The sequence below is a fragment of the Phormidium sp. CCY1219 genome (genome assembly GCF_035615515.1).
Lineage (GTDB): Bacteria > Cyanobacteriota > Cyanobacteriia > Cyanobacteriales > Laspinemataceae > CCY1219.
Map to the genome: position 1 here is coordinate 1 of NZ_JAJENT010000594.1, position 55,702 is coordinate 55,702.

Annotated in this window: 48 protein-coding genes and 1 tRNA gene; 20 read left to right on the forward strand and 29 right to left on the reverse strand. The window is 49.4% G+C overall.

Annotated elements, in window-relative coordinates; all coding sequences use genetic code 11:
- Window positions 1-98: 98 nt before the first annotated feature.
- From LKK83_RS16630 to LKK83_RS16660, 7 genes are all read right to left on the reverse strand, one after another.
- Window positions 99-2,228, reverse strand: coding sequence for a PAS domain S-box protein (locus LKK83_RS16630; RefSeq protein WP_324632350.1), 2,130 nt, complete (start codon window positions 2,226-2,228; stop codon window positions 99-101).
- A 621-nt stretch (window positions 2,229-2,849) separates the two neighbouring features.
- Window positions 2,850-5,375 carry a PAS domain S-box protein gene (locus LKK83_RS16635; RefSeq protein ID WP_324632351.1) on the reverse strand — a complete coding sequence of 842 codons (2,526 nt, stop codon included), beginning with the start codon at window positions 5,373-5,375 and terminating at the stop codon, window positions 2,850-2,852.
- A gap of 415 nt (window positions 5,376-5,790) precedes the next feature.
- Window positions 5,791-6,207 carry a secondary thiamine-phosphate synthase enzyme YjbQ gene (locus tag LKK83_RS16640; protein ID WP_324632404.1) on the reverse strand — a complete coding sequence of 139 codons (417 nt, stop codon included), beginning with the start codon at window positions 6,205-6,207 and terminating at the stop codon, window positions 5,791-5,793.
- Window positions 6,208-6,265: 58 nt separating this feature from the next.
- Window positions 6,266-7,375, reverse strand: a complete 1,110-nt coding sequence (locus LKK83_RS16645) for a glycosyl transferase (RefSeq protein ID WP_324632352.1) — start codon at window positions 7,373-7,375, stop codon at window positions 6,266-6,268.
- Between the two features lie 199 nt (window positions 7,376-7,574).
- On the reverse strand, window positions 7,575-8,792 hold the full coding sequence (locus LKK83_RS16650; protein WP_324632353.1) for an aminotransferase class V-fold PLP-dependent enzyme: 1,218 nt from the start codon (window positions 8,790-8,792) through the stop codon (window positions 7,575-7,577).
- A gap of 124 nt (window positions 8,793-8,916) precedes the next feature.
- Window positions 8,917-9,390 carry a hypothetical protein gene (locus LKK83_RS16655; protein ID WP_324632354.1) on the reverse strand — a complete coding sequence of 158 codons (474 nt, stop codon included), beginning with the start codon at window positions 9,388-9,390 and terminating at the stop codon, window positions 8,917-8,919.
- Between the two features lie 255 nt (window positions 9,391-9,645).
- Window positions 9,646-12,081: a response regulator gene (locus tag LKK83_RS16660; protein ID WP_324632355.1), complete on the reverse strand. Its 2,436-nt coding sequence runs from the start codon at window positions 12,079-12,081 to the stop codon at window positions 9,646-9,648.
- Window positions 12,082-12,428: 347 nt separating this feature from the next.
- Between LKK83_RS16660 and LKK83_RS16665 the strand changes: the two genes are divergently transcribed.
- A complete protein-coding gene (locus tag LKK83_RS16665; RefSeq protein WP_324632356.1) occupies window positions 12,429-13,922 on the forward strand; it encodes a TM0106 family RecB-like putative nuclease in 1,494 nt (497 codons plus the stop codon).
- Between the two features lie 121 nt (window positions 13,923-14,043).
- Entirely contained in the window at window positions 14,044-15,201 is a 1,158-nt protein-coding gene (locus tag LKK83_RS16670) for an esterase-like activity of phytase family protein (protein ID WP_324632357.1), read from the forward strand.
- A 40-nt stretch (window positions 15,202-15,241) separates the two neighbouring features.
- On the opposite strand, the gene LKK83_RS16675 is transcribed toward LKK83_RS16670, so the two are convergent.
- On the reverse strand, window positions 15,242-15,802 hold the full coding sequence (locus LKK83_RS16675; RefSeq protein WP_324632358.1) for a Uma2 family endonuclease: 561 nt from the start codon (window positions 15,800-15,802) through the stop codon (window positions 15,242-15,244).
- A 212-nt stretch (window positions 15,803-16,014) separates the two neighbouring features.
- Between LKK83_RS16675 and LKK83_RS16680 the strand changes: the two genes are divergently transcribed.
- From LKK83_RS16680 to ftsH2, 3 genes are all read left to right on the forward strand, one after another.
- A tRNA-Asp gene (locus LKK83_RS16680) sits at window positions 16,015-16,088 on the forward strand.
- Window positions 16,089-16,275: 187 nt separating this feature from the next.
- On the forward strand, window positions 16,276-18,258 hold the full coding sequence (gene gltX, locus LKK83_RS16685) for a glutamate--tRNA ligase (protein WP_324632359.1): 1,983 nt from the start codon (window positions 16,276-16,278) through the stop codon (window positions 18,256-18,258).
- Window positions 18,259-18,959: 701 nt separating this feature from the next.
- A complete protein-coding gene (ftsH2, locus tag LKK83_RS16690) occupies window positions 18,960-20,846 on the forward strand; it encodes an ATP-dependent zinc metalloprotease FtsH2 (RefSeq protein WP_324632360.1) in 1,887 nt (628 codons plus the stop codon).
- 218 nt (window positions 20,847-21,064) lie between these two features.
- Here the strand turns inward: ftsH2 and LKK83_RS16695 are convergent, their stop codons facing one another.
- Window positions 21,065-21,595, reverse strand: coding sequence for a universal stress protein (locus tag LKK83_RS16695; protein WP_324632361.1), 531 nt, complete (start codon window positions 21,593-21,595; stop codon window positions 21,065-21,067).
- Between LKK83_RS16695 and LKK83_RS16700 the strand changes: the two genes are divergently transcribed.
- The 4 genes from LKK83_RS16700 to LKK83_RS16715 all read left to right on the forward strand — a co-directional run bounded on the left by LKK83_RS16700 (window position 21,584) and on the right by LKK83_RS16715 (window position 23,949).
- On the forward strand, window positions 21,584-21,736 hold the full coding sequence (locus tag LKK83_RS16700; RefSeq protein ID WP_324632362.1) for a hypothetical protein: 153 nt from the start codon (window positions 21,584-21,586) through the stop codon (window positions 21,734-21,736). The genes LKK83_RS16695 and LKK83_RS16700 overlap by 12 nt on opposite strands.
- An 81-nt stretch (window positions 21,737-21,817) precedes the next feature.
- Window positions 21,818-22,489, forward strand: coding sequence for an SOS response-associated peptidase (locus LKK83_RS16705; RefSeq protein ID WP_324632363.1), 672 nt, complete (start codon window positions 21,818-21,820; stop codon window positions 22,487-22,489).
- A gap of 100 nt (window positions 22,490-22,589) precedes the next feature.
- Window positions 22,590-23,423, forward strand: a complete 834-nt coding sequence (locus tag LKK83_RS16710; RefSeq protein ID WP_324632364.1) for a gamma-glutamylcyclotransferase family protein — start codon at window positions 22,590-22,592, stop codon at window positions 23,421-23,423.
- 49 nt (window positions 23,424-23,472) lie between these two features.
- Window positions 23,473-23,949 carry a gamma-glutamylcyclotransferase family protein gene (locus tag LKK83_RS16715; RefSeq protein ID WP_324632366.1) on the forward strand — a complete coding sequence of 159 codons (477 nt, stop codon included), beginning with the start codon at window positions 23,473-23,475 and terminating at the stop codon, window positions 23,947-23,949.
- Window positions 23,950-24,174: 225 nt separating this feature from the next.
- On the opposite strand, the gene LKK83_RS16720 is transcribed toward LKK83_RS16715, so the two are convergent.
- From LKK83_RS16720 to LKK83_RS16765, 10 genes are all read right to left on the reverse strand, one after another.
- Window positions 24,175-24,846 carry a Crp/Fnr family transcriptional regulator gene (locus LKK83_RS16720; protein WP_324632369.1) on the reverse strand — a complete coding sequence of 224 codons (672 nt, stop codon included), beginning with the start codon at window positions 24,844-24,846 and terminating at the stop codon, window positions 24,175-24,177.
- A gap of 796 nt (window positions 24,847-25,642) precedes the next feature.
- On the reverse strand, window positions 25,643-26,290 hold the full coding sequence (locus LKK83_RS16725) for a Crp/Fnr family transcriptional regulator (RefSeq protein WP_324632370.1): 648 nt from the start codon (window positions 26,288-26,290) through the stop codon (window positions 25,643-25,645).
- 262 nt (window positions 26,291-26,552) lie between these two features.
- Window positions 26,553-27,533: a CHAD domain-containing protein gene (locus LKK83_RS16730; RefSeq protein WP_324632371.1), complete on the reverse strand. Its 981-nt coding sequence runs from the start codon at window positions 27,531-27,533 to the stop codon at window positions 26,553-26,555.
- 149 nt (window positions 27,534-27,682) lie between these two features.
- Window positions 27,683-28,435 carry a hypothetical protein gene (locus LKK83_RS16735; protein WP_324632372.1) on the reverse strand — a complete coding sequence of 251 codons (753 nt, stop codon included), beginning with the start codon at window positions 28,433-28,435 and terminating at the stop codon, window positions 27,683-27,685.
- A 417-nt stretch (window positions 28,436-28,852) separates the two neighbouring features.
- Entirely contained in the window at window positions 28,853-31,051 is a 2,199-nt protein-coding gene (locus LKK83_RS16740; protein ID WP_324632373.1) for a putative bifunctional diguanylate cyclase/phosphodiesterase, read from the reverse strand.
- A 492-nt stretch (window positions 31,052-31,543) separates the two neighbouring features.
- Window positions 31,544-32,014, reverse strand: coding sequence for a response regulator (locus LKK83_RS16745; protein ID WP_324632374.1), 471 nt, complete (start codon window positions 32,012-32,014; stop codon window positions 31,544-31,546).
- 268 nt (window positions 32,015-32,282) lie between these two features.
- Complete coding sequence (locus LKK83_RS16750) at window positions 32,283-36,458, reverse strand: PAS domain-containing sensor histidine kinase (RefSeq protein ID WP_324632375.1); 4,176 nt, start codon at window positions 36,456-36,458, stop codon at window positions 32,283-32,285.
- A 432-nt stretch (window positions 36,459-36,890) separates the two neighbouring features.
- Window positions 36,891-37,226 carry a DUF4278 domain-containing protein gene (locus LKK83_RS16755; protein WP_324632376.1) on the reverse strand — a complete coding sequence of 112 codons (336 nt, stop codon included), beginning with the start codon at window positions 37,224-37,226 and terminating at the stop codon, window positions 36,891-36,893.
- Window positions 37,227-37,281: 55 nt separating this feature from the next.
- Complete coding sequence (locus LKK83_RS16760) at window positions 37,282-37,425, reverse strand: hypothetical protein (RefSeq protein WP_324632377.1); 144 nt, start codon at window positions 37,423-37,425, stop codon at window positions 37,282-37,284.
- Window positions 37,426-37,794: 369 nt separating this feature from the next.
- Complete coding sequence (locus LKK83_RS16765) at window positions 37,795-38,391, reverse strand: hypothetical protein (RefSeq protein WP_324632378.1); 597 nt, start codon at window positions 38,389-38,391, stop codon at window positions 37,795-37,797.
- Window positions 38,392-38,886: 495 nt separating this feature from the next.
- Between LKK83_RS16765 and LKK83_RS16770 the strand changes: the two genes are divergently transcribed.
- Window positions 38,887-40,125: a nucleotidyltransferase domain-containing protein gene (locus tag LKK83_RS16770; protein WP_324632379.1), complete on the forward strand. Its 1,239-nt coding sequence runs from the start codon at window positions 38,887-38,889 to the stop codon at window positions 40,123-40,125.
- A 1-nt stretch (window position 40,126) separates the two neighbouring features.
- Here LKK83_RS16770 and LKK83_RS16775 read toward each other — a convergent pair whose 3' ends face one another.
- Entirely contained in the window at window positions 40,127-40,297 is a 171-nt protein-coding gene (locus tag LKK83_RS16775) for a hypothetical protein (RefSeq protein WP_324632380.1), read from the reverse strand.
- Window positions 40,298-40,874: 577 nt separating this feature from the next.
- Between LKK83_RS16775 and LKK83_RS16780 the strand changes: the two genes are divergently transcribed.
- From LKK83_RS16780 to queF, 8 genes are all read left to right on the forward strand, one after another.
- Complete coding sequence (locus LKK83_RS16780) at window positions 40,875-41,327, forward strand: PqqD family protein (protein ID WP_324632381.1); 453 nt, start codon at window positions 40,875-40,877, stop codon at window positions 41,325-41,327.
- 81 nt (window positions 41,328-41,408) lie between these two features.
- Window positions 41,409-42,497 (forward strand): hypothetical protein, encoded by a 1,089-nt coding sequence (locus tag LKK83_RS16785; RefSeq protein WP_324632384.1) that lies wholly within the window; start codon window positions 41,409-41,411, stop codon window positions 42,495-42,497.
- A 15-nt stretch (window positions 42,498-42,512) separates the two neighbouring features.
- Window positions 42,513-43,274, forward strand: coding sequence for a glycosyltransferase family 2 protein (locus LKK83_RS16790; protein ID WP_324632385.1), 762 nt, complete (start codon window positions 42,513-42,515; stop codon window positions 43,272-43,274).
- 110 nt (window positions 43,275-43,384) lie between these two features.
- Window positions 43,385-44,083, forward strand: a complete 699-nt coding sequence (locus LKK83_RS16795; RefSeq protein ID WP_324632386.1) for a glycosyltransferase family 2 protein — start codon at window positions 43,385-43,387, stop codon at window positions 44,081-44,083.
- On the forward strand, window positions 44,080-44,961 hold the full coding sequence (locus LKK83_RS16800; protein ID WP_324632387.1) for an SDR family NAD(P)-dependent oxidoreductase: 882 nt from the start codon (window positions 44,080-44,082) through the stop codon (window positions 44,959-44,961). The genes LKK83_RS16795 and LKK83_RS16800 overlap by 4 nt, the downstream gene beginning before the upstream one ends.
- A gap of 40 nt (window positions 44,962-45,001) precedes the next feature.
- Window positions 45,002-45,952, forward strand: a complete 951-nt coding sequence (locus LKK83_RS16805) for an SMP-30/gluconolactonase/LRE family protein (protein WP_324632388.1) — start codon at window positions 45,002-45,004, stop codon at window positions 45,950-45,952.
- A 101-nt stretch (window positions 45,953-46,053) separates the two neighbouring features.
- The gene (locus tag LKK83_RS16810) at window positions 46,054-47,106 is read left to right on the forward strand and encodes a nucleotidyltransferase family protein (protein ID WP_324632389.1); all 1,053 of its coding nucleotides are present in this window, start codon (window positions 46,054-46,056) and stop codon (window positions 47,104-47,106) included.
- A 180-nt stretch (window positions 47,107-47,286) separates the two neighbouring features.
- Window positions 47,287-47,724 (forward strand): preQ(1) synthase, encoded by a 438-nt coding sequence (queF, locus tag LKK83_RS16815; protein ID WP_324632390.1) that lies wholly within the window; start codon window positions 47,287-47,289, stop codon window positions 47,722-47,724.
- 100 nt (window positions 47,725-47,824) lie between these two features.
- On the opposite strand, the gene LKK83_RS16820 is transcribed toward queF, so the two are convergent.
- The 3 genes from LKK83_RS16820 to LKK83_RS16830 all read right to left on the reverse strand — a co-directional run bounded on the left by LKK83_RS16820 (window position 47,825) and on the right by LKK83_RS16830 (window position 50,301).
- Window positions 47,825-49,234: a cytochrome c biogenesis protein gene (locus LKK83_RS16820; protein WP_324632391.1), complete on the reverse strand. Its 1,410-nt coding sequence runs from the start codon at window positions 49,232-49,234 to the stop codon at window positions 47,825-47,827.
- A gap of 111 nt (window positions 49,235-49,345) precedes the next feature.
- Entirely contained in the window at window positions 49,346-50,083 is a 738-nt protein-coding gene (locus LKK83_RS16825; protein WP_324632392.1) for a cytochrome c biogenesis protein CcdA, read from the reverse strand.
- Window positions 50,084-50,124: 41 nt separating this feature from the next.
- Window positions 50,125-50,301 (reverse strand): hypothetical protein, encoded by a 177-nt coding sequence (locus LKK83_RS16830; RefSeq protein ID WP_324632393.1) that lies wholly within the window; start codon window positions 50,299-50,301, stop codon window positions 50,125-50,127.
- Between LKK83_RS16830 and LKK83_RS16835 the strand changes: the two genes are divergently transcribed.
- Window positions 50,291-51,067, forward strand: coding sequence for a Uma2 family endonuclease (locus tag LKK83_RS16835; protein WP_324632394.1), 777 nt, complete (start codon window positions 50,291-50,293; stop codon window positions 51,065-51,067). The two genes, LKK83_RS16830 and LKK83_RS16835, sit on opposite strands and share 11 nt — an antisense overlap.
- A gap of 224 nt (window positions 51,068-51,291) precedes the next feature.
- Here the strand turns inward: LKK83_RS16835 and LKK83_RS16840 are convergent, their stop codons facing one another.
- Entirely contained in the window at window positions 51,292-52,476 is a 1,185-nt protein-coding gene (locus tag LKK83_RS16840; RefSeq protein WP_324632395.1) for an FtsW/RodA/SpoVE family cell cycle protein, read from the reverse strand.
- A gap of 227 nt (window positions 52,477-52,703) precedes the next feature.
- Entirely contained in the window at window positions 52,704-52,907 is a 204-nt protein-coding gene (locus tag LKK83_RS16845) for a phycobilisome linker polypeptide (protein ID WP_324632396.1), read from the reverse strand.
- Window positions 52,908-53,017: 110 nt separating this feature from the next.
- Between LKK83_RS16845 and LKK83_RS16850 the strand changes: the two genes are divergently transcribed.
- Window positions 53,018-53,170 (forward strand): hypothetical protein, encoded by a 153-nt coding sequence (locus tag LKK83_RS16850; RefSeq protein ID WP_324632397.1) that lies wholly within the window; start codon window positions 53,018-53,020, stop codon window positions 53,168-53,170.
- On the opposite strand, the gene apcB is transcribed toward LKK83_RS16850, so the two are convergent.
- The 4 genes from apcB to LKK83_RS16870 form a co-directional block, all read right to left on the reverse strand.
- Window positions 53,171-53,656 carry an allophycocyanin subunit beta gene (gene apcB / locus LKK83_RS16855; protein ID WP_324632399.1) on the reverse strand — a complete coding sequence of 162 codons (486 nt, stop codon included), beginning with the start codon at window positions 53,654-53,656 and terminating at the stop codon, window positions 53,171-53,173.
- Between the two features lie 69 nt (window positions 53,657-53,725).
- Window positions 53,726-54,211, reverse strand: coding sequence for an allophycocyanin subunit alpha (apcA, locus tag LKK83_RS16860; RefSeq protein WP_324632400.1), 486 nt, complete (start codon window positions 54,209-54,211; stop codon window positions 53,726-53,728).
- A gap of 565 nt (window positions 54,212-54,776) precedes the next feature.
- Entirely contained in the window at window positions 54,777-54,914 is a 138-nt protein-coding gene (locus tag LKK83_RS16865) for a hypothetical protein (RefSeq protein WP_324632401.1), read from the reverse strand.
- Window positions 54,915-55,036: 122 nt separating this feature from the next.
- Window positions 55,037-55,198 carry a hypothetical protein gene (locus LKK83_RS16870; RefSeq protein ID WP_324632403.1) on the reverse strand — a complete coding sequence of 54 codons (162 nt, stop codon included), beginning with the start codon at window positions 55,196-55,198 and terminating at the stop codon, window positions 55,037-55,039.
- Between the last annotated feature and the right edge of the window lie 504 nt (window positions 55,199-55,702).

Sequence of the window (55,702 nt, forward strand, 5' to 3'; positions counted from 1 at the left end):
AATTCATTTTTCATTCATTGACTCTAGGAGGCGGAGCCTCGGGGAGGCGTTCCCAGGCTGAGCCTGGGAACGAGTTAAGGGGTTGGTTAAAGTGCGATTTAAGCGACTTTGAGTTGACGGATGGGAAGTTCAATTACAAACTCAGTGCCTTGTTCCGGTTCGGACAAACAATGAAGTTTTCCCCCATGTTTGTCCACAATAATTTGATGGCTGATTGCCAATCCCAGACCCGTACCTTTGCCCATTGGTTTGGTAGTAAAGAAGGGGTCGAACAGACGAGATTTAACGTCCGGAGGGATACCGCAACCGTTATCGGAAATCGAAATTGCCACGGTGTTCTTGTCAATTGTGGCGCTGCGAATGCGAATGACAGGAAGTGGAGAATGGGGATGAGAGATGGGAGAAGTGAAATCCCGTTTGTGCATTTCCAAGGCATCGATCGCATTAACCAGCAGATTCATAAACACCTGATTGAGTTTGCTGGCGTAGCATTCCACCGGCGGCAATTCGCCATAGTCTTTAATCAATTTAATTTCCGGGCGATTCGGTTTTGCTTTCAGGCGATTTTGCACAATCAGTAAAGTGCTATCAATACCTTCATGGATATCCACACTTTTCATCTGAGATTCATCGAGGCGAGAGAAATTTCGCAAGCTGCGAACGATTTCGCGGATGCGTTGGGTGCCGACTTTCATAGAAGCGAGCAAATTGGGCAAATCTTCGATGATAAAATATAAGTCGTTTTCTTCTGCATGAGCGGAAATCGTGGGAGGTGGGACGGGAATTTCATGGCGATATAACAGGAGGTGTTCGATGAGCTGTTTGATGTATTCGTCTGCATGGGTTAAGTTCCCATGAATGAAGTTAACCGGATTGTTGATTTCGTGGGCAACCCCAGCCACCATCATTCCCAAGCTGGTCATTTTTTCGCTTTGCACCAATTGGGTTTGTGCGGTTTGCAACTCGTGTAAGGTGGTTTCCAAGTGTTGGGTTTTTTGTTGTAGGGATGTAATTAAATCGGTTTTTTCGGCTTGGGTTTGTCGCATCTGCTCTTCGACTTGTTTGCGTTCGGTAATTTCATAGCGAATCGATAAATACTGATAGGGTTTTCCCCGGTCATCTAAAAAGGGCACGATGGTGGTATCGACCCAATAGTAACTGCCATTTTTGGCTTTATTTTTGATTTCCCCTTTCCAAATTTTACCGCGACTGATGGTAGCCCACATCTGCTGGAAAAAGGATTTGGGATGATAGCCAGAGTTGAGGATGCGATGGTTTTTTCCGAGTAATTCCGAGCGAGAGTATTGGGAAATTTCGCAAAATTTGTCGTTGATGTGGGTGATGTTACCTTGGCGATCGGTGACGGCGACGATAGCGGCGCGATCGAGGGCAAATTGAATGTCAGAGAGTTGTTTGAGGGAGTGGCGCAGTTCGGTTTCCATCCGCACGCGCTGGGAAACATCTTCGACAATTCCGAGGGCTAATTGAGGTTCGCCGCGATGGTTGGGAATCATGGAGGCGGTGAGTCTTCCCCAAATTGGCGTGCCATCTTTGCGAATGTAGCGAGTTTCGCTTTGGAAGGAGTTTCGCACGCCGCTGACCATTTCTTGGAAGCGCGATCGCTCGGCGTTTAAATCTTCGGGATGGGTTAATTCATCAAAGCTTAATTGCTGTAGTTCTTGTTCGTTATAGCCGAACATTTCTTGTAAGACGCGGTTGCTTTTGAGGATTTTGCGATCGCCGGGAGTGGCGATCGCCATTCCAATGGCGGCGGTTTCAAAGATGCTGCGATACAGTCGTTCGTTTTCGCAGATGACTTCGGTTTGCTGTTGCTTAAATACGGTAATATCCCGGGCGATCGCCTGAATCGAGTTTTGTTGCGCGAGGGGCGTCGCTTTCCAGGAAAGCCATTTATACGCGCCATCTTTGCATCGACAGCGGTTTTCAAAGGAAATAGAAGTGACGCGATCGGCTAATTTTTGCCATTCCGCAATACTCCACGCCCAGTCTTCCGGATGAATCAATTGGATTAACGGCGTCGCGAGCAGTTCTTCTCGCGTGTACCCTAAGATAATTTCCCAGTTCCCATCCATCCATTTCAGATAGCCATCGAACCCCACTTCCGCACTCAATGTAGGGCTAAAATTTTCTCCTGCTACATGGAGTGGGAATGGAAAATTCTCTTTGCCATTTAAACCTACATTATTTTCGGATTGAAATAAAAACATACTCCCCCATTTCCTTGAATCAGCGATAAGTTAAGTATTTGTTCTTAGGCAAATTGACCGGGCGATCGCTGCTGATGAAAGCAGCTTCTGTGTCAGTTGGTGCTCTCCTTTCCCCCAACTTGCCTTATTTGGAGCGACCCACTGTTTTAGCACCCTTATTTGTCGGCGAGAAATTTTCGCATCCTGCGATCGGATGCCTTTGTTGTGTCGAAATTTACCAACTTATCTGGTAAACTTTTTCTGGAAATAAACCTTGCTTATTTAATTTAATGTATTTCCCCAATCCTCTACTCCTCGGTTTTTTTAACTTTTTCTTAATTTTTTAGCTGTTTCTATGGAGTCGGGGGGTAGCGGTTGGACCAGAGGTCATTTCATAGCTCAGAAAAGCAGTTTTGCCAGAGATGAAAGGGTGAAGCCGGGATAAATAGTGCGGATTCTATATAAACTCTGACGGCAATAAAATAATAAGCGTTGGGTGGAGAGGATTTGCGGAGGATAAAATATAAAAATTGGGTTGGATTTGCATGATAACAGGCGAGAAATTTTCCCCAAGGGGTGGCGATGGATCCGGATAAATCTGCAACGGCGATCGCTCCTCCCCTGGAGTGGGAGGTGGCCCAGTTATGAGAGGGTCTCCTTCCAAGAGGTCGCCTGTTGAGAAATGGGAATTTCGATCGCAAATTCTGCCCCTTGTCCCGGTTCGGAAATGCATTCGATTTTGCCTTGATGTTTTTCCACAATAATTTGATAGCAAACCGACAGTCCCAACCCCGTACCTTTCCCCACCGGTTTAGTGGTAAAAAATGGGTCGAAAAGCCGTTCTTTAACTTGTGGATTCATGCCCGCCCCATTGTCCGCAATTCGGATAACCACGGTATTTTCGTCGATTGATTCCGTGCGAATGCGAATGGTCATTTGGGGTTGGTCATTGGTCATTTGTCCTGGGTCATTTGTCATTGGTGGTTGGTCATTTGGGCATGACTGGGAACCCGTGAAGGAGGACGAATGACCATTGACAAAGGACGAATGACCATTGACAAAGGACGAATGACCATTGACAAAGGACGAATGACTATTGACCGAGGAATCCAAGGCATCGATCGCATTGTTGAGCAGATTGAGAAAGACCTGATTGAGTTGACCGGGATAGCATTCCACTTTAGGTAAATGGCCAAATTCGGTAATAATTTGAATGGCGTTGCGATCGCCGGTGGCGTTGAGACGTCCTTGTAAAATCAGCAAGGTACTTTCAATGCCCTCGTGAATATCGACCCGTTTCATTTCCGCTTCATCCAGGCGGGAAAAGGTTCGCAAACTTCGCACGATTTCGCGGATGCGATCGGTGCCGACTTTCATAGATTTGAGAATTTTTGCCAGGTCTTCGCGGAGAAAATCCAACTCGATATCTTCAGATTTTTGAGCGATAGTCGGTTCGCTGTTGCCATAGAGTTGCTGATAAACTTCTAGCAAACTCAGTAAATCTTTCATGTAATCGCTGACATACCCTAAATTGCCGGAAATAAAATTAACCGGATTGTTAATTTCATGGGCGACGCCGGCCACCATTTGGCCCAAACTGGACATTTTTTCCGATTGAATGAGTTTAGTTTGGGTGCGCTGGAGTTCGGCGAGGGTAGTTTCGAGTTGCTGATTTTTTTGGCGCAATTCTAAGGAAGTGGCATGTAGGGTTTCCACGGTTTGTCGCAGGCGAGTTTCGGCATAGACGCGATCGCTGATATCTCGAGCCACGCCAATTACCCCGATAATATAACCTTGACGCGATCGAAAGACGCTTTTTGTGGTTAAATAAGTCCGGGTTTCCGGTTTGGTTTGCGCTTTGCTGGGCAAGGGTTGGATAACTTCTTCCAGAATTTGGGTTTCGCCTTCAAACATAATGCGGCGGTCATTTTTCATCAGTTGATTGGCGGTTTCTGGCGAAAACAATGCCCGGTCATCTTTGCCGATAATCTCTTCTACGGACTTGCCGATAATGCGAGCGCCTGCGGAATTCATGGTCAGATAGCAGCCTTGCAGGTCTTTTAAAAATATCGGGTCGTCAGTGCCTTCGGTAATTGCAGATAAGAGGTTATAACTTTCGAGCAGTTCTTCTTCGGCGCGTTTGCGTTCGGTAATGTCGCGCACGAATAAAATAAACATTCGGCGTTGAGAGAGGGTGAATTCGCCGATTGCCAATTCGATAGGAAAGGTGGTACCGTTTTTGCGCTGTCCGACGATTTGAGAAGCGTTTTCCCCGGAAGCGGATTGGCGACGATCGAGAGAAAGGTTCAGGTAGGTTTCCAGGTCTTGTTGCGGAAACCAAGGCATCAGAAGGGTGAGGTTTTGTCCGCTTGCGTCGCAGAGTTGATAGCCAAAAAGTTGTAATGCGGTGGTATTGAGCCAGTGAATTCTACCGCGATCGCCGATAGTGATAATGGCATCCGGGGCATTGTCTAAAATAGCGCGATGTTGTTGTTCGTTGTCTTCGAGTTGCTGAATGAGTTTGTGGGTGAGGCGAAAGAATAAAATTGCGCCGATGAATACTACCCAAATGGCAACTCCGACAAACAGAAAGGAGATTTTGAGGAAGGGGGCGCGAATTTCTGCCAGGTCGATTTTCGCCACCACGCCCCAGTTTAATCGGGGGATGGGTTCGTAGGCGGCGAGGACCGCCACGCCGCGATAGTCGAGTCCCACGAAGGTACCCGATCGCCCGGAGAGCGATCGGCGCAGAGATTTAGCGAGGGTAGCATCCCAGGAGAGGGAGGGCAGTGGGGAGGATCCATCGCGGCGATGGGAGAGCAACACCTCGATGCGATCGCCTTGTCGTTCCACCACCATTAATTCTTTGGTTTTGTCGGATCCTTCGCGATGCTGGTAGGCGTCGGTGAGGGTTTGTAAGGTGGTTTCGCGAGTGCCGTTATTGTTGTAAATTGCTTCGACAATTCGCGCTTGGGTTTTCGCTTGTTCCACCAGTCGCGATCGCTGCTGTTCTAAAGTGGTGCGATAAAGCACATAGAGGGTAACGCCGGCGATCGCCATCGCGATCGCGGTGACGTTAACCGTCAGCATCACCAGTCGCTGTCGGCGATCGATGGAATTGCTGTGATTGGCTTTTTGTTCGGTTGCTCTAGCACCCAAAATCCACATGTTGCTTTTAGCCCCTTGTGTTCGTTATGCCGGGGTCTTCCCAGGATGGTGACACTGTTGGTGGTGTATCTAGTTTAGACCCGCTGTGGCTTATCTGTGCGCGCACCCTAGTGATTTAACTGTCAATTAACAGGCAATTTTTCAGCCACATGGCAGATGAAATTTAAGATTTAATTCTTTCAGGTTAACCTATCTTTTCCCTCGGCGATCGCGGTGTCTGGGGATTCCATCTTTTAATCGTTTAGCTAATTCAAATCCTTGACGTTTTGCGGCAATTATGATAATAAATATTGCATGTATTTCTCATAGGCATTAACTCGTTCCCAGACGGTCGCCTGGGAACGCCCCACCCCTGCGCCTCCCCCTCAATACAGGTGCAAAATAATTCGCACACGAACTTATACTTTGTGTATTGTCAATCGCCGCTCACGTGAACCACCACTTCCCGCCCGTGACCCCGGGCGCGATGTTCCCAGAGATAAATGCCCTGCCAGGTGCCCAAAACTAGCTTCCCGCGATCGATGGGGATATGTTCGGAGGTATGGGTCAGGGCGCTGCGAATATGTGCGGGCATATCGTCGGGACCTTCGGTACTGTGCAGGTAGCGGCGGTTTTCCGGCACTAAATCGGCAAAGAAGTTTTCCAAGTCGCGCAGCACATCTGGATCGGCATTTTCTTGAATTAACAAACTAGCAGAGGTATGGCGGACAAAAATCGTACATAGCCCCGTCTGCACTCCGGATTGTGCCACTACATCTTGCACTTTGTTGGTGAATCTACAGAGCGATTTTCCGTTGCTGTTTAGTTTGAGGACTTGTTGGTGATGAGTCATGGCAAAGGTAAACTGTTCAATTAGCACTATCGAACGACAATCTAAACGGGAATGGGGGTTAAAAATAATCCACAACCGCCCGGGCGATCGCTTCGGTACCATCCTTGGCGATCGGATCCGAGTGACGCGGGGGGCGTAAAGGTTCGGCTAAAAAATCCCAATTCCCCTGGAAAAATTCCCGTTCGGTGATAATTCTATGGTAAGCGCTATTTTGAATTCCTTCCAGTAAAATCGGCGATTCTGCAAATCCTTCCCGGGTGAGGGAGATGATGGGCACTTGCAGGCGACAAGCTTCGGAAAAGGTACTAAATCCCGGTTTGGAGACCACTGCGCGACATAAGGGCATAAAATCCACGGGACGAATCGGTTTGAATTCGGCGGGAGGGAAGGGAGAGTGCATGAAGCGATCGCGCACTTTAATGACATTCGGTAAATTCGGGGCGTTTCCATCAAAGGTAATAAACTGCCAATCAGGAAATCGGGTGACATTCTGATAGGGAATTTGGTCTAACCCCAATCCGCCAAAGGTTAGCATCACCGTTTTTTCCCGAGGTGCGGTTATCCTCCAAATCTCTCGCAGTGTTTCCAAATCATATCGCGGGGTTCCGCCGGTTAATCCGGTATCGGTTTGCACCGGAAAAGCGCTCATCGGTTCGTTAAAAGGCAGGCGAAATAAGCGATCGCACTGACTGAAACACGCCCCAATCCAATCTGCCATCTCCGCAAATTCTCCGCCCCACGGACGATAAATAAAATCCCAGCCAAAATTGCCGATCGCCCAACAAGGAATCCCTGCCGTTTTCGCAATCGGTGCTGCTAGGGGCGGAATATCCGCTAACATCAACCCCACGCGATTCAACTGAATAAAACTCACCTCGCCGGCAATTATTCCATTTTGTCGCTGACGAATTTCTTTGAGTTTTTCTAATGTAGCTTCCCGGTTCATCTTCAAGCTATCCGATTGAATCACCCCCACATCAAATGCCCGAGGACGGAGGATAAACTCACCGAGAATGTAGCTTTCTAACAACCAGCGCGGTGCAGTTGTCACCAAAATTAGCAATATTTCTGGATTGAGTTTTTGAATTTCTGCCGCTACCGATGCAGCACGTACCGCATGACCAAATCCATGATTGGTAATGGCAATATAAATCGCAGGTCGAGACATTCTAGTTATGTTCCTCTGTGGTAATAAAGCTGGCAAATCAGGGCATGTACGGCTGAAATAGGGAAGGGATATTACGGGGGGAAGCGTTCCCAGGCGATTCCTGGGAACGAGGGCGAGGAAGCCACTGAGGCGATCGCTGCGATTTCCGATTCAATTCACCTCACCTTGCATGGCATGGAAAAGCATTTTTCGCCTCAATTTAATACTTCTGACAAAAGTCGGTAATTGCTTCCACTAGCTGCTCGATTTCCGATTCTAAGGTAAAGTAATGAACGCAAGCGCGAACGCAGTCGGGACTAAGAATTGTTCTGACCATGATGCGATATTCTTTTTCTAAAAACTTCACCAATTGCGCGTGAGTTGCCCCGGCGTCGCGCAGAGTTTTATCGAGCTTAAAAGAAACTAAACCGGCTTCTGGAGGAGCAGTTCGCAGGCAGTTTATTTGCCGGATGCCGTTGAGTTTTTGCCAAAGAAACTTGCTCAGTTCCAGGATGCGCTGGTAGCGTTCTTCGATGGTGCCCCATTGGTGATGAATGGCGATCGCCTCTCTTAATCCCGCATATAATGGATAGGCAGAAGTTGCCACTTCAAATCGTCGTCCATCGGGTTTAAACCCGGTGACTTCGGCGGCGGAATTGGTTACAATCCCGCGCCACCCAATAAAAGAGGGTTGTAAACTCGCCGCAGCGTCGGGACTCACGTACAATCCGCCCAATCCTTCCGGTCCGCACCACCATTTATGACCGGTAAAGGCATAAAAATCAACCCCGCTTTCGATGAGGTTTAATGGTAAAACGCCTACCGATTGGGCCGCATCTACCAGGACCAGGGGTTTGCGGGAATGAGTGGCTTGTTTGCCCCACTTGCGGCACAGTTTCATAATTTCCGTGAGGGGCAACACTTGACCGGTATTCCACAGAATATGACTGAGGACAATTAACCGCGTATTGGAGTGTAAATGTTGGGCGAGGAGTTCGAGGGGATTGCCTTGGTTTAAGGTTTTCATTAAGGGAAATGTGGAGACCTCTAGACGAAAACGCCGCGCAATTTCCCCCACTACAGCGACAATTCCGGGATGTTCGCAGTCGGTGATTAAAACATGGTCGCCGGCTTGCCAGTTGAGACCCCACAGGGGAATGTTGCACCCCACGGTTACGTTTTCGGTGAGGGTGATGGTTTCTGAGGGAACTGTAAGTTCGGAGGCGATCGCTTTGCGGATTTTTGGCATCTCTTCTTCAAAAATCCACGCCTGGGTTTCGCCACTAAATGGTCCGATTTCCTGAATATACTCATACGCGCGATGAATGGCTGACAATGCCACCTTTGGCATTGGTCCTTGTCCCCCATAGTTGAAATATGTTTTGTTCGCGAGTGCTTGAAATTGCTCTCGATATTGTTCTAGCACTGTTTTTTCCATCAAATTTTACCGGATAAAACCCCGTTCTTAATTTTGCCACAAAACTGGGGGGAGTTTATCCCCCGATGTTGGGTTGACACATTTTTACAATTGTGCCAGCCTGAATGCCTAGGTGGCGATCGCCTCATTCTGTGTCCTCCACCTGCACTGCACATTCCCCAAAGATAAAATTCACCGCCGCCAACAGTGACTCTAACTCGGAAATGGTATAGATTTTCCGATTTTGGCTAAATCGGTTTTCCTGGAGTTTTCCAAACTGCCAAGCTTGCCCGTTAGAAACGATACCAAATAGGGTTTTTTCTGCATTCTTATTCAGTTTTTGCATAGCCACCATTTCTGCCAAGCATTGACCCCAGCCGGCAATAAAATCATCTTTTTTCGCTTTTACCGTCACCAAAAAGGGTTTTTCAAACACCTCTTTTCCCAAAGGAGAGCGTTTCGCCAGCAGATAATCCGGCATTCCGCAGAGATTTTCATCATAGACAATGGTTTTGTGACTCCACAAGGTAAATTTTTCTCTATAATTCCGATACACTTCTTTTAAATTTGGAAAAATAATTGTTTCGCATACTGCATATTCCGATTCATAAAAAGCCAATTCGCGCCAATTAATTTCCAGGTCTTATCCAAAGGAGTTTCTGAGGTTGAATTCTGCTTTGACAACCAACTCATCGGGTTGGGAAGTGATTTGATAAGCTTGCAAAACTTCGCCAATCGTTTGATAAGCAGTAAAAGGCATAATCGGGGGTCATTGGTCGATGGTCATTGGTCATTGTTTAGAGGAGTTTTTTTGAGTTAATGAAGTAGTGGAACAATCAGTTAGCGGTTTGGGGAATGATGCAGACAAGAGATTTTATCGAGAAGGTGAGGGAGGATTGGAATGCTGCCAGTGGGTAGCGTTTCGGGGGATGTTTTCCAGGGCGATTTGTAAGTTGGCAATTTTTACTGGTTTAGTCAGATAGTCATCCATTCCCGCTTCCAGACATTTAGCGCGATCGCCTTCCATTGCGCCGGCAGTCATAGCAATAATCCAAGGGCGCTGGTGCGGTTCCCACTGCTGACAAATGCGGCGGGTGGCTTCCAACCCATCCAGGATAGGCATTTGCACATCCATCAGTACCACATCATACCCCTGACGGTGCAACGCTTCCAACACTTCCTCGCCGTGATTCGCCACATCGGCGTGATACCCCATGCGCTTGAGAATTTGCAATGCCACTTTTTGATTGATCCGGTTATCCTCAGCCACTAAAATCCGCAGGGGCAATCGTTGGGCAAGCTGGGAGTCGATTTGTTGCTGTGGCGGGGCGGTTTTGGCGGCGACGCGGGTAGGTTGTTTTGCCACCACAGGGATCAGCACCTCGTAGAGTTGCGCCGGTTTGATCGGTTTGCTAACACAGGCGGCGAAATGAAGCCGATCGCCCTCCATCGGCGATCCCATCGAAGTCAGCAGAATCAACGGTAATTTATCCGCATCGCGATAGTTTCGCAACTCTTGCGCCAGAGTGACGCCATCCATATGAGGCATTTGCATGTCCAAAATCGCCACATCGAAGGCTTCTCCCTGGCGCAGCAAGGCGATCGCCTCCGCCCCAGAACTGACATCCACCGACAGCATGCCCCATTTCTGAGTTTGCAGGCGCAAAATCTGTCGATTCGTGGCATTATCGTCCACAATCAACAGCCGCTTGTCCGCTAACTGGGGCTGCACTCCCTTATCCGACACCTTTGGTGGGCTAGGGGCACTCGCCGCCACAATAGTGAAATAAAAGGTCGAACCCACATTTACTTCGCTTTCCACCCACATTCTGCCCCCCATCAGTTCGCTGAGGCGCTTGCTAATCGCCAATCCCAGACCGGTGCCCCCATATTGACGAGTGGTGGAGGCATCCACTTGGGAAAACGAGCGAAACAGTCGATTTAATTTATCCGAGGGAATTCCAATGCCAGTATCTTTCACCGCCACAGTAATTTCATAATAGGTCGGCGATCGCTCCCCTTCGGAGGAGTCTTTTCCCTGAGCGGAATGGGGGCGATCGAACAAACTGCCCAGGGGAGAGGAGTTCCCCATTTCCTCGGCACTCACCGAAACCACCACTTCCCCAGTGTCGGTAAATTTCACCGCATTACTCAGCAAATTGACCAGAATTTGGCGCAGGCGAGTGCCATCGCTGACAATGCATTCCGGGGTAGTTTCCGCCATCAAATAGGCGACATCCAAACCTTTTTCCCCAGCTTTGGGAGCCATAAGACCCAGAGAATCCTCGATCGCCTCGCGCAGGTCAAACCGATGAAATTCCAGATTTAACTTCCCCGCTTCTATCTTGGAAAAATCCAAAATATCGTTAATAATCCTGAGCAAAGCATCGCCACTGTTGCGAATCGTTTCGACAAAATCGCGTTGCTGCGGGGTCAGTTCCGTATCCAGGAGCAAACTGGTCATACCGATGGTGGCATTCATCGGGGTGCGGATTTCGTGGCTCATATTGGCCAAAAACTCGGACTTGAGGCGGGTGGCGGATTGAGCTTCGCGCAGGGCGGAGTCGAGGAAGGCATTGTTTTTTTCCAGTTGTGCTGCCAGACGCGCGGTTTCTGCCTGAGAGTTCATTAGTTGTTTGATGTAGCCGCGAATCTGTTTGACCGCTGGATGGAAGATAAATAGCGCTTCACACAGCAAGACGAGCAAGGTGATCCCCAACAAGGACCACTCGATCGCTTGGAGTCGTTCTACCCGCGCTTTGGCTTCGCGGTCGTATTGAAAGACAATGGCATCCATCCCCTGGAGAAATTGGGCTTCAGAGGCGAGAATTTGTTCCACCAAGGGGTCGAGTTTGCCGTTGGGGGGCGCGGCGGGGTTTTCGGAAAATAAGGCGATCGCCTGCCAAGCTGCGGTTTGCATGGTGCTGTAGTGAGGGGCGATTTCGGCAAACATTTCCCGGACGCGATCGCTATTTTCACCGGGTAAACCCAACTGGGGGTCTCCATGCAGCAACCCTTGATGAGAGTTCGTCCACAGGGTGACAACTTGCTGCAATTCTTCCAGGCGCGCTTGGCGTTCCTGGGGATTGTCCGCTGTTTGCAGGGCTAATGCGGCTTTACTGAGTTTTTGGCTGAGCATCCGCTGTCTGCCGGCGATATTGATGGTGCGCGAATCGCTAGACTGGAGTTGCAGCGATCGCTGAATTAACCCTTGACCGCCAATGGAGAGAATGGCTACCGCACTGAGCGCTGCAATATAAAGAACGCTTAGGCGACGAATTGGAGATTTCGGAGTGTCTGGAGAACGCATAAGGTCTGCAGCCTGTTACCTGTTGGACGAACGAATCAAAGTCTGTTTTACTTCTATTTTGCTAGATGCTGCTTTTTAATGGCTTCGGTTTACATAAACTTTATTTAGGCATTTTTCATCGAAGTCTTGTACTTTTACTTAAAATTTAAGAAACCTACCGATTCTTTGTTCGCCGACAACCGGGGGCGGCGCTAACCCAGGGAAGAGGGGATATCGATGGCAGGTGAAGTATTCTTAGGTTTCCCCGGTTCCCCTCTTGGCAACCAAGGCGATCGCAATCCGCCGCAAAGCGCGCTTTGCGGAAGCGGAACCGGGAATCCGTCCCAGATTATTGCTATTGTAAAAACATGCTGTTAACTGACGACCTACTCTTTGATTATCAACGCTGCGATCGCCTGTCTTTTCTGAATGTCTATGGCGATTGGCGCGATCGCGATCGTCCCAGTGACTTTGTGCTGAAACTCAAACAAGACAGCCAGCACTACCGAAACAGCGTACTGGCGCACACCGATTATGAAACGCCGCGTTATCCCTCGGGAGATTGGGTGGCGGGTGCTAAAGCTACCCTGGAGTTAATGCGACAGGGCGCGGAACGGATTTACCAAGGAGTGCTCTACGCTGAAGATTCGCAGGGGGTCACCCTACTGAGTCGCCCTCATTTATTAATCAAGCAACCGGGACCTTCGGCGTTTGGCGAGTGGCATTACTCGGTGATGGAGATTCGCTTCAGCAAACGCCCGAAAGCCGAACATCAAGTTATGGTGGCGTTTCACACCTATGTTTTGGCACAGGTACAGGAAGTTTGGCCGCACCAAGGGTGGGTGGTGACGCGGGAGAAGGGCTTCTCTGCGGTGAATTTGGCAAAATATGGGCGATTGATGCGGGGGATAATGGGGCAATGTCTGGAGATGTTGGAGAAGCGCCAAGAACCGGAGGTGTTTATTGCTCGTCATCCTTGCGGGTTATGCGAGTGGTATAGCAGTTGTTATGCGATCGCGGAGTCGAACCATCACCTGTCTCTGCTACCGGGGGTGACTCCCACGCGCTATCGCCAATTGCAACAGCTTGATGTGACCACAGTGGAAGCCCTGGCTGATGCTGACCCGGAGAAACTGGCGATCGCCCTGGAAGCCGCGTGCAACAATCAGTATGCCCCGGAGGTGGTGGCTACGCAACTGATTTTACAGGCGCAAGCCACTTTGGGCGATCGGGCGATTCCCAAACCGGGACAAGTGCCGATCGCCCCTCATCTTTTGCCGGTGTCTCCGATCGAGCTTTATTTTGATATCGAAGCAGAACCAGAATTGGATGTGGATTTTCTGTTTGGCGTGTTGGCGATCGACCGCCGCAATCTGTGCAATGGCACGGAACCTCGCCAAACATTTTATCCGTTTTTTGCCGAAACTCCCGCCGAGGAAGAGCGCATCTGGAATGAGTTTTTGAGTTTAATTTGGAGTTATCCGATCGCGCCGATTTTTCATTTTTGCGATTACGAGTTTCAGACCTTGAAAAAATTGGCGAAACGCTATCGCACTCCCGCCCAACGCTGGCGACCGATTTTAAAGCGGTTTGTTGATATTCATAAGTTGGCGACGCGATCGGCGATCGCGCCGGTGGAAAATTATGCCCTCAAATCTTTGGCCCGCTGGTTGGGATTTGATTGGCGCGAATCTCTCGCCTCTGGCGCACAATGCGTCCTCTGGTACGATCGCTGGTTGGAAACCGGCGATCGGCGTTACCTAGAGGCAATTTTATCCTATAACGAAGATGACTGTCGCGCTACCTACGTGGTCAAAGATTGGCTGGTCAACTTTTCTCAAACCCACTCTCAACCCCATTGAAAAGCAAACGATTAAAATCGCGTCTATGCTTTTCTTCTATCCGCCGACTCGGACTTAGTTTTTTACCTCTATTCCGGCGGCGGACTTTCTATCAATTCTCATGCCCACACCTGGTAAAGTTATGACTATAAAAGGTAGCTCTTGGGCGCGGCAATTCTTCTGCATCGCCCTCTTTTCTACCCTCTGTATCGGATGCAATCCCACCCCTCAATCCGCACCGAAAACCAATCCGGTTTCCACTCCAACTCCCGCACCGACAACCTTCTCGAACTCCCGCATCGAGTATTTAGGACAAGTCAAATTTCCCACGGGTTTGGAATTTGAAAACACCCAAATTGGCGGACTTTCTGGCATTACCTACGATCCGGAACGAAATCTTTACTATGCCATATCCGACGATCGCGCCTTAACCGGTCCGGCGCGCTTTTATACCCTAACCATCGATTTAGATCCGTTACAAGTCACCCCCACCGCCGTGACGGTTTTACTCTCGCAAGACAATACCCCCTTTGCTTCCTATCGTCTCGACCCCGAGGGGATTGCCCTCAGCAAACGGGACAGTTTTTTTATCTCCTCCGAAGGGGATGTTAACCGGAATATCCCGCCGTTTATTAAGGAATTTAATCGCGAGGGAAAGGCGATTAATACCTTGCCAATTCCCGATAAGTTCCTCCCGGGAGAACGCCAAGGAATTCGCAATAATCTGGCTTTTGAAAGCTTGACTTTAACCCGAAGCGATCGGTTGCTCTACACGGCAACAGAAAGCGCTCTGGTACAAGATGGAGCGGAAGCGAATCCCGAGGCTGGCAGTCCCATTCGGATTTTACAATATAATCTCATTGAAGGCAAGCCAGTCGGGGAATTTTTATATATGACCGAACCGGTGCTGAATCCGCCGAAGACGCCGGAGGCATTCAGCATCAATGGGGTAGTGGAATTGTTGGCGGTAGATGAAACAAAATTGCTAAGTTTGGAACGGGGATTTACGGAAGAGATTGGCAATCGGATTTTGTTGTATGAGGTAGACTTGTCAGAGGCAACGGATATTCGCCAAATTGAGAGTCTGGGCGATCGCGATTTGAATGGGATACAATTGGCAGAAAAGAAATTGCTGTTGGATTTACAAGACTTGCCAATTGCGTTGGATAATATTGAGGGAATGACCTGGGGGCCGGATTTAGCCGATGGGCGGCGATCGCTGATTTTAATTAGCGATAATAATTTTAACCCTTTGCAAGTGACGCAGGTTTTGGCCTTTGCGATCGCGCCGCCGAAGTAAAGCGCTTTATGCTGGGTTATGCCCACCCGAGAGTTTGAGATTACAATTCCACCTCTTCATAAATTTCGGCTACGGTCATCTCTAACCCCACGGCGGCAAATTGTATGGTATCTGCAGGACCGAAAATTTCCCGAGTCCAATCGCCGCGATCGCCGCGTCGATAAATCTCCACTTTCATCTCAGTTTGCGACACCAACACATACTCTTGCAAACTGTCAAGTTGGCGATAATTGTTCCATTTTTCGTGGCGATCGACTCGTTCCGTATTCGGAGAAAGCACTTCCACAATCGAACAAGGACGAGTTTTAAAGTATTTTTCTCGGTCTTGCAGGTCGCAGGTAACCGACACATCGGGATAGTAAAATAAATCCAACGATTCGATTTTGACCTTCATATTGCCGGAAAATACCCGACAACCGCTACCGCGCAAGTGGGTTCGCAGTCGGGTTAAAAGATTCACGGAAATCAAGTCGTGGGCTTCACTCCCGCCCGACATGGCATAGACTTGACCGGCAATGTACTCATGGCGGAGATTGCTGTGCTGTTCCAGATTGAGATAGTCCTCAACGCTGAGATAGGATTGTAGGGGTTGAATGGACATGGCGGTTCTCCCAAACGGCGAGCAACGGTTCTGACTCGATTGTGCCTGGTCTGCAAGGGAATCGCCATACCCCCGAGGGAAGGCTTCTCGTTCCCTCGGATTTCTCGGAGATTGCCAAGGAGCAACCCGCAAATCCGACCCGAAAAAATTTTTTTTGAAAAAGGGGTTGACAAATCAAAAAAATCGCGTAATTATAGAGAAGGCTCAGACAAGGGACTGTAGTTCAACTGGTCAGAGCACCGCCCTGTCACGGCGGAAGTTGCGGGTTCGAATCCCGTCAGTCCCGTTAAAAGCATAATATCTATCGATGTAGAGACGCGCTCCGGCGAGTCTCTACATTATTATTTGGGGCACAATTGAACCAACCCCCACCGACCCATCGGCGGGGTGGAGTTCATTGCTTGCACCCCCACATGCAAAGTGGCTGTGGGAATGTCAAAATACGATAACCCAAAAAAAAGAGAGAGATAATAGTGACTGTTCGAGTTCGGATAGCGCCAAGTCCTACGGGAAACCTACATATCGGAACAGCCAGAACGGCTGTATTTAACTGGCTATTTGCCCGACACAACGGGGGTCAGTTCATTTTGCGAATCGAAGACACGGATCTGGAGCGATCGCGCCAGGAGTTCACCGACAACATCCTGGATGGACTCACCTGGCTCGGTTTGAATTGGGATGCAGGACCAGTCTACCAGTCCAAGCGTCTGGATCTGTACCAAAACACGGTCAAAACCTTAATCGAAAAGGGGTTAGCCTATCGCTGCTACACTACCCCAGAAGAACTAGAAGAAATGCGCGCCGCCCAAAAAGCCCGAGGGGAAGCGCCGCGCTATGACAACCGTCATCGGAATCTAACCACCGATGAAATCGCCAAATTTGAAGCCGAAGGACGACCCTCGGTGATTCGCTTCAAAATCGACGACGATCGCGAAATCACCTGGAATGACCTGGTGCGCGGTTCGGTCACCTGGCGCGGAAGCGACCTCGGAGGCGATATGGTCATCGCTCGAGGGGCTAGTGGTGTAGGCATCGGTCAGCCCCTTTACAATCTCGCCGTGGTGGTGGATGACATCGATTTGCGAATCACCCACGTTATCCGAGGCGAAGACCATATCGCCAACACTGCCAAACAAATCTTGCTCTACGAAGCATTAGAGGCAGAGATTCCGGAATTCGCCCATACTCCGTTAATCTTGGATTCTTCCGGCAAAAAACTCTCCAAACGAGAAAACGTGACCGGGATTTCGGAATTTAAAGCAATGGGGTTTACTCCAGAAGCGCTGGTTAACTACATGACCTTGCTCGGGTGGTCCGCGCCGGATAACCAAGAAATGTTTACCCTGGAAGAAGCGGCGGACAAGTTTAGCTTCGATCGGGTGAATAAAGCGGGTGCAAAATTTGATTGGGATAAGCTCGATTGGCTCAACAGTCAATATATCCACGAGATGCCTGCCGATCGCCTCACCGATCGCCTGATTCCGTTTTGGCAAGAAGCGGGATACGAATTCGACCCCCAAGGCGATCGCGCCTGGTTAGAGCAATTGAGCGCTTTAATCGGTCCGAGTTTGACCCGGTTAACCGATGCGGTGGAGATGAGCCGTCTGTTCTTTGTCCCGACAGTGGATCTGAGCGCTGAAGGAAAAGAACAACTGGAGCGCGAGGGAGCCACAGCAGTGCTGCAGGCGATCCTCGATGCCCTCCAAAGTCAGGAAACCCTGACCCCATCCGACGCTCAAGAGATTATCAAACGGGTCACCAAAGAGCAAAAGGTGAAAAAAGGTCTGGTGATGCGATCGCTGCGGGCAGGGTTAACCGGCGAAGTACATGGGCCTGACCTGATACAATCTTGGGTGTTACTCAATCAGCGGGAGCTGGATAAAGCCCGCCTGCAAAAAGTCTTATCGGTTGATGTAGAAGAGGGTAGTACCTTGACTGAAAAACCTGCACCGGAAACACCCAAAGACGAGGTGGCGGCACAAACGCCTGCCCCAGGACAACCTCCCGAAGTCCCGGCTCCATCTGGGCCTAAAGCCCCCAATGCCGATGTGGCGGCTGAACCGAGCGTCCCCGCACCCCCTGCGGCGGCGATGACCACGGAAACTCCGCCCCCGAAGGACAAGAACGAGCAATTCGAGCGGATCAAGGCACAGGTTGTGGAAATCTTGTCTTATTTACCGGATTACGTCACCAATTTTGTCAAAGAATACCAAAAACCCCTGATCACAATTGGTCTGCTGTTGGCAACCTTGGTTTCTCTGAGGGTCTTGGTGGCGGTTTTGGATGTACTCAATGGCATTCCATTGGTACAGCCAACGTTTGAAATTATTGGTTTGGCATACGCGGGTTGGTTTATTTACCGCTATTTACTCAGTGCCTCTACTCGCGAAGAGTTATCGGTCAAAATTGAGGAAATCAAACAACAAGTGGCGGGACAAAATCCCCCAAACTCGTAAGCCAGGGTAAGTTTATTTGCGGAGGGGAATTCGGCTATTCGGCTAGCAGTCCCCTCCGTTTTTATTGGGCGTTGGTTGTCTATATTTTTACACTTAAATTGCATAAACTATTGATGATTTGTAAGCAACAGCCGGCGTGGGTTTAAACCCACGCCTAATAGCGCAAGTCGGTTAAAACCGACTGAAATGCGTTTACTGTAAGGTTTCGACTCGGTTAAAAACTGACTTGAGCTATGAGGCGGGGATTAAAATACCCGCCGGATCGTGGGGTGTAAAAAAGCTAATGGAGGGTCGGCACTGCCTAGCCTAAAACTGCAAAGTATGCAATTTAGATGAAAAACAGGCGAGAGAGAAGGAAAAGGCGAGGGTAGGGCTTGACAGAATGACTAAAGTGTGTATAAGGTTCCGAATCTGAGCCAATCGCAGTTAGGTGAGTCGAAGCTGCATCCCAGTGATAGAGGGGGTTTTGGGCAGGCGATCGCGGATTGAGTTGCACCGATCGCGCGGCTTATGTTAAATTTGATTAAGATTCTTAATCCGGAGCGCGAAATCTGCATCGAACCCCCGAGAGCCAAAGGCAGGGGCGTGGCAGAAAACCACCGGGCTTGAATGTGATAAGAAAAACAGCCGTTGCGCGATCGCTGCAACTTAAACTAGCGCTGAATCAATATGTCCAAATCCATATCTAGAGGCTACTGCCAATGAAATCTACTTGGAGAATAATCTTACTTTGGGCTTTGCCCGCCTTAGTCATTGGCTTTTTTGTCTGGCAGGGAATTTTTTCTTCCTCAAGCATGAACATGGGGAACAACACCGCCAGTACCCGAATGAGCTATGGTCGATTTTTGGAATACCTCAACGCCGGACGAGTGACCCAAGTCGATCTCTACGAAGGGGGACAAACGGCGATCGTGGAAGCCGTAGATCCCGAACTGGACAACCGGGTACAGCGCTTGCGAGTGGAACTCCCGGGCAACACGCCGGAACTGATTACCCGCCTGCGAGACGCCAATATCAGCTTCGACTCGCACCCAGTTCGCAATGATGGCGCGATCTGGGGATTGTTGGGCAACTTAATCTTCCCAGTCCTCTTACTGGCGGGATTATTCTTCTTGTTCCGCAGATCCAGCAACGTTCCCGGCGGTCCGGGACAAGCGATGAACTTTGGCAAGTCGAAAGCGCGCTTTCAAATGGAAGCCAAAACCGGGGTCATGTTTGATGACGTGGCCGGCATTGAAGAAGCCAAAGAAGAACTGCAAGAAGTGGTCACCTTCCTGAAAAAACCGGAACGCTTCACCGCAGTAGGTGCCCGAATTCCGAAAGGCGTGCTGTTAATCGGCCCTCCCGGAACCGGGAAAACCTTGCTCGCCAAGGCGATCTCCGGGGAAGCCGGGGTCCCGTTCTTCAGCATCTCCGGTTCGGAATTTGTGGAAATGTTCGTGGGTGTCGGGGCCTCTCGGGTGCGCGACTTGTTCAAAAAAGCCAAAGAAAACGCCCCTTGCATCATCTTTATCGATGAAATCGACGCGGTGGGTCGTCAGCGCGGCGCGGGTATCGGCGGCGGTAACGACGAACGGGAACAAACCCTCAACCAGTTGCTCACCGAAATGGACGGGTTTGAAGGCAATACCGGCATTATCATCATCGCCGCGACTAACCGCCCCGACGTACTGGATCAGGCTCTCTTGCGTCCGGGCCGTTTCGATCGCCAAGTGGGCGTGGATGCACCGGATATCAAGGGTCGCTTGGAAATTCTCGATGTCCATGCCCGCAATAAAAAACTGGCCAATGAAATCTCCCTGGAAGCGATCGCCCGTCGCACTCCCGGTTTTACTGGCGCAGATTTAGCTAACTTGCTCAACGAAGCGGCCATTTTAACCGCCCGTCGGCGCAAGGAAGCTATCACCATGCTCGAAATTGACGATGCGATCGACCGAGTAATCGCCGGCATGGAAGGCACTCCCCTCGTCGATAGCAAGAGCAAACGCTTAATTGCCTATCACGAAATCGGCCATGCGATCGTCGGTACCTTGGTCAAAGAACACGATCCAGTACAAAAAGTAACCTTGGTTCCGCGCGGACAAGCTCAGGGTCTAACCTGGTTTACCCCAGATGAAGATCAAACCCTGGTCTCTAAATCTCAATTAATGGCCCGGATCATGGGCGCATTAGGAGGTCGCGCGGCGGAAGAAGAAATCTTTGGCGATGCAGAAGTAACCACCGGTGCGGGAGGCGACTTACAACAGGTGAGTTCTCTGGCCCGTCAAATGGTAACTCGCTTCGGCATGTCCGATTTAGGTCCGCTTTCCCTGGATACCCAGCAAGGAGAAGTGTTCTTGGGTCGCGACTTGATGACGCGATCGGAATACTCTGAAGAAATCGCCTCTTTAATCGATGCTCAAGTCCGCACGATTGTCGATCGCTGTCACGAACAAGCTAAACGGATGATTCGCGAAAATCGCATGGCGATCGACCGTTTGGTAGATATCTTAATCGAACGGGAAAGCATTAACGGGGACGAGTTCCGGCAAATTGTTGCCGAGTACACGGAAGTTCCGGAAAAAGAACAGTTCGTGCCCATCCTCTAATCTCCACCGGACTTTGATTGGCAGGTTTCTACCTGCCATCACCCTCCCTTCGCCCGCCTCTGCGGGCTAATTTTTTGCCCGCTTTCTCCCAAACCCACATCTCAAACGCGCGGCGCAAAAACCCTCCTAAAGACGCGATTTATCGCGTCTCTACAAGAAGTGGGCAAATTGCATCACCCGGTGGCGGGGGTCACGTACCTTCAAGGGTCTGTGCGCGCTCATTTTTTGCCCAATTCACTGGGGGGCGGGGTAGTTTCTTCGGTGGGCACTAACCCTTGCACCACTAACACGCAACAGTGCGCGTTATGGATGACATGATTGCTCACGCTTCCCAATAACATTTCCCGCATTCCTTTGCGCCCTCGGCGTCCGACTACAATTAAATCTGCTCCCCAACTCACGGCTTCTTGGCAGATTAATGACCCCGGATCCCCAACTTTGCGATCGTACTCGGTGGCAATTCCTCGGGCGGCGGCTTTGTCGGCGCAGGTTCGCAAGTATTCTTGCGCTTGTTCGTTTTGCGCGTCAATTCTTTGTCGCTGCACTTCGGGAATGGTTCTGCCGGTGGAGGGCACTAACCCCATTCCGGTTCCCACTACTGGAGGCACGTTGGCGGTGGCTTCGATTTCTACGGTGTGGAACACCATCATTTGGGCACTCTCTTTTTGCGCCAGATCCACGGCTCGATCGAGGACGAGATCGGCTAGGGGCGATCGGTCGATCGCAACTAAAATTTTATGATAAGTCATGGGTTCTATTCCTCTATCTTTTCTCCGGCGCGATCGCAAACCCGACTTGACTACAGTTCGTTGTTACGATCGGCACTACTTTTAGCCTATCAATCTTGTTCGCTTCCTGACATCTACACAAAGAGCGATCGCCTCGCCTAAATCCCGCCCAATTTTCCCCCCCCCGGGCTACCCCCAAACTACCCGCTTTTCAATTCCGCCGTTAACCCTCTCCCAATCCTCATGTGTGGACGATTTAGCTTCTATCAATCTCCCGAAACTGTCGCCGAATTATTCCAATTGGCGCATGTTCCTCAATTCCCCCCGCGATACAATATTGCGCCCACTCAATCCGCCCCCACCATCCGCCACCCACGTGACTCGTCACAGCGCCAGTTTCATCTGTTGCGCTGGGGTCTGATTCCCCCTTGGGCAAAGGATGCAAAAATGGGCGCAAAATTGATTAACGCCCGGGCGGAAACCGTTACGGAAAAACCTTCGTTTCGCTCGGCGTTTCAACACCGCCGCTGCTTGGTTCTCGCTGATGGGTTTTATGAATGGCAGCCCCAACCCCACGGCAAACAACCGTTTTATTTTCAACTGAAAAATGACCGGGCGTTTGCTTTTGCTGGTTTGTGGGAACGCTGGATTTCTCCCACTGGGGAGGCGATCGCTTCTTGTACCATTTTGACCACCCAGGCAAACCAACTCTTGCACCCCATCCACCCCCGAATGCCTGTGATTCTTCCCCAAAACGCTTACGATCGCTGGTTGACCCATTCTACCCCGGTCTCTCAATTACTCCCGCTTCTGCGCCCCTATCCCACCGATGAACTCCTCGGTTATCCGGTGACTCCGCTGGTGAATAATCCAAAAATCGATAGTGCCGAATGCATCCAATCCCTACAGCAGTGAATTGGCAAAAAAAACCGCAATATGTTACCCTAAATTCCCAGAGAAATAAGCCCTAAAAAAACATCGCGCCTTTATCGATAACTCTCACCCGAATCGCGCAATGACTGCTTTCGATTACCCACCCCTAACGGCAATCTACGAGCAAATTCACTACCCCGATTTTTCCCAATTACTTGAAGGAATCGAGGAATGGAATCAGGCGGCTACAATCGTTACTGCGGATTCTCTTCCCCACCACCCGGGGAAAATTATCGTCACCACTCGCCACGCCCTAGGGTTAAGTTGGTTGTTTTCTCAGTTGAAAGAGCGGACAATTTTTCCGGAGTTAATTGCCCCGGAAACCTTTTATTTCACCCTGGCAAAAGCGGTGTTAAATTATCAATATCATCGACTGAGCGAGGCGCAAAAATGTCAGTTCAAAGGAAAAGAAAAAGCGGCGATCGCGGCTATTTTAGGGGACAATTTGGCGGAAGTGGCGCTTCCCAATAGCGGGATAAATGTTAATTGCGCTGCGGGAGATGACGCGACGCCGCAAGGATTGCTGCAATCGGCGATCGCGGCGGCGAACCACATGTGGCTCAATTCGGCGGTGGAACTGTTTGTTTACGGTACCCTAATGCGGGGAGAATGCAATCATTTCTTAATGGAAAAGGCACAGTTTCTCGCAACGGATGCGATCGCCAATGCAGAGTTATTCCATCTCGGTCCTTATCCTATGTTCGTCTCGGGCAATGGGGTGGTTTATGGAGAACGCTATCGGGTTGCGATCGCGGCAATTCCGACCCTAGACCGTCTGGAAGAACATCCGGACTATTATCGACGCCGCTGGGCGACTTTAACTAGCGGGAAGCGGGCGTTGGTTTATGAAGGATTTCCGCAATATGTGGAAGGCTATCCGCGTATAGTTGGAGGCAATTGGAAAGGGCGATCGTGAATTCTAATTTCTATAATTTGACAGGTAAACGAATAGGAGGAATTTGTCTATGACTGGGCAATTGCGCCACTATCGACTGTTTGCTTATGGCTCTAATTTGTACCCCCAGCGCTTGCGATCGCGACTGCGCCATTGGAACGGGCGCTTTCAACTGGCAGCATTACCCAATCACGAACTGCGGTTTAACAAGCGATCGCTCAAGTATGTGGCGGCGGCAAATGTCGTGCCTCATCCCACCCGCCAAGTGCGGGGAATTTTGATAGAGGTGAATGATGCTGATTTGCAGGCGATGGATAAGTGCGAGGGCTATCCAGTATATTACGATCGCATCTGGACTGGATTTCGTCTGGCGGATGGCTCTCACGTGGAGGGCTATGTTTACCGCGCAACCCCGGAATGGGTGGAAGAAGGAAAACGTCCGATCCGTGAGTATCTCGACTACGTGACGCGCGGCGCAAGTGCTTGCGGTTTGCCGCCAGATTATATCCGGGCGATCTCCCAGTTGGGCAGTACGCACTTCGCCTGAATTTTGTATAAAGCCCAAAAAGGAACTCAGCGCCGTCTGTAAAATCTATGACGGCGCGGTTTCGTCGGCGTACCCACTTTATCTCACTTAATGTAATTCGGATTGACTCGTGGGATGTTACGGTTAAATGGGGTGGGGAGAGACTACCCTGCCAGAGAATGCAAACCAGTATCACTGGCAAAGCAGAAGCCACCCGCAACCGATTCCCATGCAGGGTGGAAGGAATTAAAACTCGCGCAGAACCGAGCAATCCATCATACTCTGAAATTGGCAATCTTTGATGATAATGTGACGCTTTGCATCTAGGGCGATCGCGCCTTCTTTGCGTAACTTACCCAGGATCCGGGTCACGGTAACGCGACTGGTACCGATCGCGCTGGCAATTTCCTGATGAGTCAAGCGAACCATCAAGCGAGTTCCTTCATTGACGGATTGACCCATTTCCTGTTTCAATAACATTAACAACTGCACGATCCGATCTTCTACCCGTCGCTGTCCGGCGATCGCTAACATGGCTTCCACCTGACGCAGACGCCTCATCAGTTGGGGAAACATTTCCTCGGCTAAATGGGGGGTAGTTTCTACTTCGCGCAACGAAAACCACATCAGGTGGACGTGGGATAGCGCCTTTGCCTGATACGTCTGCATGCAACTAAACGAGGGACTAAAACACATCGATGGCCCGACCCAGCCGAGAAGCCCATCTTCTCCGGTGGGATAAAGGGTACTCAATTGCACCAACCCCTGGGCCACTTGCCAAATCCCCGGCCCTAACATGGGAATCTTTTCCCCTTTGGCATAAAAATGCAACGCCTTCTCTTGATAAATCTGCCACTTATCCATCTCCTGGATTTCCTGCATCTGTGCGGTGGGTGCTTTTTGCTTTGATGATTGCATGAGAACGTCCCTTTAATGAGAATAATTTGCAGTAAAGAGTCCGTGGCTTCCCCCATGTGGTAAGGGTTTTTTTACTCTTCGCCGAGAAAAGCCGTTTTAATCTTTCAGTTCATCTTACTCCAGATGCAAATAATTGTCATCTAGCTTGCGAAAATCTTTACAAAACTTTACAAATATCAGGCGAGAGAAGAGGGAACGGCTGAAATGCCCGTGGGATATCGCCGCCAAAAGCACTACCTGTAGGGTAGGCAGCGAGTTGCCCACCCTACCCGTGGGGTATGTTGCGGTTGTCCTGAATCTATCTACTTATAACCTATTGACAATTCATTATAAATAACAGATAGATGTTTGAATCGAGTTTATCAAATTGCAGATAAGGAGTTGAAAATGCTAGAGAGATATCGCCGAGTTTGAAGTAAGACTGTTGCGAGAGTGGATTGTAGGGAGTGAATGCCCGAAAATCTAGAGGCTGGCTACTGCGATCGCGTTTTTCTATTTTAAGTGAGATAACGCAAAGTATCTAAGCGGAGGTATTAGGGAGATAAATAAAATCCCAGAAAACAGCATTAAGGCGGATTCTGGTAAATATAAAAAACGTCAACCGTCACCATAAGAAGCCATGACGGCGCGGGTTCGTCGGTGCGGCAGCAATACTCACTTAGCGAGAGATAGATGGTCTCATGGGATGTTACGGTGACGTTGGGTGGGGAGAGACTACCTTGCCAGAGAATACAAGCCAGTGCCACTGGCAAAGCAGAAGCCACCCGAAATCGGTTCCCACGCGGGGTGGAAGGGATTAAAACTCGCGCAGAACCGAACACTCCATCATACTCTGAAATTGGCAATCTTTGATGATAATGTGACGCTTTGCATCCACGGCGATCGCGCCTTCTTTGCGTAACTTGCCCAGCATCCGGGTCACGGTAACGCGACTGGTACCGATCGCGCTGGCAATTTCCTGATGAGTCAAACGAACCATCAAGCGAGTTCCTTCATGGATGGATTCGCCGATTTCCTGTTTCAACAGCATTAACAACTGCACCAACCGATCTTCTACTCGTCGCTGTCCGGCGATCGCTAACATAGCTTCCACCTGACGCAGACGCCGCATCAGTTGGGGGAACATGTCCCGGGCTAAATGGGGGGTAGTTTCCACTTCGCGGACCGAAAACCACATCAAGTGGACGTCGGATAGCGCCTTTGCCTGATAAGTCTGCATACAGCTAAACGACAGACTAAAACACATAGATGGCCCGACCCAGCCCAAAAGTCCCTCTTCTCCGCTGGGATAAAGCGTACTTAGTTGCACCAATCCTTGGGCTACTTGCCAAATCCCTTGGGCTAAGATGGGAATGTTTTCCCCTTTAGCATAAAAATGCAACGCCTTCTCTTCATTAAGCTGATGGAGATTGGCTTCGAGAACTGTGTTGAACGTTGGGGGCATACTTTTACCTACCAGTCAAGAACACTGGTTACAAACTTTACCTTTACTTTAAACACTTAAGGTAAAGACGAGGTAATCATTTGATTACGTCTATCCTAAGATTTGCTTTAATTTTGCCGATCCGGAGGGTTTCCGCTTAAATTGTTTGTTGTTAATTGTTAATTTTGAATGACAAATAAAGAACCGAGACTGCGAGATTCTCAATTCTTGATGCCAAAGGTTTGTTTTGGCGGAAGTATTTTCCGTGGGAGAACGAAAACCCTTATTCTTCCACCACCGGGATAGGATGGAGCAATTCGGCGCGAAAAGCGGTGCGGGTTTCCGCTTTCATGTATTTCTGATGCAAAGGCTGCCAATTCAACCAAAACTCGTATCGCGTTTCCCCCAGTTTTTCCGCCAGGGTAGGCAGTTGCTTGGCGAGGTTCGACTGGAAGACATCGGTGAGAGTTTCGGCTAACACGACACTATCTTGCATATTCCCCAAGATATCTTGAATCGATTTCATATCATCCACATATTCTGCAAATGCCGAACCATAGAACTCAGTAAACAAGTTCATTTGATAGCGAACCCGCTTCACTTGCTTGCGGAGGTCGTGCAACACTTCTCCTTGCTTGGCGAATTTTTTTTCCACAGCTTCAGGGCTGAGATTTTCGATTTCCATTTTGCCGTCTTTCCAATTAACGCCAATCGTCCACCCGGGGTGAAGAAAAAGGGTGCTGACTTCGGGCAAGAGTAAATCGGGTAGAACCTCTTGGATGGGAAACTGAGCCATTGCTTCATAGCGAGGATTTTCCAGCCACGCGCTCAACTTTTCTTTAAACGATAGATATCGGTTTTCTTTTAAAGTTGAGCTAACCACGCGGAAGGCATGACGACGTTCTTCGGCTAAGAGTTCTAAAGCCTTTTTGAGGGTTGCCTTTTCTTTTTTGGGTAAAGCGGGTTGGTAGCGAGTTTCGATCGCCTCGAGCAGCACATCGAGGTCGCGCAGCATTCCGAGACTGCGAGAGATTTTGCCAATTTGTTTTTCCCGGGCGGCTTTGGGCAGATGTAAAGCTGGTGCAAACCCTTTCACTGCCGATCGCAGACGTCGCATTCCGACTCGCATTTGATGGAGTGCTTCTGGATCGCGGTCTTCGAGAACATCTTGTTCGTATTTAATGGTTTTCTCGAAATGCTTTTGAACGGCAATTGTCGCCCAATATCCTAGGGTGTTAGTTGGCATGGCTTTTTCAAGTTTCATCGAGAAGGCACCCTCCTAGCACTGAGTGGAACGATAAAATGCTGCCCCTGCGCTTACAGCATTTGGATGAACGATAGCTTATTGTACCACAACCCCCTTTTGAGGAAACTGTACCTCTCGCGGCAACCGTTAGAGAAAGAAAAGAAAAATTATTGCTTCACAAATTCGGCATGTTCTCGCCAGGGTGGGGTGGTGATATCCAGGGGTTTGCACACCCATAAATCGTATTGAATCGAGGTTTGGCCGGTTTGGCGATGTTTGAGAAAAGGCTTGCCCGTCCAAATTTGGCAGCTACAGAGCTGTTTGGGTTCTTGGATAATAAATCCGCCGTCAGTGGGTTGGATTTCGAAGAATTCGATATGCCAATGGGCTGGTTCTACTGCGACATATTCGCAACTGCTACGGTTAAGAGTGTCCAGGTCCGGGGTGTAGGGTTTGATGGCGGTGGGGAGGTAATCGATATCGAGCAGATAGGAGTTAAAACCGAGTTGGCGCGCTTGTTCGACCACCTGATGCCAATCGTGAATGGGGGTTAACTCGCCATCGCGCGGGGTACGATCGGCGAAGCAGTAACCGCCCAACAACCAGAGGAGTTGGGAGAGGATATTTTCGAGCCGATCGCGATCGCGATCGAGCAAATCCACATCTTCTGGGAGCAGGATTCGCCCGGGAACCACCCACCAATATTCCCAAGAGGTTTCTGCGTCAAAGGGAATCAAGCGTTTGACCACGCCGGGAATGCGATCGCGCAGTTGAACTTGTTTGATTTGCTCCGGCGAGGCGTGCTGGAGGCTGGGAATGGGGAAGCTGAGGTGTTTATAAAGGGGGTGCCTCGGCGCGATCGCCTCTTCGGGGGAAATAAACGAATTGATATCTAAATTTAGGGGGTCGGTGTAAAACATGATTCATTTCCTTTACTCTCGACAAGGTATAATTCCTACCTTTAAGCATAAATCTCCAGGTCTGCATCCGCCTAGTTTTGACATCTTTAATTAAGCTTTTCTTTGGGATCGCGCCGTAGCGATCGCGCCGAGGCGAAGGTATCGTTTTTATTTTAGTTTGCATTTGTCATCCGATTAGCTGGGCAATGCCTGGTTTGCAACTTTGCACTTTTGTAAGCAAATTTTTTATAAACTAAATTCATACTGTGAGAATTGTTCCAGAAATCACCTCCAAGGAAAAATGCAAATTAGATGTAAAAGCGGGGGAGCCAGGGAGGCGATCGCGCAGATTGGGGGAGGCGTGCCCCTGGGGGGGGGAGAAAAGCCAGCCGGCGAGTGCATCCACCATCAAAAAACCGCCAAAAACATTGAGCCTGCCTACCACTGCGGGTTCGATGCCAACAAAGCGGTTGCTGCCTTGGCATCCAGGGGCTTAGAGAAAAAATACCCTTGACCGTACTCGCATTTGAGCGCCCGCAGGCCCGCCAATTGTTCCGGGGTTTCCACCCCTTCTGCCACCACATCCATTCCCAGATTGTGAGCCAAATCCACGCAAGTGCGGACGATTTCGAGACTTTCCGACTCCATACTCATGCGCGAGACAAACGACTTATCGATTTTCAGGGTATCGATGGGCAAGCGCTGCAAGCGACTTAAAGACGAGTAACCGGTGCCAAAATCGTCGATGCATAACTGAATCTGTTGCTCTTTGAGCTGCAAGAGCAAAGCCGTTGCGGATTCAGCCGCCGCCATAATTGCCGTTTCGGTGATTTCGAGCTTCAAAGTCTCCCCCGGAATACCGCTTTGTTGGAGAATACCATCGATATGCTCGAGCAATCCCGGATGAGCGAATTGAACCCCGGCGAGATTGACGCTCATGGTTAACAGCGTGGAAGCGGAAGACAAAGGAGCGTCTTCCCAGGGGAGTGGGGAATTGGCGATCGCCCCCGAGGGCAATTGGGCGTGCCACTGACGCAGTTGGCGGGCGGCTTCTTCCAGTACCCAGGCACCCATCGGCACGATCAAGCCAGTACCTTCGGCGATGGGAATAAATTCTCCTGGACAGACCAAACCTCGGGTGGGGTGTCGCCAGCGAATCAGGGCTTCAAAACCGGAGATTTGCCCGGTGCTGAGCTTGACGATGGGCTGATAATACAGTTGCAATTCTTCCCGTTTCAGGGCGCGACGCAAATCGGTTTCCAGTTGCAACATCGCCAATGCGCCGGCATGCATGTCCGGTTCGAATAACGCGGTGCGACCGCCGCCCATTGCTTTGGCGTGGTACATGGCGGTATCGGCGGCGCGCAGGTAGTCTTCGGGTTGGTTGAGGGTATTGGTTGCGGAGTAATCCCACAGGCGATCGCCATGCTCATCCGGTGGAGAAGGGGAAGCGCTGGCGTTGCTGCTGCCTACTGCTACGCCGATACTGGCGGTGGAGAACATTTCATGGCCGTTGATTTCAAACGGCAAAGTCAGTTCTTTATGAATTTTATCCGCCACTGCGGTGGCATCGGCGATCTGGTGAATATTGTCGATCAGGATGGCAAATTCATCGGTACCCACCCGCGCCAGGGTATCTTTTGGTCCGAGACAGGTGCCGAGGCGTCGGGCGGTGGCGCTGAGCAGGCGATCGGCCACCAAATGGCCGAAACTGTATTTCACGATCCCGAAGCGATCGAGGTCCAGGAACAGGACTGCAAATAAATAGTTGGCTCGTCGTTTGGCATGGCGCAGCGATCGCCCCAAACAGTTGAGAAACCAGGCTTTATTCGGCAGTCCGGTGAGGGGATCGTAGAATGCATTGTACAGCAGTTGCTCTTCGGCTTGCTTGCGTTCGGTGATATCATGTAACACGGATAAATGCAAGCCGGGGATAAAGTTAGCGGTGGCGGAATATTCCACATCTCGCATTGTCCCGTCAGAGCGCAGGATTTTGAGTTCTCCGGTGGCGCGACTTTGGGCGTAAAAGTTGGATAAGGCTTGTTCTAGGTCGCAGGGAGACTCGATAAACTCTACAATCGAGCGACCGATGAGTTCCTGGTTGGATAAGCCCAACAAGGTGCAGGCGGCGGGATTGACGGAGACGAACTGGCGATCGTCGTTAAAGATGGCCATCGCGTCGAGGGCGCTCTCGAATAGGGCGCGCAGTTGTCGTTCGCTAGCGCGCAGGGCCACTTCTGCCACCGAGCGCGATCGCCGTCCTGCGGCTTCGCGCAGTTCTCGCTCGATCGCCGGCACTAAGCGCGCCAATTGGTTTTTCATAATATAATCGTGGGCGCCGGCTTTCATGGCGGCGATCGCGGCATCTTCGCCAATTTGTCCGGAGACGATGATAAACGGACAGTCCAGCCCGCGTTCCAATGCGATTTCTAAGGCGTGTGGGGCGCTGAATTGCGGCAAGGCATAATCGGCCAAAATTAAGTCCCAATGTTGGCGATCGAGCGCGGCTTTCATCTCCGAGGCGGTTTCCACTCGTTCGCAGGTTAGCTCATACCCGCCGCGTTTGAGTTCGCGCAGTAGCAACATTGCATCATCCACGTTGTCTTCTACGAGCACGACGCTCAAGCGTAGGCTCATCTTCCTTATCCCTCCATCCCAGAATGTTTTGATGTGGCCAGGTACGGTTAAACCCCCGATCGGGGCTGGGATTTTCCACATCCCTTAGCCAGTGTGAATTGTATTGCCTCAATTTGAGCCTGCTGAAGAATGGGGATTTCTAAATCCTGGCGCGGTACTTGTGTTTGAGAGTTGAACTGCATAGCTTGCGCAAAGGGCGATCGCTGCTGGGTAACTCAATTTTAAGGCATTCCATCGGAAAAAATACCTTGCAGATGGTAATTCCTCAGAGGGGCGTTTCCCCGCAAGGGGCGTTTAACGGGTGAAAATAGGGGTCTGAAAAAGGGAGGGGAGAAGTCACTCGCGCCCAATGCAAGCTCAGTCCCGATGACAATGACTCCTTTAAAACAGACCCTTGCCAGCAGGATGCGGTATGACATCGTTTCCCATCTAGTGTCCGGGGAATGGTTCGATTGCGCCAATGGGGTGTTACCCCTCAATGGGTTGCGGACGTTATTCTGGATTTTCTGAGTTTTCCCACCCCACCTGCACCGGTGGGATTTCGTTCCAAACCAACCAATATCGCCCTAACTGATGAACCGCTTGGACGAATTGCCCGAAATCCACTGGTTTGCAGACGTAGCTATTGGCTCCCAGTCGATAGCTGTCGATCAGGTCTTGGTCTTCGTTGGAGGTGGTGAGAACCACCACGGGGAGTAGGGCGGTGCGCGGATCGGAGCGCATCCGGCGCAAGACTTCCAAACCATCTAATCTCGGCAGTTTCAAGTCGAGTAATATCAAGTGGGGGGCGATCGCCGGATCTCTGCCTGCATAAGTCCCGACGCCAAACAGATAATCCAACGCTTCCACCCCATCATTCACCACCACGACTTCGTGAGCTTGATCGATCTTGTTCAAGGCCATCTGAGTGAGTACCTGTTCGTCAGGATTGTCTTCCACTAGCAGGATAACTTTGCGAGTCATGGCTTTCTCCTGTAAAGGATATGGGGCGGGTTGGGCGTTAGATGCAACTCCCCAACATGTTACGATTTTATTGTAGATGTATAGTGGAGAAAACCTGCTTTTTTTCAGGTAAACTTAACAATATCAAAATCGGGGGTGAAAGGTTAAAACAAATGGAAGCGTTGCGTCAAGGAGCCAGAGGATCGTTAGGAAAAAGCTACCCCCACAATCCTCCCTTAAATCCTCGAACCCTCAATCGGTACAAATGCGCCGGATATTAAGTTTTACTTCAGGGTTTTTTAGCGCTGCTTACCTGGGGCGGCTGTAGGGTAAAATAGAAGGTAGAACCGCCACCGACCTGGGAGTTCGCCCAGACTTCACCGCCGTGGCGATGCACGATTCGCGCCACAGTGGCTAACCCAATGCCGGTTCCTTCAAAGTCAGAGCTTTTATGCAGGCGTTGAAAGGGGGTAAAGAGTTTATCGGTGTAGGTCATATCGAACCCCGCCCCATTGTCGCCCACGAAATAAATCGGCAGGGTTGCGCTCTCGAATTCCTGGTTTTGCAAGAGTCGCTCTAATATGAAATCGGGCAGGGATGAAGGGTCTGTCACGCCAAAGGTAATCCGCGCGTTGGGAGTTTTGCTGGTAAATTTCCAGGCATTGCCTAGTAAGTTGTCTAGCAGCACTTGCAGCAAGTGAGGGTCTCCTTCGGCGACAATTTCCGAGGGAATCTCAACCCCTACGCAGCGATCGCCGTCACTCTGTTGCTTCTCGGCGAGGATGCTGCGGGCAATCTCTGCCAGATTTACCCGCTTTCTTTGCATCTGGGTGCGACTCACCCGGGACAAACTCAGCAAAGCGTCAATTAATTGACCCATTTTTTGGGTGCCGGCGCAAACCCGATGCAAATAATCTTTCCCCAATTCATCTAGGGCGGAATCGTAATCTTCTAATAATGCTTGGGAAAAGCCATTGATAATTCGCAGGGGTGCGCGCAAATCGTGGGAAACGGAATAGCAAAAGGCTTCGAGTTCTTGATTGGCAGCTTGCAGTGCGGCGGTGCGCTCTTGCACTCGCTGCTCTAGCATGGCATTGAGTTGGCACATTTCGGCTTCAATGTGCTTGCGCCAGGTGACGTCTTCGATGGTGACTAATGCATAAGGAGATTTGCCGGAAGCATCGCGCAGCAAACAGGCTCTTAAAATCGCCCAGAGTGTTTCGCCATTTTTTTTCACATACCGTTTTTGAATGGTGTAGGAGGGAATTTCTCCGGCAAAAATTAGCCGCGAAAGCTGTCTTTGGGTTTCTACATCGTCGGGGTGGGTAATCTGGGAAACGGTGGTGGCATTGAGTTCGGATTCGCAATAGCCAAGCATGTGACAGAGCATGGAATTGACTTTTAAGAATTCTCCGCTTTCGCCAATTAGTGCCATCCCCAGTCGCGCTTCTTCAAAAATTTTGCGAAATCGGGCTTCGCTTTGGCGCAGTTCGTTTTCTGCCCGGATGCGATCGCTGATTTCATGTTCAAAAATTGCCAGTCTCGCTACATTGCCGAGGCGATCGAAAATTGGATAGAGATAGGAGTCGAAATATCGACCGTAGCGACTATCTTCAAATCGGGTAGGTTGGCCGGTTTCCACCACTCGTTCTACATGCAGGCGGCGCGATGCTGCCACTGAGGGGGGGAGAGAATCGTAAACGCATTTTCCCATCAGTTCGTCTACGGATTTGCCCAGTCTTTTGGCGGCGGTTTGGTTGGCAGCTAATACGATTCCGCTCGGATAGATGAGCAATAAGGATTCGGTGGTGGCATTGAGCAGTGCCCAGGCGGTTTCTTTGCTTTGTCGCAGGGCTTCTTCGCTGCGTTTGAGGGGGGTAATATCGCGAAAAATGGCCAGGGTGCCGACGATGTTTCCTCCACCGTCGGCGATCGCATCTACTTGCAACCAGGTGGGAATAATTGCCCCGCCGCGCGTGCGGATGTCCACTTCTCCATGCCAGGATTGACCGCTTTTTAGGGTTTCGATCGCGGTGGTTGCTTTGTCTGAATCGGCGATCGCCACTTGGAACCCACCTGCCGCATTCAGTTCTTCTAGGGTATATTCAAATAAGTGGCGAAAGGCGGGGTTTTGGTAAATATAAGTGTGGGTAGCATCGGCGATCGCGATCGCGTCGCTGGCACTTTCTACGGCTTTGGCAATCCGCAATATTGTTTCTTCGCTGCGCTTGCGATCGCTGATGTCGCGCACGATGGCTTGGATTCTCCCGTCTTCTACTTTTTTAGCACTCACTTCGATGGGCAAGCAGGTGCCATCGCCTCGCATCCGGTGTCCTTCTACCAGAACCGGAATCCCTCGTTTCAGTTCCGCTAAAGGCAGGGATTCGGTGACTAAATCGGCGGCAGAGATGAGCTGGCTAATCTTTTTTTGTAACAGCTCTTCGCGACTCATTTCTAATAGTTCGCACCCTCGAGAATTGATTTCTGTGAGATGCCCGCGCTCGTCAAAGACTAAAATCCCGTCTGAGGCTTGTTCTAGCAACATTTGGTAGTGTCTTTCGCTGCGCTTTTTGGCTTCGATGGCTTGCTGGCGCGGGGTCATGTTTTCCAGCATGGCTAATGCATAAATCGGCTGCCCTTTTCGATTCCAAATCGCGCAAATGGTGAGTTTTATCCAAAGGGTTTGTTTGCTTTGGTTGACGTAGGGTTTTTCGATTTGAAAGTACGGAATTTCTCGGGTAAATAGCTGTTGCAGCGGTTGCCAATCTGCGGCGATATCATCGGGATGGCTGAGTGCGGACATCGGTTTTCCGAGCAAGTCTGCTTCGCGAGCATCGAGCATTTGGCAGAACATGGGATTGACTTTGATGAGTTGATAGTTTAAGTCGGCGATCGCCATGCCCAGCGGGCCTTGCTCGAATATGGTTCGGAAGCGCTCTTCACTGTCTTGCAGCGCTTTTTCGGCTTGCTTGCGATCGGTAATATCCCGACAAGTGTAGATCAGGGTACCATTGTTAATCGCTACCCGCTTGACGTTGATTAATAAGTTGTGTGCTTTGCCTTGTTTATCGGTGATTTTCCATTCTAAATTGGAAAGTTGTTTGAACTCGATCGAGCAAATATTACCTGACTGCATCACCCATTCAAAAAACCCCTTACCAAAAAAATCATTGATGTGTTTTGTCCTTTCTAGGTGATAGCCGCGCCCCTGAAATATATTCTCTACGTTGGGGCAAATATAGGTAAGTTCCCCCCGGGAATCGCTGATGAAAACGCCATCGGAAATATTGCTCAGGGTAATCCGATGAAGTTCTTCCGACTCGCGCAAGGCTCTCTCGGCGCGGATGCGATCGCTAATGTCTCTCACTATTGAGATTAAGTTTCCTTCGTCACTTTTGACCGTGCGAGCTTCAAAATAATAACAGCGATCGTTCAGATCGATTTGGTACTCAAAGCACTGGGGGGCTTCGGTTTTCACCGCGCGATCGATACTCTGCATTACTTGCCCTGCCAATTTTGCCGGCAAAACCTCCGTCACCTTTTTCCCTAAAAACTCCCTCGGAGGCACTAAGGTTTCAAAATTAGGGGCGGGAATATAGTCGAGATAAGTGCCATTTTGGTCATGGGAAAATATCGCATCGGGAATCGCTTTTAAAATGGCTTGGTTTACCGCTTCACTGTGGCGCAGGGATGCTTCGGTTTGCTTGAGCTGGGTCACTTCCACCACCATCATCCCAATCCCGCGCACTCGATTTATCCGATCCTGAATGGGGAAAAAAGATGCCACCCAATGTCGGATATTTCCCGGCGAATTGAGCATTTCGCTGCTAAATTCCGTTTGGCATACTGGCGTTCCCTTTTCGATGATGTCCCGTAATAGCGGTTCGATGCGCGGGGCAATTTGGGGTAAAATTTCTCTGTAGGTTTTGCCCACATGGGTGGTGACGGAAAACCCCTGTATGTCAGCTAGGGTTTCGTTAATTTGCACGAAACGCAAGCTTGTGTCTAAAATGGCTAAGCCGGCAGGGGCAGAGGTAAAAAAGGCATTCAGATGTTCTTGCAGGGAGGTAAATTGCCGTTTGAGTCTTTTTTGTGCGGTGATGTCTTTGGCAACGGCATAGATATATCCATCCTGATTGCGCGATATTTTCCAGGATAGCCAACGATAAAGCCCATTTTTATGGGAAAACCGATTCTCTATCTGGTACGTTTTCCCCGCTTGGCAGTTTCGATCGAGAATCCGGGTGGTGTGGATATCCTCGGGATGGATAAAGTCACTCCAAGGTCGCGATCGCATCTCTTGTGCTGTCCATCCAAGATGCTGTTCCCAGTTTTGACTGACTTTCTCGCAATATCCCGACGGTCCTCTGATGCAAAACAATTCCGAGGACAAGTTCATCAAGCGCTGCATTTCTTCTCCAGAGATTTCCTCTGTAGAAGGGTTGGATGTTGTTAATTCGTTCATGGGAGTCGCGATCGCCTGTTTCTGGTTCCATCGGTCCTCTCTCCCCCAATCCTAAAACCCCATCTGTTTGATTTGCGCTTCATTCCGGAGTTTTTTTATCATTCCGTCACAACCTTTGTCGTGAATCGGGTTCAATGAGGTTTTGCCTACTTTTTTGTCCGTGGAGCAGATGCTGCCACCCTCGGGGGAAATGAACCGCCAACCAACCCATACTATCCCTTTTCCCCGAAACATTTTTGTAAAGCCGGACACACTTTTACCGCGATCGCTGTGGTTAAAATACTATAAAGGATAATTATTATCTCAATGGCTCGACAATTTCCATCTCGTGCAGGCTAAAATAAATAGCCGACTGTTGCTACAGCAGGCTACCATCGTGATTTAACTAACTTCCGCCATGTTTCTCTGGTTCTCGCCAAACGCTTTCCCGTTTCATGCTTGAAAATTTATAACGCGATCGGCAGGCAGTTTAAGTCCTGAAGGAGGATTGGAATGCGCGATCGCCTCCTCGATCGTTCCCTGTGAATATTTTAACTTGGGAATCTCTTGAGTCTTGACAGGTGCAACCGAATCTTTACCATGAGAATAGTCAATCCCCCGATACTTGTACTGAATGCTTTTTTGGGGAATTTCCATATGTCTCGGATAAGCGATTTGCCAATTCACACCCCGATAATTCCCGGTGAGTTCCCCCTCAACCCCATCCCATACAGGGACAATGGTTTCGTAACTTCTACCGCGATAAAATAATTGGTTTTTATGGGTCATTGGTCGTTTGTTACGGGTCATTTGTCGTTTGTCATTGGTCAATGGTCATTGATGATTAGAAATTCGGGAGGTTGTCTTCCGGGGTTTCTTTGGATAAATTGACTTCCGATGCTAAGCGAGTGAGCATGGAATCCTGACGATGTTTCTGCTGCTGACGATTCCGCCGAATCAGCATCCGCGCTTGTTGGTGCATACTCATATCCGTTCCTCCAGTTCAGAATTTGCCTAAAATTTCTGTAAAATTCGTTACTAAATGCATGATAACCGGAGAAGATGCATTTGTGGGTTAAGGATGGGTAAGGATTGAGTTAAACTTGCCCAGGTGTTGGCTGGCGTAAAAATTCGAGATAAACAAACTGCAATGTTGCGGTTGCAGATAGATTGACGGGCGAGGGGATGCCGGGGAGGAAAGGTGGTTTTTTGGGGATTTCGGGCATTGTATAAAATTACCGAAAGCCGATCGCGAGGGGTACGGCAATGCCGTACCCCTATGTTTGAGCAATAATAAACAGACCAGAGGGCATGAGATAGGTGTAGCCCCGATTGTATCCCAGGGCGATCGCTCAACTCAACGCTGTTTCATTAACAGCGGGCGGACCACGGAATAACCGATGGCAAATGCACCGACCACAATCAGAATCACGGCGATCGCCAACCACAAGCCATTGGTATCGGACGATCGCATCTTCCTCGAACCGGTACGCGGACGAGTTTCTCGCTGTTCGGTAAACAACGGTTGCGAACCGCCTGCATTGCGATCGAGTTCGTCGATCGCAAACGGGGAACCCGAGGCCCCCGGTCCTGGACCGCGATCGCTGGCGCGGGGGGGCGCTGGTTTGGCTCCTTGGGGTTCTGCTGGCAGGTTGGCATGAGCGGAAGCTACCTGCGGACCGGCGGATTTCATCGGTTCCCAGGAGTCTACCACCTTCTGCAAATGAATTGCCGAATGCACCACATTTTCAATTTCTTGGCGCATTTGTTGATTTTGCTTAACTAACTGCTGATTTTGAGTATTGAGCGAGTCAAGCATTTCCTGGGCCGCTTGTAATTCGGCAACCACTTCTCGATACAGAGAAATCGGCACCGACGGAGAATAGGATTGACTGGAACTCGGGGGGGTTGGTGGGGTTGGCGGCGCGTTGCCGGGAGTTGTAGTATTTCGCATAGTGGCTTAGTGGTAAATCATCGAAGGACTCAATGCGATCGCAAGTGTTTTCCTGCTCGCGACGATCTTCTCTATGCCTCAGATTACAGCAAGCTCAACCCCGATTCGTCAAGAAATCCCCACAAATTTCTCCGGCAAATGCTACTGCCAACTGACAAATTGTCGGTTGTTTATTCTTGATTGTCTATCAGTTGCCGTGGCTAGTTTGCCCCCGGGTCTGGTAAATCCGTGAAATTTTGACCCCCACTGAAGCCAAAAACGAGAAACTCCCGGCGTCGCAGCAAACAGCTTCCCTGTGAAAATCCCTCTCGACTACTTCACAGATTACTTTTTTGTCGCGGGAGTTTATAAAAAAAATATAAAGAAACGCCAGGGGTTCGGATTTTTTCAGAGAAAATAGAGTTCTACTTCCTCTCAGTTGACCCCGAATTCTCTCCCTTTCCGGAAGATAGTCCGCTGACCATTTCCTCAGATTTAACGTTCACTTTACATCAGATGTTGCATACCACTACCCTAGAAAAATTCACCACCAACCATCTGTCGGAACTAGAAATTGTACTGACTTGCAGCAGTCCTCAGCCCGAGTCAGAAAAAACAGAAAAGCTGAAACGTATGTTAGAAAAGTCGGTGTATTGGCCGGCTCTATTAAACTTAGCCAATCGCCATCGGGTCACGCCCCTGGTGTATGCCGGTTTCAACCCGCTAAAGGAGCGAATTCCGCCGAAAATTTTCCAGCAGTTGCACCTAGATTTTCGCCTAAACAGCCGACGCAGTTTATTGTTGAGTGGGGAACTGATAAACCTGCTGAAGTTGTTTGAAAAAGAAGGAATTGTTGGAGTTCCTTTCAAAGGAGCGGTTTTGGGAGCTTCAGCTTATGGGAATTGTTCCTTGCGTCAGTTTACCGATATCGACCTGTTAATTCGCGAAAAAGATATCGAGAAAGCGAAAGCGGTGTTGTTGGCCCAGGGATATGGGATGAAAATCGAGCGGATCGAACTGACTGCGGAACAGGAGGAGAAATTTTTGCGATCGCGGGATATTTATCATTTCGTTCGCGAAGCCGCTTATCCGTTCGTTCATCGGCGAAAAAAATTGGTGGTGGAACTTCATTGGGGAATTATGCCGAAATATTTTAGTTTTCCCCTGGAAACCGAAGCCTTTTGGAATACACTGCAAACTGTGACGATTTCCGGTCAAGAGGTGCCCTGTCTTTCCCCAGAAACCACCCTTTTTGTTCTGGTGGGACATGGGACGAAAGACTGTTGGGGGCAATTGGCTAGAATTGCCGACATTGCATACTTGATTCACAGCCACCCCGAGCTTGATTGGGACCGAATTCAAGAACAAGCGCGGTGTCAGAGAGTGCAGAGAATGCTCGGATTGGGGTTAAAGCTGGCGTCGGAATTATTAGGAATTGATTTACCCGAAAATATTCAAGAGAAACTGAACCGCGACCCCAGCTTGAAATCCCTCGTCCCTTGGGTTTATCAACAATTGTTCGACCCGCAATTCAGTTCCGAACCCGATGGCACCCAGACCCGATTTCACCTGCAAGTTAGAGAACATTTTGCCGATCGCCTGAATTATTTTGTCCAACTTGCAACCACCCCAACCACATCAGACTGGTTGTTGTTACCGTTAGCTGAGTTTCCCCGATTTCCCTATTATTTTCTGCGCCCCTACCGACTGGTGCGCGAACAAATTATGAAAGTTATGCCAAAACAGAGCCATTAATCTAGCCAAATCGCTGTTCGATGAAACCCGGGAGAATTGCGATCGCTTTAAATTGTTGAAAGCGGGGTTTTATGGGAAAAACCAGATATGCTCTCGGGGCGGGTTTCCGGTGACAAGCAACCGCGCGGCGATCGCGTCCATTTGACCCCGCTGTGATTTTTCTCCATTTCATTTTTTTTGCTTTATAAGCGCAATAATTAAAGCAACGCCCGCTTGATTCAAAGCAGGGGGGTAAATGCTCTCAGATATCCTTTTATCATCTGGGTTTTAGCAGAGTTTATCCGGATAGAGTTTCCTGCCGTAAAATTGCTGCATTTGAAACACAAAAACTCAAAATAGTAAGTGACAAAAATCCCATTGTAGGCTGAAGGATACATCCACTCGAAAAAAACGGCTAAATCCCTTGACAAGGGGAAAAAATAAGGTTAATTTAGGGTTAAGTTTGGTGAAAGACCTTGGATATATCTGGCTAAAATCCACCCAAACCGTTACCGAGGCATTGTAGTTTTCCCTGCTTTGCCGTAATCTACTGTTGTAGAACACAGGTAAAATTGAGGTCGGGTTTTGTCAGAATAGTAAAGTCGTAAGGGTTAAGTGGCTCGATTGGCCCACAGTTTAAAGCAAAACTCAATTTTGACTCATGCAGTAAATGGCTGGAAAATAAGCAATCGATGTCACCCATACTTTGCCGATAGATAAGGTCGAGCGATCGCCAAACGGATATCGTTTCTAGATATAGCCAAACGACAATGAACGTAGCGCAAAAATACAGAGTCAACAGTCCTAAAGTGGTTCACGAAACCATTGATGGAGAAGTGGTAGTGGTCAACTTAGACAAAGGGGACTACTATAGTTTTCTGGCAACCGGAGCCGAAATTTGGGAAAGTCTGATCCAAGGAACACCCAGCAATTTAGTGGTAGCAGAAATCCTAAATCGCTACGAGGGAGAACCGGGTCAAATCGAAAATTCAATTCAGGAATTTTTAGACAAACTGCAGCAGGAAGAACTGATTGTTCCCGCATCGAGTGACTCATTGACCTCGGAATCTTCATCCAGTCCTGCTGCGGAGAATGCTTCTCCCCCGCAAAAGCAGCCTTTTGAAATTCCTACCCTGCAAAAATACACGGATATGGAAGAATTGCTAGCGCTAGATCCCATCCATGAAGTGGATGAAATGGGATGGCCGAACGTCAAGCAATAAACGAAAGTGGACCACAAGCAAATCGGGGTTGAGAGAGATGCTCAGCCCCAAAAAATTCAAAAGGATAGAGCAAAAAAAACGATGGCGATCGAGCATGATTTAGGGCAGGAAACCACCTCTTTGAACAGTGACGAACAAGCGCCCCTAGATTTTTTTAATGCGGTGTACGCGCGTTACAAAACCGCAGAAACGGCATCGGAAGGGCCTGTGGAACGGTTTTATAACCTAGGGGGGCATAAAATTCGCTTGTGTTTTGCCGGCCAGGCGTTAATTCCTTATTTGACCCCGGCATTAGGGCATTTAGAAATCGAACCGATTGTTAATCCAGAACTGACCGTTTGTTTGTGGGATAGCGAATCCACCCAAACGGTTATGCCACCACCCCCGTGGTCGAAAGATTGCTATCATCCCAAACGGGGAGAAATTATCGGGTATAATACCGATCGCATTCATACCAGTTTTCAATGGGGGTCTTACGCTTTAAGTGTGTTAGATCGCGATCGCAACTTAGGGATTTACTGGGTGTCCACCGCCAAACAAATTCCCTATTGGGAAACCGGTTCTCCCCTGCGAACCATTTTTAATGTGTGGTTGAGTCAGCGAGAAGTGCAACTGGTGCATGCCGGTGCAGTAGGACTTCCCGAAGGCGGGGTTTTGCTCACCGGAAAAGGCGGTTCTGGAAAATCCACCTCAGCATTAGCCTGCTTGAATTCTAACCTTTTTTACGCCAGTGACGATTATTGTTTGATTTCCCCCACACCAACTCCCACGGTATTTAGTCTTTATAACACGGGCAAAAAAAATGCCGATGATGTAGAACGGTTGCCCTTTTTAACTTCTGCCATTCGCAATCGCGATCGCCTCGCAACCGAAAAAGCGCTTTACTTTATTCATCAAGCATTTCCCGAAAAAATCCTCACCACTTTCCCAATCAAAGCCATTCTCATTCCCCGAATTGTCGGTAGCAAAGACACTCGATTGCAAGCCACCTCATCCACCACCGCCTTAACCGCACTGGCTCCGAGTACGATGATTCAATTACCCGGTACCGGAAAAGAAGCCTGCCAAATGATGAAAAAAGTCGCCGATCGCGTGCCCTGTTACGAACTTCAATTAGGCAGTGAAATCGAGCAAATTCCACAAGTCATTTTCCAACTTATCAGCCAATAAATACAGTAAAAAGCGATGGAAAACTTACCGCTGGTCAGTGTTATTATCCCCGTTCACAATGGAGAAAACTATCTAGCTGACGCCATTGAAAGCGTTTTGGGTCAGAATTATCAGCCTCTAGAAATTCTAGTTATTGATGATGGTTCTACCGATAAAACCGCTGAAATTGCCAAGGAATATGGGGAGAAAATTCGCTACATTTATCAATTAAATGCCGGTCCGGCTGCAGCTCGCAACGCTGGCATAAAACTAGCAAACGGCGACATACTGGGGTTTTTAGATGCGGACGATTTATGGTCTGAAAATTGTTTGCACGCATTAGTCACCCCCTTGCGAGAATTTCCCGAGATTTTAATTGCCCAAGGGTTAATTCAAGAACTCGAACTCTCCGAGTCTCAGTTTCAAGAAACTTCTGTCTCCTATCAATACATTAATTTGGGAAGCGCTCTATATCGCCGAGTCGTTTTCGACAAACTTACCGGATTTGATGCCACCATGCGCTATGGCGAAGATGTGGATTTCTTCTTGCGAGCTTGGGAAAATAATATTCCCAAAACAGTCATCAAAACCGTCACGTTATTTTATCGCAAGCACGAGCAAAATATGACGGCGGGGAAAAAATTAGTAGACTTGGGGTTTTTGAGAGTGTATAAAAAGCACATCGAGCGCAAACGCCAACGCCAAGAATCTGCCCTCAGCTTACCCACTAATTTACCGCCGCTATCGGAATATCTCGGCGTTCATCCCAGTCATCCTCGATTTCAGTCATTTAATTAATTATTAACCTGAGGCAATCAATTGGGCGGAAAAAGCAAAAAACTGGGAATGAAGGATAACTCGATGCTGCAAACCACCGATTAACTGACAAAGAATGCAGGGAGTTTAACATGAGCGACAGTCAACCCTTAGTGAGTGCGATTATTCCGGTTTACAACTGCGATCGCTACTTAAAAGAAACGATTCTCAGCGTTTTGCAGCAAACTCATCCCCCCTTTGAAATCCTGGTCATTGATGATGGTTCCACCGACAACAGTGCTGCAGTAGCACAGGAATTTTCCGACTCCATTCAATACTATTCTCAACCCAATCAGGGTGCGGGAACTGCTCGCAACTATGGCACTCAACTCGCCAAAGGCAACTATTTTGCTTTTTTAGATGCAGATGATTTGTGGGAGAAAGACAAATTAACTCGTCAACTGCAAATCTTTGCCAATCGCCCGGAAGTGGACATGGTATTCGGACAGATGAAAAACTTTCACAGTCCCGAACTTCCCGAAAGTGTCAAACAGCAGTTTTACTGTCCTCCGGAATTAATTCCGGGATATCATCCTGGAACCTTGTTGATTAAACGCGAGGCGTTTGAGCGTGTCGGATCGTTCGATACCCAGTGGAAATTAGGGGAATTTATCGACTGGTATTTAAAAGCAATGGAAGCGGGGTTAAACAGCGCCATGTTACCTGAATTGGTACTCAGGCGCAGGATTCATCAAACGAATACTGGGAGTCGCGATCGCGACTTCCGAAAAGACTACGTTCGCATTGTCAAAGCATCCCTGGATCGCCGTCGAGGGAAAAAGCAACTATGAAATTTAACTTGAAGCAGCGGTTAAAAGCGGGTGTAAAAGGATTTCTCAATCCTTCCCCCCAGTCAGCAAAAGTTCTCAACGTACCGCCGGAACCCCGGGTTATTATCAGCGATCGCCTATTAGAAAATAAAAACGTCCTGATTACCGGCACCGGGCGTAATATTGGCAGAAGTATTGCCCTGGAAATGGCGAAACAGGGAGCCAATATCTTTGGAATTGAGCGTTCTGCCAACAAAACAGAACAATTAGAGTCGGAATTAAAATCCTATCCAATTCACTTTCAAAGCTTTACGTTTGATATCTCTAGGCATGAGGAAATGGTCCAGTTTTGTCGCGAATTAGAGTCCAGTGAAATTGATATAGATGTACTGGTGAATAATGTGGGACTGAAAATCGAGAACATCGGACTACAAAAGTTCAATTTGGACGATTGGCACGCTACTTTTAATACTAATGTATTGGAACCGATGTTTTTAACTCAGGCGATCGCCAACAGAATGCGCGATCGGCAACGGAAGGGGTCGATTATATTTATCACTTCTATACACCAGTGGGAAATTTCCCGCTGGGTGAGCTACAGTGCCTCTAAAGCCGCATTAAGAGCGATCGTCAAAGAACTCGCCCTAGACCTTGCGCCCCATGACATCCGGGTGAATGGAATTGCGCCGGGATGGATCGCAGAAAACGAGGACGGCACCCCGCTGCCGCACCCTTATACCGTCCTGGATCGGCATTCTATTCCCCCGCGTTACATTGGCAGAGCGGCAGTATATTTAGCGGCGGATTATTTCTCACAATTTACGACCGGCACGATTCTCAAAATCGATGCCGGATTATCTTTATACAATCATCGCGTTCGCGAACATCCACCCCACTGACGAGGTAATTGCCCAAACCCTAAAAAATAGGATGATTGTGATGCTAAAATCTCGACTCAAACAAATGTGGAAAAACCGAATCCAATATCGGTTTAAATCCCCACTGCAAAGCAACTGCCCCGAATTCGCGCGTTTATTCCCCCAAGGCGCGAAACTGCAGCGCGTTGCTAGGGGATTTGAGTTTACAGAAGGGCCGGTTTGGTTTGGCGAACGGCAGGTGCTTTTATTTAGCGATATTCCCGCCAATATTATTTACCAACTCAGCGCCACGGGTGAGGTCACTGTATTTAGAAAACCCAGTCACCACGCCAACGGCTTAACCCGCGACAGACAAGGACAATTGATTGCCTGCGAACATGGAACTCGCCGCGTTACCCGCACGGAAATGGATGGAAAAATTACCCCATTAGCTGTCAGTTTTAACGGCAAAAAATTAAACAGTCCGAATGATGTTGTGGTCAAAAGTGATGGGGCGATTTACTTTACCGATCCGCCCTATGGAATCGAGCCACAACAGCAAGAACAACCGATGCAAGGGGTTTATCTCATTTCCGGCGATCGCACCGAAACCGAAATTCTCCTCGTCGCCGATGATTTCGAGAAACCCAATGGTTTAGCGTTTTCGCCCGATGAGAAAACACTCTACGTGGATGATTCCCAACGCCGTCACATTCGCGTGTTTGATGTTTTAGAAAATGGTAAGCTAGGGAACAGTCGAATTTTTGCCGATATGAATGTCAAAGAACCCGGTTTGCCCGATGGGATGAAATGCGATCGCCAAGGCAATCTTTACTGTACCGGTGCCGCTGGAGTGTGGATTTTTAACCCGCAAGGCACTCATTTAGGAACGATTCTCACCCCAGAACAACCGAGCAACTGTGCTTGGGGAGATGACGATGGGCAAACCCTTTATATCACCGCTCAAACTTCCCTCTATAAAATCCGCGTCAATTCCCCAGGAATTCCAGTTTTCCCCTCACTCCCAGCATAAGATGGGAACGATTACACATCAAGGTTCCGCCTCATCTGGAAGTCGGTATGCAACCGGATGGGCAGAATTTCTTCTCCATTAAAATATCGAGGACACTGAATATGAACCAACAAAATCCGATGATTTGGGGTCAGCCCACATTCGAGCAAAAACGACTGCTCCAAGCTGCTGTGGAAACCAGCGAAAAAGCGATTGCTTACTGGGAAGAATGGAGCGCCTCAGTCAATATTGAAACCCTAGATTCGGAATCATATCGCTTGCTGCCATTATTGTATCGAAATTTGTCCCAATACCATATCGGCGATCGCCCCTTGGCGAAGCTGAAAGGCGTGTATCGACGAACCTGGTGTGAAAACCAGGTGATTTTCAAAAAATTAACTGAAATATTACAAGAATTTGAAGCGGCAAGCATTCCCAGTCTCTTAATCAAAGATGCTGCTTTATGTTTGCTTTATTACTCCGATATTGGAGAGCGAACGATTCATAACTTTGAGATACTTGTCTGCGGGGAAGATGCGATAACCGCAATGAAAATCCTGTCGCGCATGGGGTGGAAACCTAAAAAACCCATCCCCGATCGCCTTTCTCCATCGGATTGTGTCTGGGAATTTACCACCCAATCCAATTTATCTTTAATGTTGCGCTGGCATTTATTTTGGGATGCCTTTGGCGAACCACTGGAAGAAACCTTTTGGCAAGGGGCCAGAAAAACTGCAGTGGGTGACACCTTCACCCATGTTTTGCACCCCACGGATCGATTATTTTATATTAGCGTAGCCGGCGGTTCCAGAACTCCCGTGGTGCCCTTAGTGCGGCTAGCCGATGCTTGCAGAATCCTGCAAGTGGATGGGGATGAAATTGATGGGGATGAATTGCGCGATCGCGTCAAAACCTTTCGCTTTATCCTCCCTTGGCAAAACTTTATCAAAGCCTTTGAAGATACCTTTCACGTACCGTTTGTCAATCCCACCGTTTCCACCAGCCAAACCTTAAGCGCTTCGCAATTTGAACGGCAAGAGTGGCGCTGCTTGCACTCCACTTCTCATTCCCCAATCAAGCGAGTGCTGAACAAGTATTTTACGTATCAAAGAAGGTTTGGAGCGCCGGAATACCGCGTCAATTGGGTAAAATTTTTCCGCACCTTAAAGACTTAGATTGCAGTGACAATCTTGCAGGGGAAAACTCCCGTGGGGGGAAAGTCTTTTATCGGATAGCCATCCGTAGAGAAGGTTATGGTAAACTAGAATGGGGAGACAGTGGGGAAATAATTCCCCTCGGTTTTGTTTCTCCTTCCTCGCTTGCACCCTGTCCAAATTCTAGATTGATTCCAAACAATGACCCATTCTTCTACGCCATCCGAGTTGTCTTTCCAGAGCAATACTCCCGAGGAAACCGCCCAGGTGAAATATGGGGAACGAGAGATTGAGGAAGGTAAATTAATTACCTTCCCCAATCCCCGTGTGGGAAGACGCTACGATATTCACATCACCTTGCCGGAATTTACCTGTAAATGTCCCTTTTCTGGCTATCCAGATTTTGCGACAATTTACCTAACTTACGTGCCTAACGAGCGGGTGGTGGAACTGAAGGCGATTAAGCTGTACATTAATAGTTACCGCGATCGCTACATTTCCCATGAAGAAGCCGTGAATCAAATTCTCGATGATTTTGTGGCTGCTTGCAACCCGTTAGATGCAACCATTAAAGCGGATTTCAACCCACGCGGAAACGTTCACACCGTCATCGAAGTTCGCCATCAAAAGTCCGAATAATCATAATACAATTTCCTGTTTTCTCGTTCCCAGCTCATGCTGGGAACGAACCATCCGAGTTCCGCCTCCTGCAAGAAACTACAATTTTTCCCAAAAAACATTAGTTTTGATTGGCGAAACGAGAAGAAGCGATCGCAGGTTCTCCCGGAGTGGAACCGCTTTCTAAATTATCCAACATTTCGAGAACTTCGCGCTCGAATGCCACTTGGGCGCGATTGGTTTTTCCGCCTACATAAAATTCCCCCTCTTTTTCCAGCGCCCAAACTTGGGAATGAGACACATAACTCATCACCACGCCCATCATTAACAATCCAAACCCGAGATAAACAATCGGGATGCCCGGATCTGCTTTAATTTGCAACCCAGTGCTGCCAATTAAATCCTTAACTTTTAGGGTAACGCCATTCACCTCAGTTGCCATTCCGGTGCGAAGCGAGGTAATCAGTTTACCATCAGAACCATAAATTAATACAGTGCCCTGTAAATCTTTGGCCACCACAGAAACCCCTTCGCTCAAATCCGGTTTAGTGGGAATCCAAGTGCCCCAAAATCGCCCGTTTCCATTGGTATTTAACTTCGCCATTGGAAGCTGAAAAATGGGGCTATTATTAAGCTGCACTTGTACTGCAGCAACGCCCCAATCGGTTTGATACATGGTCACGCCTTTGTAGCGCAGGGGTTTATTCACGTGAATGGTGGTGCGATCGCGCTGGTTTCCCTCTTCATCCAATACCGAAAGGTCAGAATAAAACTGGTCAATCGTCCCATCGGGCAGATAATCAATCCAAAATCGATTGACTTTCACCGCCCAATCTTGCGGCACTTGCGCCGCCGCCAAAGGTCCGGCATCGATAATATTTTGCACGCGAAATACTTGCCCACTCGGAACCATTTCCTGCGCCATAAATCCGGTGAGCGCGCCCCAAATTGCCCCAGCTAAAATAATTAACATGCTGGCGTGAACCAAAATCGGACCGATTTTCCCGATTAATCCTTTGCGCGCGTAGAGGGCGTCGCCTTCGCGAAACACCCGATAGCGGCGTTTTTTTAACAGGTTTTCCAATCCCTCTATCGTCCCGATTTTGACTTGGGCGCTGAGGGCTAATTTTTCAAATTGGCGCGGTTTCTGGTAGAATTTCCAGCGACGGGCTGCAGTTAAGGCGGGGAATTGATGGGTAAAGGTGCAGGCGGTTAAGCTAGACCCGAAGAGTACCAGGAGGGATAAAAACCACCAGGTGCGATAAACGCTATCGAGTCCCATGAACAGAATCACTTTCCAGGTTAAAAAGCCAAATAAGGCGGGGTTTTCTGGATAGTTGGATTGGTAATAGGCGAGGGATTGACCTTGTTCGATGACGGTTCCGGAGATGCTGAAGAATGCGATCGCGAGTAACAGGGCGATCGCCAAGCGCAAATCCCCCAAAAACCGCAATACCTGCTGGCGGAAAAACCGCTTCAAACTCGACCAGCCGTTCGCTACAGTAGAAACAGAAGAATTGTCACTTGTCATTAGTCTTTTCTAGTTTAGTTGTGATGCTTTACTCGGTCAGTAGAACCTTGTTGCTTTCGCGAAAAGAAGAATAAGAAATCCTGTCAAATTGCGCGCCGCCACGCTTTTCTATTACGCCACGGGAACGAGGCGAAATAACAGAGAAAATACGCCAAATCCGACTAACAGCGCCCCACTGACGGGGGTAATCCAAGCGGACCATCGGCGCATTTCCAGCAGTTTTTTCAAGGTAGCGGTGAAGGTGCCGGCTAAAATCAAAGGCGCGACATAACCGGCGGTGTAGGAAAGAAGCAGCGCGCCACCGAGGAGGGTATTTTGCGTCGCCGCCACCCAGGCGAGCAAGGTTGCTAAAACTGGAGTGCTACAGGGAGATGCTACTAACCCAAATGTCAGTCCCAAAAGATAGGACCGCACCCCATCAGGCACGGTTTTGGGGATAAAATCCATGCCATCAACGGAAGGAAGTTTTAGGGGCAATGCTTCCAGGAGATTGAGACCCATGAGAATGGCGATAATGCTGACAATAATCGGCAATCCGATGCCCACTTGTCCGTACACCTGGCCCAGGAAAGCGGCGAGAATGCCCAATCCGGCGAGGGTGGTGGCTAACCCCAGGGAAAACCAGGTGGACTGAGTGGCCGCTTGCAGGCGACTTTTTGCCTCATAGCCGCCGATATAGCCGATGGTAATCGGAAGCATGGACAACATGCAAGGGGTCAAACTGGTGAGCAAACCGGCGAGAAAAATAATCCCGACGCTAACCCAGGTGAGGTGACTTAGCTGGGTGGAGACGAGGGTATCGGCAAATTGTTGCAGTCGGTACAGTTGGGTTTGCACAGTATCTATCATGCTTTGGTTTTGCAGAACGCCCGATCTGAAGCAATTGTAACCTAAATGGGGATCCGGTGCTGGGATGGGCGATGGCGATGCAGGGGCGATCGCTTCGCAAGGAGGATGCAGGCGCGGTTAATTCTCGGAGAAATCAAGACCTGCGATCGCCTTTCCATTCGATAAAATAACACCATTACCCTTGTAAATACTCCGGCGAGGTTGCCCATGTCTGTCATACCTCAATCCCCTGTTTCCGAATTAAAAATTACCTGGCCCAAACTCCCAGATGACTTTGTACTCCCGGACGATCCTGTGGAAAATTCAGAACATCCTTTATTAGCGAACGCCTTGCGTCAATCCCTGCCTTCAGGATTAATAGAATCGGCTTTAATTACCAGCAATTTTGCCCTCTGTGCTGCAATTAATGACCGCTTTATTTGTAAAGCTCCCGATTGGATGTACGTTTGTCCCCTAGAACCTTGGCCCCATTCCGCTCCCCGTCGCAGCTATACCCCTCACACGGAAGGACCGGTTCCGTTAATCGTGATGGAATTTCTCTCCGACACCTATGGGGAAGAATATTCTATGGAGTTTCAACAGCGCATCGGCAAATGGTATTTTTACGAACAGGTAATTAAAGTGCCGATTTATGCTATTTTTCAGCCGCAAACCGCTCATTTAGAAGTTTACGCTTTAGAGTCGCAGGGCTATCAAGTTCAAACCACGAATGCAGCGGGTCGATATTGGATTCCCGGACTCGAATTAGAGTTGGGCGTCTGGGAGGGGACCCGCGATAACCGCACCGGCAATTGGTTGCGCTGGTGGAATGCTCAGGGAGAACTGCTCCTGTGGCCCGAAGAACTTGCGGAGGATGAGCGCCAGCGTGCGGACACTGAGCGCCAGCGTGCGGACACTGAGCGCCAGCGTGCGGACACTGAGCGCCAGCGTGCGGAACAACTGGCGCAACGGTTGCGGGAGTTGGGCGTGGATCCGGATAGTTGATGCTGGATTCGATTACCTCAAGGAAATGAGAGGTGCTTTATTCTCCCATTCATCCCGAATCTGCCTGTGAAAAGTCGGCTTTAAATTAGCCCGTTGATGCTAAGGATGGGGAGAATTGTTTTGCCCGAGGCGATCGCATAATTTGTCAGGCAAAGTCCTGCGATCGCCTCGATTTTTATTATTTGTGTCTCACAACACCAATACAATACAATATATAGACCCTCCTACCCTCGGCGGCGTCTTCTCGAAGCGGATCCGCGCCGATCGTGCAAGGAGACCACCTCAGCTTGACTGCTTTCGCGGGCGACGCGAATCAACATGCCGGCGCACATCAAACTGGCAATCATCGAACTGCCTCCATAGCTAAAAAACGGTAAGGGCAAGCCGGTGGTAGGTAGCGCCCCAGTTGCCACGCCAATATTGAGCAAAGACTGTCCGATGGTGACCACCATTGCCCCGATCGCCACTAACTGAAACACCATTTCTCGCGCTTTATACGCCACCAACAGGGCCACGGTGGCATAACTGCCCAGCAGCAGCATGAACATCATACTGCCGACAAATCCAAATTCTTCGGCAAACACGGCAAAGATAAAATCCGTATATTGAATCGGCAAGTAGAGCAGTTTTTGTTGCGACAGCCCAAAACCGGTGCCCAGGGTGCCACCGGATCCCACAGCGAGCAAACTTTGAATGAGCTGATATCCATCGCCGAAGCGATCGGACCAGGGATTTAAAAACGACATCACCCGCCGTCGCTGATATTCTTTCACGGTAATACTAATCAGGGCTAACATCACCCCACCCAAGGCGGTGCTCCCCAAATAATAAAATGGCAATCCCGCCCCTAGGGCAATCAACCATAAACTCATGCCACACAGGGCCGTGGTACTCAGGTTCGGTTGCAGCAAAATGCCGAACAGTACCGCCGCAAAAATCAATACCCAGGTGATGCGAACCCCCCACCGCAGACGGTTCCATTGCCCGAAAATCCTAGCCGCCTGTAAAATCAAAAAAGGTTTGATCAGTTCGGAGGGTTGAATCGGAATCGGTCCGACTTTCAGCCAGCGCGTCGCCCCGTTGACGGTGGTACCCACCCCGGGGACAATCGTCAGCAAAATCAACCCGAGGAAAATAATTACTCCCCAATCGGCAAATCGTTGAATGTAGCGCAGGGGGAAGTACACCAGAATATTGAAGCCAACTAAACCCAAGACAACCCAGATGAGTTGTCGTTTGAAGTAATAGAGTCCATCGCCAAAGTCGGCATTGGCGCTGGGGTAGGAGGCGGAGAAGAGTACCGCCAATCCCACAAACAGCCACAGGAATGTCAACCACCGCAACAAACGAGCTTCGATGGCCCACTCTTTGACGGCGGGGTCATAAATTGGAATCAGTAGGCGTTGCATATCAGGGGCGATCGCTGCAAAAGTTTAGTTCAGTATATTTTAATTTTCTCCGTTCCAACATGGTCTGAGAATGGGTGAATTGAAAATGAATAATTTTAAATTGATAATTGGTAATTTGCCCACACAAGCCGCCGCCTTTCCCCCTGAAAACGCAAAAAGAGGTCTTGGAGACCCCTTTTCCTCTGTATGGATAGCTGTAAAAGCTTTTTTCGTAGCCTGGGTAAAAATTACATTAAGCCGGTATTCATTCCGGGCTTGCCGGTGGCGAGTTGCACTTTGAGAATTTTGCCACCCATTTTCATAATCCGTTGCTGTTCTTTGAACCAGTTGTCGTAGGGCACCAGCTTGGTGAAATAGGTGTTTTGCAGTTCGCGCTGGGTGCGGATCCGCGTCTGACTGGGAACGCAGGCAGTCACCTTAAACATTCTCATGGGATTGTCTCTCCTGATTGGATTCGGAAAAATTTCTTATGTGAACGCGACTATTTTAATTCAAGGCAGGGAGTCGAGAGTCAATACTAGATCGCTAAAACTCAATTCATATGCCTGAACGAGCCTTTGACGAGCTAGCACTCACTCTGGACTTCCCTGACCTCAAAACAAGGGGAATTGGTTGTCTGAGTCCTTCTCAAGTTGCGCTCAACTCAGAAGTTAGAGGCGATCGCCTCCGACTCTCCAACCTCATCACTCAATAGTTAGCTCAAGCCAGAGCAGATGTAGTCGAAGTAAACGCCCATTTCTTTACCGGCGTCGGGACCGACTAAACCGGCGGTGACTTCTTTCATGGCTTGGATGGCTTGCACGGTTGCGCCGATGGGCACACCCAGGGAGTTGTAGGTTTCCTTCAACCCATTGAGCACGCGCTCGTCGAGAATGGAAGGATCGCCTGCCAGCATGGCGTAGGTGGAATAGCGCAGGTAGTAGTCGAGGTCGCGAATGCAAGCCGCATAGCGACGGGTGGTGTACATGTTGCCACCCGGACGGGTGACGTCAGAGTACAGCAGAGACTTGGCAACGGCTTCCTTCACGATGGTGGCGGCGTTGGCGCTGATGGTGGTTGCCGCGCGAACCCGCAGTTCGCCGGTTTGGAAGTAGCCCTTGAGCTTGTCAAGAGCGGCGTTGTCTAGGTACTTACCTTGAACGTCAGAGGAGTTAATAACGGCAGTGATTGCGTCTTGCATCTTTATGTTTCCTTAAACTGCGTAATCTGGGATGGTTTGCCTTGAACGAAGTAGTAGTGCCGAATCGCCCTACTGCATCGCACCGATAACGTAGTCGAAGTAGGAGCTAGCTTCTGCTGCGTCTTCCGCAGACAGCAGAGAACCCGCCACATTCTTCATGGCGCGGATTCCTTCCGCAACCGCTTCGATGGGGGTGCCCAGGGATTTGTACATCTCGCGCACGCCCACGATGCCGATTTCTTCGATCGGGGTCACGTCGCCCGCAACGATACCGTAGCTAATCAGGCGCAGATAGTAGTCCAAGTCGCGCAAGCAGGTGGCGGTCATTTCTTCGCCGTAGGCGTTTCCACCCGGAGACACCACGTCAGGACGCTTTTGGAACAGTTGGTCGCCCGCTTGCTTCACGATCCGCTCGCGAGATTCGCTCATAATTTGAGCGATGCGGACGCGACGTTCGCCAGTGGTGACGAAAGCTTTGATCCGATCCAGTTCGCCTGGGCTCAGGTAACGAGCCTCAGCATCGGCATTCACGATGGACTTCGTGACGATACTCATTAACGACTTCCTCCAACTTCTTTAGAGAGTGTATCCAGATTTGTAAGCTATGAAATCAGCTTTTTGCAACTCGGTGGCCGGGTCTGTGTCTTTAAGCTTTTTTACTTAAGCACTCAGGATCGGAAACCGGAGTCCCTTTCTCCTGAGCTGGCCCAGATGTCCCCTCAGTATTGTAAGGGAACTTGTGACACAAAAAAACACTGACTTCGGCAGGTTTTGCAAATACGGATATTTTGCAGCATGACGTTTACTTTCGCGACAGTTGCGTAACATTTTGTAATAAAAATCCTCATATTTTCCCCTCAATCCCCCTAAATTGAGTATTTTTACTCATGTTTTCCGGGGAAAATTGGCAACCTAGCTGAAATATTGCTGTTTGGCGATAAGCAATTTGCTACGCTTTCAGAGGATCCACCAGCGGCTCGCAACCCTTCCCACCCCCCCGATCGCGATCGCCCTCCCTCCGGCGATGATAAAATCCCCCCAAACCGATCTAGGGATTCTTTGAGAATTTCAGGACAATCACACCAACCTCACGGGTTGGGTGGCAAACTCGAAAGCCACCCTACAGGTCTATAACCGGATCCAGGCGATCGCTCCTGACCCAATCCGGAAACGCGATCGCCATTCCACTCGATTCATATCGCCCATGCAAGCCAATTCCTGACTCAGCCAACCGGGCAGGCACCGAATCGGTGAACAAGACTCTACCTCATCAATACAATATAAGAACCGCTATATTTCAGTGGGATGTGGCTTAATCCCCCAATAGCTCCACGGGGCGAAAGCGTCTCCATCCACACCTTCGCCCCGCAAGATTTCGGCTTATCGGGTCGATCCCCCACCAGGCGCTTGTCCGGCGATTTCCACTTCCAACCCATACCGATCGCTGTTGCCGCGTTTGACCCTAATTAGGAGAACTTTTTCCACTCCCTTGTTATTTTGCCGAATCTCGTTTCGGTTGACATGAATGTAGGTGGTCACCACTTGACGCCAAGCTGTCCATCCATCGGGGTTTTGGGCCGCGAGTCCCTTCGCGGACTTGCGGCATTCCGTCGGTTAACGGGATTGCCCAATTTCTGCCTATTTTGAAGGCTCCGCAAACTCTGCCAGTGAATAAGAGTTTTCTCATATGAGAGGAAGAAATCCCGAGTATTTGTGCTGCTTGAGTAGATCCAACTATTCTCATCGAAAAAAACTGTTGCTATTAAACTATAGTTTAAATCTAGCAGGGGTTGGCAAATTTGTCTAGTCCCGAAACACAATTCTTTACATTAGCAGCGCTCCCAACCTCCCAAAAGTAGAATTACTCATTCCAGAGGGGTCTTGGCAAAATTAGATATAGCAGGTCTCTTTCTTGATGCGATCCGCAACCGAATAGTCCCAACCGCGCAGGCACCGAAGCGATGAAAAAATGTTAAACTAAGCAATTCCGTCACCAGAACTACTCGTCTTCAGAACCGGACTTGAGATTTTCACCTCATCCGGCTC

Coding starts and splice junctions, on each gene's coding strand:
- LKK83_RS16670 (WP_324632357.1), top strand. CDS start 14,044: ATGACTATAAAAGGTAGCTCTTGGGCGCGGCAATTCTTCTGCATCGCC.
- LKK83_RS16735 (WP_324632372.1), bottom strand. CDS start 28,435: ATGTTTTACACCGACCCCCTAAATTTAGATATCAATTCGTTTATTTCC.
- LKK83_RS16845 (WP_324632396.1), bottom strand. CDS start 52,907: ATGAGAATGTTTAAGGTGACTGCCTGCGTTCCCAGTCAGACGCGGATC.
- apcB (WP_324632399.1), bottom strand. CDS start 53,656: ATGCAAGACGCAATCACTGCCGTTATTAACTCCTCTGACGTTCAAGGT.
- apcA (WP_324632400.1), bottom strand. CDS start 54,211: ATGAGTATCGTCACGAAGTCCATCGTGAATGCCGATGCTGAGGCTCGT.
- ftsH2 (WP_324632360.1), top strand. CDS start 18,960: ATGAAATCTACTTGGAGAATAATCTTACTTTGGGCTTTGCCCGCCTTA.
- LKK83_RS16780 (WP_324632381.1), top strand. CDS start 40,875: ATGAACGTAGCGCAAAAATACAGAGTCAACAGTCCTAAAGTGGTTCAC.
- LKK83_RS16765 (WP_324632378.1), bottom strand. CDS start 38,391: ATGCGAAATACTACAACTCCCGGCAACGCGCCGCCAACCCCACCAACC.
- LKK83_RS16645 (WP_324632352.1), bottom strand. CDS start 7,375: ATGTCTCGACCTGCGATTTATATTGCCATTACCAATCATGGATTTGGT.
- LKK83_RS16635 (WP_324632351.1), bottom strand. CDS start 5,375: ATGTGGATTTTGGGTGCTAGAGCAACCGAACAAAAAGCCAATCACAGC.
- LKK83_RS16695 (WP_324632361.1), bottom strand. CDS start 21,595: ATGACTTATCATAAAATTTTAGTTGCGATCGACCGATCGCCCCTAGCC.
- LKK83_RS16630 (WP_324632350.1), bottom strand. CDS start 2,228: ATGTTTTTATTTCAATCCGAAAATAATGTAGGTTTAAATGGCAAAGAG.
- LKK83_RS16715 (WP_324632366.1), top strand. CDS start 23,473: ATGACTGGGCAATTGCGCCACTATCGACTGTTTGCTTATGGCTCTAAT.
- LKK83_RS16720 (WP_324632369.1), bottom strand. CDS start 24,846: ATGCAATCATCAAAGCAAAAAGCACCCACCGCACAGATGCAGGAAATC.
- LKK83_RS16640 (WP_324632404.1), bottom strand. CDS start 6,207: ATGACTCATCACCAACAAGTCCTCAAACTAAACAGCAACGGAAAATCG.
- LKK83_RS16760 (WP_324632377.1), bottom strand. CDS start 37,425: ATGAGTATGCACCAACAAGCGCGGATGCTGATTCGGCGGAATCGTCAG.
- LKK83_RS16850 (WP_324632397.1), top strand. CDS start 53,018: ATGCCTGAACGAGCCTTTGACGAGCTAGCACTCACTCTGGACTTCCCT.
- LKK83_RS16700 (WP_324632362.1), top strand. CDS start 21,584: ATGATAAGTCATGGGTTCTATTCCTCTATCTTTTCTCCGGCGCGATCG.
- LKK83_RS16840 (WP_324632395.1), bottom strand. CDS start 52,476: ATGCAACGCCTACTGATTCCAATTTATGACCCCGCCGTCAAAGAGTGG.
- LKK83_RS16810 (WP_324632389.1), top strand. CDS start 46,054: ATGAACCAACAAAATCCGATGATTTGGGGTCAGCCCACATTCGAGCAA.
- LKK83_RS16725 (WP_324632370.1), bottom strand. CDS start 26,290: ATGCCCCCAACGTTCAACACAGTTCTCGAAGCCAATCTCCATCAGCTT.
- LKK83_RS16770 (WP_324632379.1), top strand. CDS start 38,887: ATGTTGCATACCACTACCCTAGAAAAATTCACCACCAACCATCTGTCG.
- LKK83_RS16660 (WP_324632355.1), bottom strand. CDS start 12,081: ATGCGTTCTCCAGACACTCCGAAATCTCCAATTCGTCGCCTAAGCGTT.
- LKK83_RS16830 (WP_324632393.1), bottom strand. CDS start 50,301: ATGACAGACATGGGCAACCTCGCCGGAGTATTTACAAGGGTAATGGTG.
- LKK83_RS16665 (WP_324632356.1), top strand. CDS start 12,429: ATGCTGTTAACTGACGACCTACTCTTTGATTATCAACGCTGCGATCGC.
- LKK83_RS16705 (WP_324632363.1), top strand. CDS start 21,818: ATGTGTGGACGATTTAGCTTCTATCAATCTCCCGAAACTGTCGCCGAA.
- LKK83_RS16740 (WP_324632373.1), bottom strand. CDS start 31,051: ATGAGCCTACGCTTGAGCGTCGTGCTCGTAGAAGACAACGTGGATGAT.
- LKK83_RS16675 (WP_324632358.1), bottom strand. CDS start 15,802: ATGTCCATTCAACCCCTACAATCCTATCTCAGCGTTGAGGACTATCTC.
- queF (WP_324632390.1), top strand. CDS start 47,287: ATGACCCATTCTTCTACGCCATCCGAGTTGTCTTTCCAGAGCAATACT.
- LKK83_RS16800 (WP_324632387.1), top strand. CDS start 44,080: ATGAAATTTAACTTGAAGCAGCGGTTAAAAGCGGGTGTAAAAGGATTT.
- LKK83_RS16835 (WP_324632394.1), top strand. CDS start 50,291: ATGTCTGTCATACCTCAATCCCCTGTTTCCGAATTAAAAATTACCTGG.
- LKK83_RS16825 (WP_324632392.1), bottom strand. CDS start 50,083: ATGATAGATACTGTGCAAACCCAACTGTACCGACTGCAACAATTTGCC.
- LKK83_RS16795 (WP_324632386.1), top strand. CDS start 43,385: ATGAGCGACAGTCAACCCTTAGTGAGTGCGATTATTCCGGTTTACAAC.
- LKK83_RS16710 (WP_324632364.1), top strand. CDS start 22,590: ATGACTGCTTTCGATTACCCACCCCTAACGGCAATCTACGAGCAAATT.
- LKK83_RS16775 (WP_324632380.1), bottom strand. CDS start 40,297: ATGAAATGGAGAAAAATCACAGCGGGGTCAAATGGACGCGATCGCCGC.
- LKK83_RS16650 (WP_324632353.1), bottom strand. CDS start 8,792: ATGGAAAAAACAGTGCTAGAACAATATCGAGAGCAATTTCAAGCACTC.
- LKK83_RS16790 (WP_324632385.1), top strand. CDS start 42,513: ATGGAAAACTTACCGCTGGTCAGTGTTATTATCCCCGTTCACAATGGA.
- LKK83_RS16730 (WP_324632371.1), bottom strand. CDS start 27,533: ATGAAACTTGAAAAAGCCATGCCAACTAACACCCTAGGATATTGGGCG.
- LKK83_RS16745 (WP_324632374.1), bottom strand. CDS start 32,014: ATGACTCGCAAAGTTATCCTGCTAGTGGAAGACAATCCTGACGAACAG.
- LKK83_RS16785 (WP_324632384.1), top strand. CDS start 41,409: ATGGCGATCGAGCATGATTTAGGGCAGGAAACCACCTCTTTGAACAGT.
- LKK83_RS16805 (WP_324632388.1), top strand. CDS start 45,002: ATGCTAAAATCTCGACTCAAACAAATGTGGAAAAACCGAATCCAATAT.
- LKK83_RS16750 (WP_324632375.1), bottom strand. CDS start 36,458: ATGAACGAATTAACAACATCCAACCCTTCTACAGAGGAAATCTCTGGA.
- LKK83_RS16755 (WP_324632376.1), bottom strand. CDS start 37,226: ATGACCCATAAAAACCAATTATTTTATCGCGGTAGAAGTTACGAAACC.
- LKK83_RS16820 (WP_324632391.1), bottom strand. CDS start 49,234: ATGACAAGTGACAATTCTTCTGTTTCTACTGTAGCGAACGGCTGGTCG.